42 protein-coding genes and 2 pseudogenes are annotated in these 56,358 nt (G+C 39.0%); 9 read left to right on the top strand and 35 right to left on the bottom strand.

From position 1 onward, the window contains the following. Nucleotides 1–557 precede the first annotated feature (557 nt). From HNQ34_RS13760 to HNQ34_RS13675, 18 genes are all read right to left on the bottom strand, one after another. Entirely contained in the window at nucleotides 558–3,065 is a 2,508-nt protein-coding gene (locus tag HNQ34_RS13760; protein ID WP_183255623.1) for a beta-mannosidase, read from the bottom strand. Between the two features lie 69 nt (nucleotides 3,066–3,134). Then, nucleotides 3,135–4,649, bottom strand: a complete 1,515-nt coding sequence (locus HNQ34_RS13755; protein ID WP_183255621.1) for a response regulator transcription factor — start codon at nucleotides 4,647–4,649, stop codon at nucleotides 3,135–3,137. Nucleotides 4,650–4,657: 8 nt separating this feature from the next. After that, the gene (locus tag HNQ34_RS13750) at nucleotides 4,658–6,310 is read right to left on the bottom strand and encodes a cache domain-containing sensor histidine kinase (RefSeq protein ID WP_183255620.1); all 1,653 of its coding nucleotides are present in this window, start codon (nucleotides 6,308–6,310) and stop codon (nucleotides 4,658–4,660) included. Nucleotides 6,311–6,480: 170 nt separating this feature from the next. After that, entirely contained in the window at nucleotides 6,481–7,365 is an 885-nt protein-coding gene (locus tag HNQ34_RS13745) for a carbohydrate ABC transporter permease (RefSeq protein WP_183255617.1), read from the bottom strand. Nucleotides 7,366–7,381: 16 nt separating this feature from the next. After that, nucleotides 7,382–8,257: a carbohydrate ABC transporter permease gene (locus tag HNQ34_RS13740; protein ID WP_183255614.1), complete on the bottom strand. Its 876-nt coding sequence runs from the start codon at nucleotides 8,255–8,257 to the stop codon at nucleotides 7,382–7,384. 65 nt (nucleotides 8,258–8,322) lie between these two features. Beyond that, a complete protein-coding gene (locus HNQ34_RS13735; protein ID WP_183255612.1) occupies nucleotides 8,323–9,624 on the bottom strand; it encodes an extracellular solute-binding protein in 1,302 nt (433 codons plus the stop codon). Nucleotides 9,625–9,844: 220 nt separating this feature from the next. Beyond that, entirely contained in the window at nucleotides 9,845–10,654 is an 810-nt protein-coding gene (locus HNQ34_RS13730) for a sugar phosphate isomerase/epimerase family protein (RefSeq protein WP_246364210.1), read from the bottom strand. Nucleotides 10,655–10,782: 128 nt separating this feature from the next. Continuing rightward, nucleotides 10,783–11,769 (bottom strand): zinc-dependent alcohol dehydrogenase, encoded by a 987-nt coding sequence (locus tag HNQ34_RS13725; RefSeq protein WP_312856135.1) that lies wholly within the window; start codon nucleotides 11,767–11,769, stop codon nucleotides 10,783–10,785. Nucleotides 11,770–11,806: 37 nt separating this feature from the next. After that, on the bottom strand, nucleotides 11,807–12,781 hold the full coding sequence (locus HNQ34_RS13720) for an aldo/keto reductase family protein (RefSeq protein ID WP_183255605.1): 975 nt from the start codon (nucleotides 12,779–12,781) through the stop codon (nucleotides 11,807–11,809). A gap of 34 nt (nucleotides 12,782–12,815) precedes the next feature. Next, nucleotides 12,816–14,162 (bottom strand): GH1 family beta-glucosidase, encoded by a 1,347-nt coding sequence (locus HNQ34_RS13715; RefSeq protein WP_183255603.1) that lies wholly within the window; start codon nucleotides 14,160–14,162, stop codon nucleotides 12,816–12,818. A 35-nt stretch (nucleotides 14,163–14,197) separates the two neighbouring features. Further along, nucleotides 14,198–15,571, bottom strand: a complete 1,374-nt coding sequence (locus tag HNQ34_RS13710) for an MATE family efflux transporter (RefSeq protein ID WP_183255601.1) — start codon at nucleotides 15,569–15,571, stop codon at nucleotides 14,198–14,200. A 59-nt stretch (nucleotides 15,572–15,630) separates the two neighbouring features. Further along, entirely contained in the window at nucleotides 15,631–16,593 is a 963-nt protein-coding gene (locus HNQ34_RS13705; protein ID WP_183255599.1) for an alpha/beta fold hydrolase, read from the bottom strand. Nucleotides 16,594–16,608: 15 nt separating this feature from the next. Beyond that, nucleotides 16,609–17,598: an aldo/keto reductase gene (locus HNQ34_RS13700; RefSeq protein WP_183255596.1), complete on the bottom strand. Its 990-nt coding sequence runs from the start codon at nucleotides 17,596–17,598 to the stop codon at nucleotides 16,609–16,611. Between the two features lie 60 nt (nucleotides 17,599–17,658). Then, nucleotides 17,659–18,723: a LacI family DNA-binding transcriptional regulator gene (locus HNQ34_RS13695; protein ID WP_183255592.1), complete on the bottom strand. Its 1,065-nt coding sequence runs from the start codon at nucleotides 18,721–18,723 to the stop codon at nucleotides 17,659–17,661. A 26-nt stretch (nucleotides 18,724–18,749) separates the two neighbouring features. Beyond that, a complete protein-coding gene (locus HNQ34_RS13690) occupies nucleotides 18,750–21,209 on the bottom strand; it encodes a beta-mannosidase (RefSeq protein WP_183255589.1) in 2,460 nt (819 codons plus the stop codon). A 123-nt stretch (nucleotides 21,210–21,332) separates the two neighbouring features. Next, the gene (locus HNQ34_RS13685; protein WP_183255587.1) at nucleotides 21,333–22,262 is read right to left on the bottom strand and encodes a glycoside hydrolase family 113; all 930 of its coding nucleotides are present in this window, start codon (nucleotides 22,260–22,262) and stop codon (nucleotides 21,333–21,335) included. A 26-nt stretch (nucleotides 22,263–22,288) separates the two neighbouring features. Beyond that, complete coding sequence (locus tag HNQ34_RS13680; RefSeq protein ID WP_183255584.1) at nucleotides 22,289–24,067, bottom strand: ABC transporter ATP-binding protein; 1,779 nt, start codon at nucleotides 24,065–24,067, stop codon at nucleotides 22,289–22,291. Nucleotides 24,068–24,106: 39 nt separating this feature from the next. Beyond that, a complete protein-coding gene (locus HNQ34_RS13675; RefSeq protein ID WP_183255581.1) occupies nucleotides 24,107–24,739 on the bottom strand; it encodes an SGNH/GDSL hydrolase family protein in 633 nt (210 codons plus the stop codon). Nucleotides 24,740–25,138: 399 nt separating this feature from the next. Here HNQ34_RS13675 and manA point away from each other — a divergent pair, with 399 nt between their 5' ends. From manA to HNQ34_RS13655, 5 genes are all read left to right on the top strand, one after another. After that, on the top strand, nucleotides 25,139–26,089 hold the full coding sequence (gene manA, locus HNQ34_RS13670; protein ID WP_183255578.1) for a mannose-6-phosphate isomerase, class I: 951 nt from the start codon (nucleotides 25,139–25,141) through the stop codon (nucleotides 26,087–26,089). Nucleotides 26,090–26,116: 27 nt separating this feature from the next. After that, the gene (locus tag HNQ34_RS13665) at nucleotides 26,117–26,860 is read left to right on the top strand and encodes an ROK family protein (protein ID WP_246364207.1); all 744 of its coding nucleotides are present in this window, start codon (nucleotides 26,117–26,119) and stop codon (nucleotides 26,858–26,860) included. Beyond that, complete coding sequence (locus HNQ34_RS17590; RefSeq protein ID WP_246364204.1) at nucleotides 26,857–27,003, top strand: hypothetical protein; 147 nt, start codon at nucleotides 26,857–26,859, stop codon at nucleotides 27,001–27,003. Before HNQ34_RS13665 ends, HNQ34_RS17590 begins: the two co-directional genes overlap by 4 nt. Nucleotides 27,004–27,338: 335 nt before the next feature. Continuing rightward, entirely contained in the window at nucleotides 27,339–29,495 is a 2,157-nt protein-coding gene (locus HNQ34_RS13660; RefSeq protein ID WP_183255576.1) for an alpha-galactosidase, read from the top strand. A gap of 188 nt (nucleotides 29,496–29,683) precedes the next feature. Further along, nucleotides 29,684–30,843, top strand: a protein-coding gene (locus HNQ34_RS13655; protein ID WP_183255574.1) for an IS3 family transposase whose coding sequence is annotated in 2 segments (ribosomal slippage) — nucleotides 29,684–29,942 and nucleotides 29,942–30,843 — 1,161 coding nt in all. Because the reading frame shifts where the segments join, the coding sequence is not laid out codon by codon here. A gap of 64 nt (nucleotides 30,844–30,907) precedes the next feature. Here the strand turns inward: HNQ34_RS13655 and HNQ34_RS13650 are convergent. The 6 genes and pseudogenes from HNQ34_RS13650 to HNQ34_RS13620 all read right to left on the bottom strand — a co-directional run bounded on the left by HNQ34_RS13650 (nucleotide 30,908) and on the right by HNQ34_RS13620 (nucleotide 36,367). Next, a complete protein-coding gene (locus HNQ34_RS13650) occupies nucleotides 30,908–31,933 on the bottom strand; it encodes a glycoside hydrolase family 130 protein (protein WP_221277438.1) in 1,026 nt (341 codons plus the stop codon). 42 nt (nucleotides 31,934–31,975) lie between these two features. Beyond that, on the bottom strand, nucleotides 31,976–32,809 hold the full coding sequence (locus HNQ34_RS13645) for a carbohydrate ABC transporter permease (RefSeq protein WP_183255569.1): 834 nt from the start codon (nucleotides 32,807–32,809) through the stop codon (nucleotides 31,976–31,978). 6 nt (nucleotides 32,810–32,815) lie between these two features. Continuing rightward, a complete protein-coding gene (locus HNQ34_RS13640; protein WP_183255566.1) occupies nucleotides 32,816–33,694 on the bottom strand; it encodes a carbohydrate ABC transporter permease in 879 nt (292 codons plus the stop codon). A 90-nt stretch (nucleotides 33,695–33,784) separates the two neighbouring features. Then, nucleotides 33,785–35,119: an ABC transporter substrate-binding protein gene (locus HNQ34_RS13635; protein ID WP_183255563.1), complete on the bottom strand. Its 1,335-nt coding sequence runs from the start codon at nucleotides 35,117–35,119 to the stop codon at nucleotides 33,785–33,787. 312 nt (nucleotides 35,120–35,431) lie between these two features. Next, a pseudogene (locus HNQ34_RS17810) lies at nucleotides 35,432–35,787 on the bottom strand (transposase). A 79-nt stretch (nucleotides 35,788–35,866) separates the two neighbouring features. Continuing rightward, nucleotides 35,867–36,367, bottom strand: coding sequence for a helix-turn-helix domain-containing protein (locus HNQ34_RS13620; protein ID WP_183255557.1), 501 nt, complete (start codon nucleotides 36,365–36,367; stop codon nucleotides 35,867–35,869). Nucleotides 36,368–36,895: 528 nt separating this feature from the next. Between HNQ34_RS13620 and HNQ34_RS13615 the strand changes: the two genes are divergently transcribed. The 3 genes from HNQ34_RS13615 to HNQ34_RS13605 all read left to right on the top strand — a co-directional run bounded on the left by HNQ34_RS13615 (nucleotide 36,896) and on the right by HNQ34_RS13605 (nucleotide 40,473). After that, nucleotides 36,896–38,071: an AGE family epimerase/isomerase gene (locus HNQ34_RS13615; protein ID WP_312856134.1), complete on the top strand. Its 1,176-nt coding sequence runs from the start codon at nucleotides 36,896–36,898 to the stop codon at nucleotides 38,069–38,071. Further along, nucleotides 38,068–39,249, top strand: a complete 1,182-nt coding sequence (locus HNQ34_RS13610; RefSeq protein WP_183255551.1) for a glycoside hydrolase family 130 protein — start codon at nucleotides 38,068–38,070, stop codon at nucleotides 39,247–39,249. Before HNQ34_RS13615 ends, HNQ34_RS13610 begins: the two co-directional genes overlap by 4 nt. Nucleotides 39,250–39,459: 210 nt before the next feature. Further along, nucleotides 39,460–40,473 (top strand): substrate-binding domain-containing protein, encoded by a 1,014-nt coding sequence (locus HNQ34_RS13605; protein WP_183255548.1) that lies wholly within the window; start codon nucleotides 39,460–39,462, stop codon nucleotides 40,471–40,473. A gap of 977 nt (nucleotides 40,474–41,450) precedes the next feature. Here the strand turns inward: HNQ34_RS13605 and HNQ34_RS13600 are convergent. Continuing rightward, nucleotides 41,451–44,597 (bottom strand): glycosyl hydrolase, encoded by a 3,147-nt coding sequence (locus tag HNQ34_RS13600; protein ID WP_183255546.1) that lies wholly within the window; start codon nucleotides 44,595–44,597, stop codon nucleotides 41,451–41,453. A gap of 288 nt (nucleotides 44,598–44,885) precedes the next feature. Between HNQ34_RS13600 and HNQ34_RS13595 the strand changes: the two are divergent. Further along, nucleotides 44,886–45,591: pseudogene (locus HNQ34_RS13595) on the top strand (IS982 family transposase); the annotation flags it as partial. An 81-nt stretch (nucleotides 45,592–45,672) separates the two neighbouring features. Here HNQ34_RS13595 and HNQ34_RS13590 read toward each other — a convergent pair. The 10 genes from HNQ34_RS13590 to HNQ34_RS13540 form a co-directional block, all read right to left on the bottom strand. After that, the gene (locus HNQ34_RS13590; protein WP_221277437.1) at nucleotides 45,673–47,184 is read right to left on the bottom strand and encodes an HD-GYP domain-containing protein; all 1,512 of its coding nucleotides are present in this window, start codon (nucleotides 47,182–47,184) and stop codon (nucleotides 45,673–45,675) included. Between the two features lie 98 nt (nucleotides 47,185–47,282). Continuing rightward, nucleotides 47,283–47,468, bottom strand: coding sequence for a hypothetical protein (locus HNQ34_RS13585; RefSeq protein WP_183255540.1), 186 nt, complete (start codon nucleotides 47,466–47,468; stop codon nucleotides 47,283–47,285). A 60-nt stretch (nucleotides 47,469–47,528) separates the two neighbouring features. Continuing rightward, complete coding sequence (locus tag HNQ34_RS13580) at nucleotides 47,529–48,956, bottom strand: NAD-dependent malic enzyme (RefSeq protein ID WP_183255538.1); 1,428 nt, start codon at nucleotides 48,954–48,956, stop codon at nucleotides 47,529–47,531. An 827-nt stretch (nucleotides 48,957–49,783) separates the two neighbouring features. After that, nucleotides 49,784–50,095, bottom strand: coding sequence for a DMT family transporter (locus HNQ34_RS13570; RefSeq protein ID WP_183255532.1), 312 nt, complete (start codon nucleotides 50,093–50,095; stop codon nucleotides 49,784–49,786). Nucleotides 50,096–50,100: 5 nt separating this feature from the next. Next, a complete protein-coding gene (locus HNQ34_RS13565; RefSeq protein WP_183255530.1) occupies nucleotides 50,101–50,820 on the bottom strand; it encodes a glycerophosphodiester phosphodiesterase in 720 nt (239 codons plus the stop codon). 63 nt (nucleotides 50,821–50,883) lie between these two features. Next, on the bottom strand, nucleotides 50,884–52,212 hold the full coding sequence (locus HNQ34_RS13560) for an ABC transporter substrate-binding protein (protein WP_183255526.1): 1,329 nt from the start codon (nucleotides 52,210–52,212) through the stop codon (nucleotides 50,884–50,886). 15 nt (nucleotides 52,213–52,227) lie between these two features. Beyond that, nucleotides 52,228–53,040 (bottom strand): carbohydrate ABC transporter permease, encoded by an 813-nt coding sequence (locus HNQ34_RS13555; RefSeq protein WP_183255524.1) that lies wholly within the window; start codon nucleotides 53,038–53,040, stop codon nucleotides 52,228–52,230. After that, a complete protein-coding gene (locus HNQ34_RS13550) occupies nucleotides 53,037–53,915 on the bottom strand; it encodes a carbohydrate ABC transporter permease (RefSeq protein WP_183255522.1) in 879 nt (292 codons plus the stop codon). The genes HNQ34_RS13555 and HNQ34_RS13550 overlap by 4 nt, the downstream gene beginning before the upstream one ends. After that, nucleotides 53,887–54,990: an ABC transporter ATP-binding protein gene (locus HNQ34_RS13545; RefSeq protein WP_183255519.1), complete on the bottom strand. Its 1,104-nt coding sequence runs from the start codon at nucleotides 54,988–54,990 to the stop codon at nucleotides 53,887–53,889. Before HNQ34_RS13545 ends, HNQ34_RS13550 begins: the two co-directional genes overlap by 29 nt. Then, nucleotides 54,983–55,558, bottom strand: a complete 576-nt coding sequence (locus HNQ34_RS13540; protein ID WP_183255517.1) for a glycerol-3-phosphate responsive antiterminator — start codon at nucleotides 55,556–55,558, stop codon at nucleotides 54,983–54,985. The genes HNQ34_RS13545 and HNQ34_RS13540 overlap by 8 nt, the downstream gene beginning before the upstream one ends. Nucleotides 55,559–56,358 lie beyond the last annotated feature (800 nt).

Below are 56,358 nucleotides of genomic sequence, written 5' to 3'. Positions count from 1 at the left end.
CGCCCAAACGAATAAATCACCTTCGCTTTCGCATATTTGGCCTTCGGATCCCATTCGTTGTGAGCAAGCTGGAGATAAGCAACGGTTGTTCCATCCTTGTTTTTGCGTGTTACTCGTCGTATGTACATGCCTATATTATAACTAACGTATAAACATTCATTTTAAAAGAATAAATTAATAAATCGTGTGCCTATGAAATTCGACGTTTTTTCCTAGGATCCGCATCACAAAATCCTTGATATAACAGCATTTTGGTCATTTCCATTTGCCTAAAATGGTCTCAAAACTGTCGAACTTGGGCTCCTCTTTCAGATAAAAATCGAAAAAATATAAAAGCAAGTGGAGAGAAACGAATTGTTTTTCTCCACTTGCTTCATTTTAGGGACTTATCGGACAGCCCCAACTTTAATAAAGTCACATACAGTTTCCCGATGATCGCCAGATGGGTAAAAGACGTTTCATTTCGGCAGATGTCTGTGGGCGAAACAGCCATTGTAAGTACACTTATAACTATTATTGTTTTTTATGCCTGTTTCTTCGCTTTACCAATTAGTTACTTAGATACTATTCAACGCAAAAACAGAGATTTCATCAATTCGAATGTCTTTCCCTGATAAATGCTGAAGTTGAATCGTTTTTGTCTCCCCCGGTAATAAATCAAAGAAATTATCCGAGCAAAGAACTTCTTCTTGTGGAATATCGATCGTAACAAAACGAGCTAATTGATCGGATATAATGGTGATCGTGTTGTTTTCTGTAGAACGGCTGACTTGTAACTGGGCTTTTGGATAATTCATTTCCTTTGAATCACGTAAATAATAAATATTATCTAAAAATCGCCCATTTAATGATCGTAATCGTAAGACAACTGTTTCTGGTTTCGCACCCCTTAATACCTTTTTTTCAGAAAAGCTAGCAATATGTTTTACTTGATTTGGTTCAATGACAAAGTCATATTGTTTAGAGAATAATTGCTTTCCTTCAACATGGAACACTTCTACTACGAGAGAATCTTCGATTTTCCATAACTTATCATTGATCCCCCATATGTGGATCGGTTTGCCCGGATCATGGTCGATCGTAACCGTGACAGGAGCAAAAAATTTCCGCGCATAATAATACGACGCTTTTGGCAACAATTCATAGTCAATCATCGACCAGCTCGTTCCCGGCCAACAATCATTTAACTGCCAAATGAGGGCACCGCTTGTAAACGGTTTATTACGCCTATAATGCTCAATTCCATATTTCAATCCTTCTGCTTGAGTTAACATGGAATAATGAATGTACTCTTCCATATCAGTTGGAATCCCTGTATATCCTTCCATCAAAAGAATCCCTTTTTCATGAAAATGATCTTTGTTTCGATACGCCATTTCGTCACTTTTCCAATAAAACTCCCCTTCTGGGATATATTTTTTTAGTGTGTAGCGATTGGATGAGGCGTGCATGCCGAATTCGCTAGAAAAACGTGTGCAATCCTTTTTATAATTTTTGAATGAAACCCCCTCGACCGAAATATTCTGTATTACAGGTTCCCCAATCTTTCTTGGCTCTACATTTCCATGCCACACTTGCCAATTGTGACGGTCACCATTATCTTCAGAATTAAAATCATTACCTCCATATGGTGAGCTCGGCCAATAAAAACGTGTTCCATCTAGCTCATTCAACAGCTCAGGAATGAGTTGATGATAAATTGTCTCTCCATAAAAAGGTGTTGTAACTTCTCCGTCCGTTTTTTTTCTTTCGTAAATCCAATCAATTTCATTGTTGCCACACCAAAGGGCGAGCGATGTATATTTTCTTAATCGTTTGATTACCTTTATGACTTCTTCTCGGACATTTTTCATAAAATTTTTATTGTAATCGGGATATAAAGCGTTTGCAAACATAAAATCTTGCCAGACGAGAATGCCGAGACGGTCGCACGTTTCATAAAAAATATCTTTTTCATAAATGCCGCCACCCCAAACCCGTATCATATTCATGTGGGCGCCTTTCACTAATTTAAGTAATTTCATGTATCGGTTTTCATTAACTGAACCGATAAAGTTATGAACAGGAATCCAGTTTGCTCCTTTTGCGAAGAGACGAATTCCGTTTAAGTTAAAAGCAAATAAATTTTCACCATTTTCATGTTTTTGTTCGATGACTATTTTCCGTATGCCAAACAGTTGGCTACATTGATCAAGAATATTGTTCTTCTTATCTTTTAATAACACTTTTAGTTCATACAAATACGGTTGGCCTAAATCATGTGTCCACCAGAGAATCGGATTTGTCACTTCGACAACGACCTTACCCGTTTTATTATCGATCACGGAATACGCAGAAAACGATCCTTGATTAGAAGATATCAACACTTCAACGGTCAACGTTTCGTTTGTGAAATAATACGATTTTGTTTCTACTTCCACTTCTACTATCGCCAATTCAGAAGTCAGTTCTACTGTTTTAGGGAACACACTATGGAGCTTAGCTTTTTTTCTTTTCAACAAATAGACATCTTTCCATATCCCTACCGTCACAAGCCTAGGTCCCCAGTCCCATCCAAAATTCATTGCTGCTTTTCTTATCCAACTCCTTTCCTTTCCATAGCTGCACCAATAATTTCTCTCTTTTCCAGCAACGCGTATGTGAACAGGATCAAATTTGACCGCTATGACGTTTTTACCTTTTTTCAGTTCTCTCGTAACTTCAAATTCATGTTCAATGAACATATTTTCCGTACTGCCTATTTCCACCCCATTGAAATAGATCGTAGCATACGTATCAAGCCCTTCAAAAATTAGTTCGACAAATTCCCCTTCATTTAATTCTTCTTGCCATTCAAAGGTGGTTCTATACCACCACTCTTTTTCTTCCACCCAACGGCATTTCAAATCATTGTGACCGACAAACGGATCTTCGATGATCTTTTTGGAGATTAAGGTGGTGTGAACATCCCCGGGCACATTCGTTGTCATCCAAAAATGATCAATATAGGCAGGCGACGCAATTTCAAGCGGGTGTTTTTCACCCGGTTCAAACCATTGAAGTTTCCAATTATTTGTTATCTTCATGACACATTTCCCCTTTAACTTTTTACAAGTTGAAAACATGTAATATGTGAAATCCAATCCCTCGTTTGTCTACTTTGCGTGGGACACAATGGTTCGATATTTTGACGGAGGAATGGAAGTCAATTTTTTAAAAATATGAACGAAATATTTGTAGTCTTTATAGCCGACTAATTCTCCAATTTCAAAGATGCGGTAATTCGTTTCAGTTAACAATTTCTTTGCTTGCTGAATCCGTACTTCGTGTAAAAAATCATTAAAATGCATCCCTGTTGCTTGTTTAATTAATTGACTGAAATAGTTGGGAGAAACATTGATATATGCTGCTACATCCATAGCCTTTATGTCTTTTTGATAGTTTTCATGAATATAAGAAATCGCTTTCTCAATGAGTCGCCGCTGTTCAAATTGGGTAGCGAACACTTGATAAGAAAAACAATCTTTCAGATCATCTAAAAACAATTCTTTTATTTGGGCGTAAGAATTATAAATGGTCACATCAATTTCACCAAACAATCTTAACTTTGGCTTATGGCGAAACCATTCAAATAGATTCATTTCTAATTTTTTTAAAACGGAAACGACATCTTCCAAAAAATAATGCTCATTTTTGAAGTATTCAAACATCTCCTCAACAACTATTTCGACTTCGTTAATTTCACCATAATTGCATTGTTTTATCTTTTGCACAAATTCCGCCGGTAATGCGGGAGAACGTAGATTGATTTGAATATTTTTAAGAGAAATTATTTTTTCGTTTTGAAACGGCAACGTCTTCATCCCATCAAGCAGCTTATCATATTGTTTTTTTAATTCAACAGTATCTGAAAAAGAATCAGAGACACAAAAGAACATCGGATAACTTAATTTTTTTTCAACCTTTTTTAACATTTCTTTGATGTCCGTAAAATGATCGTTCATTTTACACATTGTCACGAGCAGATTTTTTCCCACAAACAAGGATGTGCAAAAGCATTTCTTTTGAGTTAACTCAAACTCAATTAGATTCATCCACTGTTTTTTGACTTTCTGCTCTTTTTCATTCGTTAAAGGATGGACAGTCTTTGAATAATTTTCAATCGCGCTCCCGATCAACTGATATTTCCCAATGATCGATTTCAGGGAATCTTCATTCAAGCTGATTTCCTGGCCCATGACAATGGAAGATAATAGCTGATTAGCTCTCATTCGCCATTCTTTCTCTCGATCCCTCATTACTTCTTCTTTGATGTTTGAGACAATCTCTATTAATTCATCAATATCAACAGGTTTTAGCAAATAATCTTTTACCCCGAGTCTTATCGCGCGTTTGGCATATTCAAATTCGTCATAACCGCTAATCATAATCATCCGAATGTAAGGATAATGCGTAAAAATATGTTCCGCTAATTCCAATCCATCCATAATGGGCATCTTCACGTCAGATAAAATTAAATCCACTTCCAATTGATCGAGAAGGCTGAGCGCTTCTTCACCGTCATAGGCCTCGCCAACCACATTGATGCCAAGTTCCTCCCAAGGAACGGTATGCCGCAATCCATGACAAATGATCGGTTCATCGTCGACGATTAGCACATTAAATTCCAAAATTTCACTCACCTACACTTATGAATAACCTCAACATCATCTTCCTTTTCTTTGAACGGAAGAGTAATTCTAACCCATGCGCCAGGATCTGCTTTCTGTTTGATCTCTATCTGTGCTTCGTTGCCAAAAGCAATCTTCAAGCGATCATGGATATTTTTTAATGCATATCCTTTTTTAGTGACCATTTCAAATTGTTCATTGGAAAATCCTTTCCCATTATCCATGACGTCTATAATCAAATAGGAATTTTCTTTAAAACAACGAATATAGATTTTCTTTAGTGCACGCATATTCTCAAACCCATGGTTGATGCTGTTTTCAATTAACGGTTGAATCATTTGTTTTAAAACAATCGCCTGTAAAGCTTCATGATCGCAAAAGATGTAAAATTCCAGTGTATTTCCTAACCTTCTTTTTTGCAGCTCTAGGTAACTTTGGCTATATGATAACTCATCTTGAATAGTTATTAAAATTTTCCCTCTATTTAAACTGATTCGAAACATTTTGGAAAGCTGTTCAATGAGTTTACTTGTTTCCATGGCCTGCTCCAACCGGGCTGTCCATCTAATCATATCGAGCGTATTATAGAGAAAATGGGGATTAATTTGGCTTTGGAGTAATTTTAATTCAGACTCCCTGTTTTTGATTTCCATTTGGTATTCATTTTCAATTAAATTTCTAAGCCTAGTCACCATCTTATTAAAACGAATTCCCAAAAGCCCGATTTCATCCTTGTGTTTTACTGTGACACTTGCTGTTAAATCTCCTTTTTCGACTTGATGTGTTTGCTTAATTAAATCTTGAATTCTTTTAATATTAAAATGATAGAAGCCTAACATGGCCATGAATCCTAATAAAGTCAACACGATCATCATAAATCGGATAGATTTTTGCATCCCTGTTATTCCTTCAGCAATGCTTGCCTCATTCACAAATCCAATAATCACAAGATCGGTTCCATCCACCGGTTGTGTGACGACATGGTACGTTGTATGTTGTTTTTGATAACTTAATGTGATTGGCTCATGATCATGTTTGCGGATTTCCTGTAAAATTTTTTGATCTGGAAAAACGCGCCCAATATACGTCGAATTAGCGTGCATGACCACTGTTCCGTTCCGACTAATTACAAACATTTTTTCTAAATCTCTAAAATCCGTTTCGATATAATCATATATCTTTTTTAAATCCACGCGAATGACGACCATGCCTAATGGCAGAGAGACATTATTGATATCATTAATTACCCGAAATAAACTCATCACCTTATTTTCTCTCTTCCATTGGTCTTTCACGGTATATACATCGCTCCAATACACTTTTCCCATTCGCTCTTTTGCTTTTTCCATCGAAAGCTTTTCATTTTGTTCGTTCGCATCATAATAAATACCGATATGAATCTGGTTATAATAGTTGCTCATTAATGAAATGGAATGCAAGTAAAACTTTGACGTCAGATGAAATATCGCAAAACCATTAATCCGATCTTCCAAATCGGTTAAACGATTCCAATTCGATAGATTTTTTGGGGTTTTTAAATAAGCTCGGATATCTTCACTGTAAATCATATAGGAAGAAATATTTTCAATATCTTTCAAGACAGCTGATAGATTTTCGTTAATTTTTTCAAGGTGCCCTTTCGTATTGTTAATTGCTTGCAATTGGACAGCCTTATTCGCTTGAGAATAAATGAAAATGCTGAAGGCAAGCATCGGAATGAAAATAAAAACTAAAAAAATAAATAAAAATTTCCATTGAAGCTTCCAATCAGAAAAGAAAAAGAACCGCTTCATTTCGATTTACCTCTGGATGGGTACTTTTATCTTTTAGTTTACCCTTTTACAGCTCCGGCTGTCATCCCTTTCACGAGATGTTCTTCTAACAACACGTAAATAATAATCGTCGGAATAATTGCTAGCGTTAATCCCGCCATTTGTGCCCCGTAATTTGTCGTAAACTGTCCGGCAAAATTCGCTAATCCAAGAGGAAGCGTTTTCAGTGATTCGTCATTGACCAACACTAATGCGAATGAAAATTCATTCCAATTGTTGATAAAATTTAAAATAACAACTGTGGCTAAAGCTGGTCTTGTCATCGGAAGAATGATATGCCAGAATATCCGAAAAACCCCGCATCCGTCCATAATCGCCGATTCCTCAATATCCAAAGGGAAAGATTTCATAAAACTTACTAATATAAAAATCGTAATCGGCAGATTAAAGGCGATATAAGGCAATATCAGTCCAACATGCGTATTTAACAGCCCAAGATTTTTCATCAGTAAAAACAATGGGACTAACGTCGCATGAACTGGGATCAGCATACCAAAGGTAAAAAAAGTATAAATGTATTTTCCCCATTTAAATGAGAACCTTGCTAAAAAGTAAGACGCTAATGCCCCCAAAAATACCGTAAGGATTACCGCGCTAACGGATACAATGATGCTATTTAATAAATAGGTATCCAAGTGTGCTGTTTTCCAAGCTGTTTTATAATTTTCAAACTGCCATACTTCAGGTAAAGAAAACGGTTTTTTGGAAAATTCAATATTGTTTTTAAACGAATTGATCACCATCCAAATAATTGGATAAGTATTCACCAGTGCATAAATCATTAAAATGAAATAAATAAATGTTTTTTTTACATTTTTCTGTTTTTTTTCTATTCCTTCTTGGACGGAAACATTTGTGTTTCGTTGATAAGCCGGTTGAGCCATCGAAACTCCCCCTTTCTTAAACAGTTTTTCTTCTTAAAATGAGATTTGAAATATAAATCAATGCCAAACTAAAGAAAAAGATACATAAAGAAATCGCACTGCCATATCCGTAGCGTGTGGATGAAAAGGTTTTGTCAAACATGTACATGGCCATTACTTCCGTAGCATGTCCTGGCCCACCTGATGTCATTACATAAATTAAATCAAACGTACGCAAACTTCCACTGATACATAAAATAACCGCAACGATAATCGTATCCCATATCATCGGCAAAACAATGTAGATGGTTTGTTTTAACCCCGAAGCGCCATCAATTTCAGAGGCATCATAAATTTCTTGCGGAATATTCTGAAGTGCGGCGAGAAAAATAATTAAATACAGCCCTACAAACTGCCAAATAATTGTGATAGATACAGAAACCATGGCCCATTTTGGATCCCCAAGCCAGTTTTGTGCCCATTGCTCAAGCCCAATGATCTTGAGAAATTGATTAAATAGCCCTATTCTTGCGTTATACATCATTCCCCAAACTAAAGAAATGACAACGGTTGAAATCACCACAGGCATAAAACCGACCGTTCTAAAAAACTTCCCGCCTTTTAATTTTCGGTTTAACAGCAGGGCAAAAAACAACGCGATCGGAACTTGACCAAAAACAGAGGCAGCTAGGACATAAAGGTTATTTTTTAAAGATTGCCAAAAAATCGGATCGTTAAAGACTTCCTTGAAATTGGCTAACCCGACAAACGTCATTTTGGTAAAGCCGTCCCAATCCATTAAAGAATAGTAAAAAGAGATGACAATGGGAATAATAGCAAATAAAAAATAAACGATAATTGCAGGTGCGAGACCAATGAGTATCGGCCATTTTTTCTGACTTAAAAGATGCATAGGCTCCCTCCTTGAAAAAAGAGGAAATCAAGAACAATTGCTGTCTTGATTTCCATCCGGCTATTTTACTTTTGCTTATCCACCGCTTCTTGAAGCTTTTTAGCCAATTGTTCAGGTGTCATCGTTCCTAATGTGACTTCTTGCAAGCCGGCATTAATAATATCCGTCACTTCAGTAGGAAGAGTCGCATCATAAACAGGTGCAATCTTCTTACTTGTTAATTCGGCCATTTCTTTTAACTGCGGGCTAATGTCAGCAGGCGGCTCGATATTGGCAGGCACTAAAATATCAGCTTTCATTAAATTTTTATAATAATCTTCACCATAAAATGCTTTTAAAAACTCTTGTGCTGCTTTTAGTTTCTCCCCTTTAAGTTCACTGTTGATCGCAATTCCAGTACCTGTTACCGCTGAGACTGCAGTAGGATCACCAAGTCCGCCGTCTACTTGCGGGAAGAGTGCAAGTCCAATATGTTTATTAGGCGCAGCTTCTAATACTGGACCTAAAGACCATGCACCGTCAATCATCATCGCCGCATCACCTGAGATGAATAAATCTCTGTGCTGATTGTTATCGATGGAGTTGAAGTCGTCATTAAACGCTCCCATATCTGCTAATTCTTTAATAATGCCCACCGCTTTAATAAATTTCTCATCGGTGAATTTTTTCTTTCCCGTTTCTAATACGGATTTTAAGAAATCACTACCTGTCAAACGATCTCCAATTGTACTAATATAACTAGATTGAAGAACCCATTGCGCTTTGTTTCCTAGAGCAATCGGAATTGTACCACTATCTTTTAATTTTTTAATAAGTGTTTTGAACTCTTCATATGTTTTAGGGAATTCGTTATATCCCACTTTCGCAAGCATATCTTTATCATAATACACTACACTTGTTGGAGTTACGTTCGCCGGAATGGCATATTGCTTTCCACTAATTTGATAGTCTTTTAAATAATCCTTGTTGGTGATTAAACTATCCCAATTGCTTACAATGTCATCCAACGGTTGCACTAAACCGCCGTCCACTAATGGCTTTAGCTCTGCTCCCGGCCATACTTGAATTAAATCAGGAAGCTGTTTTCCAGCTGCTTGTGTTTTCAACTTAACTTTATACTGGTCATGCGGAATATTTTGTTGTTTAATCACGATATTCGGATGTTCTTTCATAAATTTTTCAACTTGTTTTAAACTTGCCTTATTTTGTGGTGAAGGATCTGTCCATATGTTCCAAAAAGTCAATTCAATTTTTCCTTCACTATCATCTGAAGATTTTCCAGAGGACTGTTCACTGCTGCCAGAACATGCGGTCAACGATAATAACATCACAACCAGTAAAAAACTTAAAATCCTAAATTTTTTCATGGCGCAACCCCCTCTAATATTTTTAAGCGCTTACATTTTTTATTGTATAAATAATTGATAATTACGATAATACCGAAAATTTAAAATACTATCCTAATTTTTCACAAAATTTTTGACAATGAATCATACAAACAAAAAAGCTGCCTCAAAAGATTTATTGACATCTTTTAAGATCAGCTTCCATATTATTTGACACTTTTCAAAATAAAACCTGTCAAGATTAGATCGGAATGTTCAATTCTTTCGCCACATTTCTTATATAAGCAGCAGCATTTCGATACTCTTTTTCGTTGGACAAATGCTCTAGAATAATTGGCATATCTCGATCCAATTTATTTAACTCATAGAGCAGTACTTTATAATCTAATATTCCAGCTCCTGGGCTTGTTTCGTCTAGATGAACCATAAAATTCGCAGACATGATTATATCTTTAGCATGACAGCTTTTGATAAATGGGCCTAATTTAGCGATAAATTCCTTTATCATTTCTCCGTTTCGGTAATAAACTCTAGGACTAGTAATCATATTAACAGGGTCAAAATGAACCGCAAACTCCTTCCGATCGACCGCCTTAATCAACTCAAGATAGGATTCCGCACAATCAGGAAAAATCCAAGGCATCGTTTCAAGCGTATAAAAGGTTCGCTTAGGCTTCACTGTATCAATAATCTCTCGTATAGAATCGACAATTAACTCAAACGTTTCACTCGTAAAATTTTCAGCAGCGGGGCCGTCCCATTGCTCCCCTCTCGAGCCTGCAATGTTAACACAGCATCTCGCTCCTACCATTTCTGCCAACTCAAGCTGTTTTTTGCAATGCTCGATCGCGGCTTTTCGAACCTGCAAGTCTTTACTTATCGGATTACTCCATGCCCCTACCTCAGCAATCAGAATATCGTTCTCATTTGCAGCCTTCACATAGTCTTTGATCAGTCCTTCATCCGCATCATAACTAAGCGGAAAAACGGCTGAACGATAGTTTTCTTTTAACAAATAGTAAATCCATTTTTCTGGATCATAACCATCCATAAAAACGGGACCTCCCAATCTCATGTCACACACCCTTTTCTACTATGACTATTATTCATATTAAAAAATCCCACCTGTAAGGAAGTAACTGCATCCTTACTGGTGGTCTGAGAAATGTTATTGAAAAGTTATCGGACAACGACGGCTTTTAAAAGTCCATCGCTACAGGAAATGACCTTTTCAAAGGAAGAAGGAATTTCTTCTAAACGAAAAGTGTGGGTCACAAAAGCAAGCGGATCAATTTCCCCTTTTACCATCAGCTCTTGAATTTCCGCTCCATCCTTCATCGTGGAATAAAGGGAGCCAATAATCGTTAAATGTTTATGAATGATGTCACTGGAGTTAAAGTTAAATTTTGCTCCTTCTCCGATCGAAACAAGCGTTCCAGCAACCTTAAGCACTGATAAAGCAAGTTCATAAGAGGCTGGTTTTCCGGAACATTCTAAAACAATATCAACACCTTGATCATTTGTAAACGTATTAATTTTCTCAAACGCGTCAGCTCCAGGCGACACTGTTAGCTGAGCACCAAGTCGGTTTGCGGCTTCCAAACGCTCTTTTATAGGATCAACCGCAATCACTTGAGCTCCACGAAGCTTGGCAAGAGCAACAGCAGCTAGACCAATCGGTCCGCAGCCTGTCACCACAACGATATGCCCCTTTTTCATCGAGGTTCGTTTAATCGCAGAATAAGGAGTACCCCAATTATCAAAAATGAGACTCCCGGCCACATAGCTTATTTCCGGCTCCAGCTTGAGGCAGTTACACTCCGGTACCGCTACCTTTTCAGAAAAACCAAATCCCATATGAGTGACAGAGCCCGAACAACGGACAAACTGCCCCTCCTGGCAAGCGCTGCATTGACCGCAGCCCTTAACATTATTAACCGAGACCCGATCACCAACTTTTAAATTTTTAACACCCGGACCTACATCAACGACTTCTCCGGCCACTTCATGCCCCGCTACATAATCATTAGGCGAATCTACATACCAAAACCATTTATCGGATCCACAAATGCCACATGCATGAACATCTACTAGAACCTCCCCTTCACCGAGAACGGGAGGCTCGACCTCGACCACTCTTAAATCCCCAGGTCCAAACGCTTTCACTTGCTTCAATGGACTCACCTCCAAAACTTGCATGCTTCTACCATATTGGCACAAATCCATCAATTTCTTTTAAAATCGACTCGATTTCTTCAAGCGTCTCAGGTGTTAATTCAATTCCCGATGCCTTCACATTTTCATCAAGTTGAGATGGACGGCTTGCCCCTACGATTGCTGAGCTGACACCGGGCTGGCGCAAAACCCAAGCAATTGCTAATTGCGAGAGCGTTAAACCTAAATCCATCGCGATATTCTCTAAGCGGCTAATGCATTCTAACACATCATTTCTCAAATAACTATTTATCCAAGTGTTAATCTGATTGTTCGCAGCCCGGCTTCCTTCAGGCAACTTTTGACCTGGCTTATATTTTCCAGTAAGAATCCCCTGTGCAAGAGGTGAGAACACAACCTGTCCAATCCCTTCCTCCTGACTGACTGGCAATACCTCTTTTTCAATATAGCGAACAAGCATATTATAAATAGATTGATTAGAAATAAGCGGGCGAAGATTTTTCTCTCTGATGATCGACATAGCCAGCCTAATTTGCTGAGCATTCCATTCACTAACGCCGTAATATAAAATTTTCCCTTGGGCAACTAAATCATCCAATGCTCGCAATGTTTCCTCAACAGGTGTTTCTTCATCAAAACGATGGCATTGATATAGGTCGATATAATCAACACCTAAACGCTTTAAACTAGCCTCACATTGTTCGATAATATGTTTCCGTGATAATCCCCGCTCATTTGGCCCGTCTCCCATAGGAAAATATACCTTTGTTGCTAAAACGTAGCTGGAGCGAGGAAAATCTTTAAGAGCTGCGCCAACAATCTTTTCTGCTTCTCCTCTGTTATAAGCGTTTGCCGTATCGAAAAAATTGATGCCTAATTCATATGCATGATGAATGCACTTTATCGCATTTTCAGGATCTATCGTTTCACCGTATGTTAACCAACTTCCCAATCCGATTTCACTAACCTTTAACCCGCTATTCCCTAAACGGCGATATTGCAATCGAATCACTCCTAGAGACTGTTTTTATTTTCTATTAAAATTCGAACCATTTATTTGCAATCGTCTTCTTATACCAGTAAAAGCTGTCCTTTTTAATGCGCTCAAGCGTGCGATAATTTACATAAACGATACCAAAGCGTTTACTGTAACCTTCCGCCCACTCAAAGTTATCAAGGAGTGACCATGTTAAATACCCTTTTATGTTTACACCGGACTGAATCGCCCTTGACAAAGTTGTTAAATGCTGTTTTAAATACTTGATGCGGCGGTCGTCCTTCACACGCCCTGTCGCATCAGGCTCATCATTGTAGCAGGCGCCATTTTCAGTAATATAAATAGGAACATTTCCGTACCGCTCCGTAATGTACGTTAACACTTTGTAAAAGCCTTCTGGGAACACTGGCCAGCCAATATCTGTCCGCTCATACCCCATTTCTACAAATTCAAAATCAAATAATCCTTCATTTTCTTTATAGCGAGCAATATGCCCAGTATAGTAGTTAATGCCAAGGAAATCGATCGGCTGATGAATAGTTTCCATATCCCCATCTTCTATTGGTAATTCCACGCCTTTTTTCTTAAACCAATTTACTAAAAACTCCGGATACTCGCCTTTAAACACCGGATCCATGAACCACTCAATGTAATGGCCGACTTCCCGCCGGCAAGCGTCAATGTCTTCCTTGCGATTACTGAACGGTTCAAGCCAAGTCGTATTCGGTGCATAACCAATTTCTCCTTCGATGTTAAGCTCTCTAAATTTTTGCACCGCTTTGCCGTGAGCAACCAATAAATGGTGCGCAACATTTGTCGCTAATTGTAAATCTTTATATCCTGGGGCATGCAACCCAATATAATGGGATAAATAAGAAATACACCATGGCTCATTAAGTGTGATCCAATATTTAATTTTACCATTAAATTCTTTAAACATCACCTCGGCATAGTTGACGAACGCATCGATCGTATCTCGGTTGTTCCAGCCGCCCTTATCTTGCAGAGCTTGAGGAAGATCCCAATGATAAAGGGTACACATTGGTTCAATCCCGTTTTCTAGAAGCTTGTCAACGAATTTATGATAAAACTCAAGCCCTTTTTCGTTGACTTCCCCAGCTCCTTTCGGGAAAATACGTGGCCACGCAACGGAAAAGCGATAAACATCAATTCCCAAATCTTTCATAATCTCAATGTCTTCTTCGTAACGATGATAACTGTCACACGCGATATCGCCGTTGTCCCCATCTTTTACTTTTCCAGGTATATGAGAAAATGTATCCCAAATGGATGGCCCGCGACCATCTTCGTTGACAGCTCCTTCAATTTGATAAGAAGCGGTTGCCGCTCCCCATTTCATCTCTTTCGGAAATTGAATAATTGCCATTGAAACTCCTCCTCTATTTTCCTTATATTTATTATTCATGAAGCAGGCGCATAGTGTTCCGTTACACTACGGATCCATTTTTTTGAAAATGTCCTTTTAATGCCGACAACAGCCCTTACTATATCATGGCTGTTGGCAAGCGCAAACACGATATAAACTGGCAGACGAAACCAAAAAGCACCGAGCATTGCTAACGGAAATCCAATACACCAAACACCAATCATATCAAGATACATGACAAATTTTGTATCTCCTCCCGCTCGCAACACCCCGACATTATTAACCAAGTTCAACATCTTTCCAATCATTAAAAACGCGTAAACAATTAAAATATTTTTTGCTAAAACACTCACCGTATCGATCACATTGTATACGGACAAAAACAACGGTATAAATAAAATGATGAAAATGCCGGAAACCATCGACAAAACAAACGTTATCTTAATAAACCGTTTCGCATAGTCAAAAGCAGCCTCTTTTTTATTTGCCCCGATACTGTTACCGACCATCACTTGGGAAGCATCGCCTAACCCGATGAACAATGCCATAAATATGAAAACAAGTGGATCGATGATGGTTACCGCCGCTAGTGCTTCCGTTCCCATTTGTGCATACACCCAAAAATAAGATGTTTCCCCTAACGTCCACGCCACATGGTTTATAATGGTCGGAATAGTAATAGAAACATATTTTTTCGCTAATAAGCGATCAAAATGATGAGGCATGATCACGGTTTTCAGCGATATGGATAAATATTGGCAAACGATCAGAAACAATAATATCATTTGAACGACACGGGCAATCAGCGTCGCATATGCCGCCCCTTCTACCCCCATTTCTGGAAAACCGAAATGACCGAAAATCATCGCATAATTTAACAATGTATTTAACCCAATCGCCAAAATGCTAATATATAACGGTCGTTTGACCTCGCCCATTGATTTTAAAGTAGTCATAAATACTATCGTCATCCCAGTAGGCAAATAACTGATTGCCATAATTCTTAAAAAATGTAAACTGATCTCAATAACATGCCGATCAGTTGTAAACAGTTGAATAAACCTGCTTGTAAAAAAGAGAATAATCGCTGTAAATAATAAAGAAAAAATCACAACAATCTGAACGGTTAAATAAAAAACTTTTTGAATGCCGACCAAGTCTTTTTTTCCAAAATATTGGGCGACAAATATTGCCGCGCCTGTACCAAAACCTTGCAATATCAATATCAAAATCGTCGTAATTTTATTCCCAATCCCAACTGCCGCGATGCTATCAACACCAAGTTGCCCAACCATCATTGAGTCGATCATGCTCAAAGAAGAAGTAATTAAAGACTGCAACGTAATGGGAATCGCAAGGGTTAACATTCTACGTAAAAAACTGTTGCTACCAATACTAGAACTTTCCATAAAGCATCTCCTTTTATTCTAGCTGCATAATCAATTGGTACATACCCCATCCCCATAACTTACAAGTTCAAAAATCTTTGAAAAGCGATATCAGCTAAGCCCGGCAAATACTCATGACCGTATTCATGATAAATAAGCATTTCTTTTTCTGATTGAATTTTGTTGTAAGCAGCAAATTGAGTAGATGGCGGGCAAATATTGTCTCTCATAGCTGTAACCCACAAGACATTGGCTTGGATTCGATCAGCTAAATGCTGAATATCAATATAGCCTAATTTACGAAAGATTTCTTCTTCTCTCTCGTGATTTGGATCAAAGCATCTGAAATAATACGCGATTTCTTCATAAGCCGAATTGAAAATGTCCATTTCCCATGCTCTTTTGTAATCTGATAAAAACGGATAAACTGCTACCGTTTTTTTGACACTCGGTTCTAGAGCCGAACAAGCAATAGATAGGGCACCGCCTTGAGAAATGCCAAAAACGCCGATTCTTTCAGGATCCACCCCATCAATCGATTTCAGCACTCTTACCGTTTGGACAGTATCTAAAAAGACATTGCGGTAATAAAGCTTGTCTGGATTTGGGTCATTCAATCCTCTAATAATATGCCCTCTAAGGGTCGGCCCTTTCGCCACCGATAAAGGATCCTCCGATAAGCCCCCTTGTCCGCGACAATCCATCGCTAATACGGTAAATCCTTGAGCGGCATAGGCAATTTTATCTAGCCAATCCCCACTATCGACAGAATATCCATGAAAAATCGCGATCCCGGGACCTTTTCTTTGTTGTTTTTTAGGTTTCACCAACTTACAATGAACTTTGGCGTTGCCCACTCCTGTAAAATAGAGATGATAGCATTCGGCAAATTCCGTTTGAAAATCAGCGGGAACTAACGTATACTCCAATGATTGCCGCTCTAACTCCTGCAAGGCCCGATCCCAGTATTCCTCAAAGTCAGACGGCCGAGGATTTTTTCCCATATATTGTTTTAACTCTTCTAAAGGCATATCAAGATGCATAATTCATCCTCCTATTTATTCTAAAATGTTTTCAATCTCTGTCAGTTCCTCTTCTGTAAAAGATAAGTTTTGTATTGATTTTACATTTTCAACAATTTGTTCTGGATTTCTCGCTCCGATCAATGCCGATGCAACAGCTTTTTGACGAAGCACCCAACTAATCGCCAGCTGGGGAACGCTTTGCCCTCTACGTTCAGCCAATACATTTAATTTTTTCACTTTTTCTATTCGTTCTTCTGTAATTTGATCGGCCGAGATCGAATCAACGTTTTGAGCAATGCGTGATGTTTTCGGAATGCCATTGACATATTTCATCGTCAATAACCCTTGATATAAAGGCTGATAAACGATAGCACCAATTCCTTCCTCTTCTAGCAGATCAAACATCCCGTTTTCTCCATCACGCAAAAACATCGAATATTGAAATTGATGAACGATAAATGGAGTGTTGAGCTCTCGGAAAAGTTTGATCGCTTCTTTCGTTTTTTCTAACGGATAATTGGAAATTCCGACATACAACGCCTTTCCTTGCTTCACCGCCGCATCTAAGGCACCGATTGTTTCTTCAAGAGGGGTATTCGGATCGTATCGATGCGAATAATAAATGTCCACATAATCTAGTTGAAGTCTTTTTAAGCTTTGATCCAAACTTGCTAGCATATACTTTCTTGACCCAAAATCACCGTATGGTCCAGGCCACATATCGTAACCCGCTTTTGTTGAAATCAATAACTCATCCCTGTATCCTTTTAATTCCTGCACTAAAATTTTTCCGAAAATTTCCTCGGCGCTGCCCCTTGGTTCACCATAATTGTTTGCGAGGTCAAAATGGGTAATACCGAGATCAAACGCTGTAAAAATCATGTTTTTCGCATTTTCAAAATCATCTGTACTCCCAAAATTCCGATACAACCCTAAAGAGATTGCCGGAACTTTCAATCCGCTTTTTCCGCAATAGTTGTAAATCATTTGATCATATCTTTTCGCATCTGCCACGTAAGTCATTGTTCGTTCACCTCGAAAACGTTAAATTGTTTGAGAGTTCCATAGCACCTTTAGGAAAAACTATTGATTTTTCTTATCTCTTGGAGGTGCTGTCGACTCCCTTAATATCAAGGATCCCGACATCAATATTTTTTCAAATGGTGCATCTTGCTCCCGCATTCTTCTTAATAATACTTCGACTGCCCGTTTGCCTAGGTTTTCTTTTTCCACATGGACGGTAGAAACAGTCGGCTTCATGTTGAACGTTATTTCTTTATTATCAAAGCCTGTTACGGAAACATCGTTCGGCACGTGAATCCCATTTTTCTTCAAAATGGAAATCACGCCAACCGCGATCACATCATTGGCGCAAACAAAGGCTGTCGGCAAATCCTCTTTGGAGCATTTGCCGAGCCAGTCGGAAAACTGTTTTTCAAGATCAAAAAAATCAATAGAGATTAAATCGGGATCAAAAACCGCCTTTATTCCATTTTCTTCTATAGAACTTCTCAAACCGCTCCATCGGTCATAGAAGCTCCTTGAATAATGAATGTCGCCAACAAATTGAATGTGTTTATGCCCAAGGCCAATTAAATGATTGGCTAATTGAAAACTGCTGTCAAAGTTATTGTTGAAAATCATGTCACAAGGAATTAACGGATCCTCGTAATCGATCATCACTAACGGGAGCCCCATTTTATGAACTTCAACTAAAAGTGAAGATTCCACAAGCCCTACGGTAATCACACCGATAAATCCTTCTAGATTCAATACCTTTATTAAGCTTTCAACATTGTTTTCCGTGAGCAGCACCATGCCTAGTTTGATTTTTTCCAGCGCCTCCGATATCCCATCCACAATTGCGCCCCAATAAGTAGACTCCCTTGTTTGAAATCTAACATTTGTCATTAAAACTAATACAATTTCCTTCTCGCCCTTTTTAACTGGCAATTTCGTTTCCTGTAATTGAATGGATGGAGCTTTATTTGTTTTTTGGGCAAAATAGCCTAGCTGAGAAGCCGCCTCAATCACTTTTTTACGAGTATCTGCACTTACCCCACGCTTTCCTGACAGTGCTTTTGACACGACATATTTCGATACACCTAAATAGTCGGCAATTTGCTGTATCGTTACTTTTTTAGCCATAAAACCCTCCGCCTAGCTTTAAAAAATTACGCCATATCATAAATCGTACGTACGCTTAACTGCTTTGCAAATTGATCAATACTCATATTTTCACTTAAACTTGATTTTGCTACAACAATGGAGCGCACTTCGCCTTTCGATAGATCAAAATAATTGTCGCTAAACTTGCAATCTGCTTCTTCTAAGTCTAATTCCACATATTTAGCAAATCCGCCTTCAGCTTCAATAAAAATCACAAATTGATCTTTTTCATCACGTACTTCCCATTTGATTTTCGGATCCACAAAACGGAAGTGCTTCGGTTTTGTAAACAGGACTGTTGTCGAGGAATGCTTCTCTCCATCAATCCATAGTGTACATTCCAGATACGTTTCTCTCATTTTCTCAGGTGTTAAAATCTCAGCAAAAGACAATGATTCACATTTTTTCGCCGACAATTTCTCCACTTCACATTCAACAGTTCCTTCTTTTATCACTTCTGAAGTGTTTGTACGAAGCTTCCACTCAATACGTCCCACAATCGGCTTTAATGAATCGTTTGTTACATAAATGTCTGCATCCGTCCCTTCCTCACAAATAGACAGTAGAACTGGTACATAAAACTTTTTCGCAAAGTAATGGAGTGCTTTCCAACGACCATAGCTGTCAATGCTTGACCATGAAGCAACCGGCCAGCAATCATTTAACTGCCAATACAACGAGCCCATGGAACGACCGCGGTTTCTCCGCCAATGCTCTACACCGTATTTAATCGCTTCGGCCTGTAACAGCTGGGAAGCGTATAAAAGAGATGGAAAATCTTTTGGATATAAAAAATTTTCGGATAAATAGAACAAGATCTTTCCGTTCGCCGCACCGTTTTTCTGATGTTTTTCCATGACATACGAAAAAATGTTGCGATCTTCCGGCAAAGTGAACGTTTTGATAGTTTTTAAAGACGGGAAAGACTGGAACCCGAACTCAGAGCAGAAACGAAATTGGAATTTCCGATATTCCGTAAACGGCTTAAGACCATGCCAAACTTGCCAATAATGAACATCTCCCGCATTTTCATTATTCGGCTGATCAAATCCTCCTCCGGATGAAGGCGATGATGGCCAATAAAATGTTTGTGGATCCATTTCTTTTAGCAGATCCGGTAGCAAGACTTCGAAAATTTTAATGTAATCGGTTTTCAATTTCGGTTTATTTGGTAATCCCCAGTTGACCCATGCTTCTTCTATCTCATTGTTGCCACACCATATACCTAAGCATGCATGGTGGCGAATTCGCTTAATATTGTCGATCGCTTCTTTTTTGATTGACTCTTTAAATTCATCCGTTAATTGATAAACACTGCAAGCAAACATAAAATCTTGCCATACAATCAATCCATAGCGGTCGCACAAATCGAAAAAGTAATCATCCGGATAATAACCGCCGCCCCATACACGAATCATATTGAAATTTGCTTGAATACAATCTTGAATCAACCGTTCCGTCTTTTCCGGTGTATTCCGCGCAATGAGATTATCTTCCGGTATATAATTGGCTCCCATCGCAAAGATGGAGATGCCGTTTACAACAAATTCAAACGATTTTCCCCATTGATCCGGCTCATGCCTAACCGTGATGGTACGAAGTCCGATATGAAACTCTTTTTGATCTACTTTTTCACTAGCGGAAAAAATAGAAACATTCATTTTATATAACGGTTGATCTCCATATCCATTTGGCCACCAAAGCTTCGGCTTAGCAATATGAAACATCACATGTTCTTCGTTAGCGAAAGTCTCGACCACTTTTGTATCGGTTTCACCATCAGGGTCTGTAATTGTTACCTCAAGTGAGAGAGCGTCTTGTCTCCATTTTTCTAAGCGGACGCGAATATCTAGATCAACTTTTCCGTCCTCATGTTTTTGCGTCACATATACATCGTCGATCCGTGCAACGTCCCATGCGGCAATATAAATGTTCCGCCAAATCCCAAGGTCAGGTATTTTCGGCCCCCAATCCCACCCGAACATATAGTGGGCTTTACGAATATGAGGATAACCTTCAATCGCATCTCCTACGCCCCAAAGAGGTTCTTCTTGTTGTCTTTCCTTTACATATTGAATGGGTGAAAAAAGGGTAATCGTAATTTTATTAACCCCTGCTTTCAACAATGGTTTTACATCAAATTCATAACGACTATGCATATTGTTCGTATTAGACACCCATGTATCATTAAGTAAAATAGTAGAAATCGTATCAATACCTTCACAGACCAATACCACTTTGTCACGGTTTAACATTTCTTCATCTATAATAAACTCCCTTGAATATACGTAATTTTTAGATGAAATTTCATAGGCTTTGTCCTCATTATCTCGATAAAAAGGGTCTTCAATCACACCGTTTTGCAACAAATCATTCATCACTGACCCCGGGACAATTCCATCAAGCCAGTCCTGACTATTTTGCTCCTTCATTTTCCAAGGTCCGTTCAAATCAACTATTTGCATCAAATCCACCCCATCAATTTTGTTATTTTTGTTATCATAACTTTATATCTATACGATAACAATAACCTAATTTCTTTTTTCTGTAAAGAAAAAAGTACCCTAAAAGAGCACTTTTCCATAGCACTAAATCGAAGAATAAAAATCCTTGATCACCTTTTCTGCCGGTTTTCCATACACGCCGTAACCTTTATCGTTACTCGCTTCATTTTCATCATATAAAAGAGCACTCCAGTCCCATAAGCCAAATCCTTTTACCCATGCACGTTCCTTTGTTTTCGCAAACATTACTTGATAATAGTTTTCTTGCTCCTTTACATTCGCCTCTCCTTTTAATCCCCAGTCATTGGGAACGAAGGAGGATCCGGTACGACTCGGGCAACCCGCTTCAGCAAAAAAGAACGGTTTATTCCATTGTTGAAGAATGTTTTCAATTCGATCAAGCTGATTGTCCCAATCATCGATTGGATAATAACCACTGGAAGAAATGATATCGACCGCATCCCACCATTTGACATTTCCTTCTTGATATTTGTCAGTATTATAGGTGATTGGACCTCTGTATACTTTTCTCACCTCTTGAATTAAATTGCGCCATTCCCGTTCTCGACGTTCCGCTTGTACCATTTCACAACCAATGATATACATCACACAGTTTGTTTTTTCAGCAATTTCCGCATAATGCAGCTGATATGCCGTATAGCTTTGAAACCATTCACTCCATTTCGGTTCACAAGGTACATCCACATCGAAAAAATTGATGTGGGCTCTCCATGTTCCGTCCTTACAGTTTACTGTTGGCTTTAAAATTACTTTTAATCCAAGCGATTGAGCATACGTGATCATGTCGATTAACTCACCATCATCGACCATATGTTCACCCGTAAAATCTATTTCTGTTGTATGAGCTGTATCTTGTAAAGCCGCTAACGCGATAATGACATGATCGATGCCGGTTCTCTCTTTTAACAATTTGAGAGATTTCTTCGCCTCTGGCTTTTTAAAATCTCCTTTCCGACTCATCCACCCGAATGTAAATCCTTTAATGTATTCCATACCATCACCTTCTATCATTAATATCATTAAGCTTGCTGTAATTGATAAAACATCCCTTTTTTCGCCATAAGCTCATCATACGAACCAATTTCGACAATGCTACCGTTCTTTAATACGACAATTCGATCCGCATGACTGATTGTTGAAAGACGGTGGGCAACAATAAACGTTGTACGATTTTTGGTAAGTTGCTCCAACGCTTGCTGAACAAAGCGTTCGGATTTGTTATCTAGCGCAGATGTTGCCTCATCTAAAATAATAATTTTAGGATCACGAATTAGTGCCCGGGCAATCGCAATTCTTTGTTTTTGCCCCCCTGAAAGCTTCGCTCCGCCTTCACCGACTTGTGTGTCTAATCCTTCCGGAAGATTTTGAATAACTTCTTCCAAATTCGCCATTTTAATGACTTGTTGCAACTTCTCCTCACGTACCTTTGGAAGACCGTATGTAATGTTATCCCGAATGGTCCCCGAGAATAAAATAGTATCTTGCAGGACAATCGCTAGTAACTTCCGATATTTTTTTATATCAATCTCATTAATTGGGACACCGTCAATGAGAATTGTACCTTCCTGTGCCTTATAAAAACCAATAATAAGGTTTAAGATCGTTGATTTTCCTGAACCTGATTCCCCAACAAAAGCAATCGTTTCGCCTGCTTTTACATCTAAAGAAAAAGACTTAAGTGCATGTCTTTCTGAATCTTCATATTTAAATGACACATCTTTAAACGTGATATTCCCTTCAAATGGTTCCGGAAATTTTCTGCCTTTAAAAGGCTCCGTGTCGTTAGAAAGGAGAATTTCCGTTACCGAATAAAGAGATTCAAACCCTTTTGCGATAATGGGATAAACATTCAAAATTCCAGTCACCGCTCCTAGAATTAAGGTAAAATAGCCCTGATACATGACAACATCTCCAACAGGCATCTTTCCCTTGTAAGCTAAATAGACAGTGAAAAATAGACATAGGATTTGAAACAACTGAAATACTACCCAGTTAGAAGAAGCAAAATAACTTTCCAAAATATCTAACCGATACCCTTTTTGTTTAATATCCTGAAGTCTCGACTCCATCTTTTTAATTTCTAAATCCTCAAGAGCATGGGCTCTTGTTACCGGTATCATTTCCACCATTTCAGATACCTGTCCTGACATTTCTTCGATATTTTCCCGAAAATCCCGGTTCGTTTTTTTTATTTTTTTTCGAAAGATCGACACAATAAGCATAGATGTTGGAATCATAATGATATAAAAGTAAGCAATCTTCATACTATGCATCATCGTTAAGACAATCGCGATCGTCAAATTAACGATCGCCGGCATTAAGCTAAGCATCAATTGTCTCGATAACATTTCAATGGCTTCTACATCTCTTAACACTTTTGCCTGTATTCTCCCAGTACCTAAATGACCGTAAAAACCTATTGATAGCTGCTGCAGTTTTCTAACAAGTGTACTTCGAAGACCTGCCTCAACTTGACGTAAGGCTTTACTAAAAAAGGCAACATGAATAATATGCATCGGTATATTTTGAAGAACTACAATCAAGATGATCATTAATTGAATCCAAAGTTCTGAAAGCTTATGTTCTTTAGGGTTTGTCGCGATATTAATCACATTTGCCGTAATCATCGGTAAAACCCATACAGGCGAGCTTTTTATGATATAAAAGAAAAACGAGATAACGATTTTTAATAAATGTTCTTTATAGAGATGGTACAGTAATTTCAATGGCTTAACATTTGTGTCGCTTTCCTCTTCAAACAATTTGATATAATCAAAAGATGCTTCTTCCTTTCTCAAAGGTTACCTCTCCTTTCAGAGGGTATAAGTCAATGTTGTTCATACCTTAGCTGCTTCAAAAGCTTTAATCCACGTCTGTGCCATAAGCATATTTCCTAAAGAATTCATATGTACCCCGTCAGTAGTAAGTTTCTTCTCTGAATTAGCCTGCAAGTAAGAAATAAACGCCTGATGGGTAGGTACAAGAATAGCATGGAATTTATTAGCTATTTCCCCTACAATTTTCACATATGGAACTAACTTTTGATTCCCTGCTGAATGAACATCCTCTTCGATAATCGTCGGTTCCATAAGAATTAATTTTGCGTTAGTTTTTTCTTTCACTTGGGTGAGCAAATTCTCATAAATTTGCTCAAACTGTTCTGGATATACTTGCTCTAATTCGGGATGATCCAATTGACGCCAAACATCATTAATCCCAATTGATATAGACACAAAATCCGGTCGTAATTGAATCACATCCTCTTCCCATCTTTCTAGCAAATTAGTAATTCGATCACCGCCCACCCCGCGATTAATGACCTCAGGGTAGTTATTGGGATCATTCACAACAAAATAATCGTGAATCAACCGAACATATCCTGAACCGATGTTTTCCGGATCCTCCCATCTCCCCCATTCCGTTATGCTATCTCCAATAAATACAATTCGGTCATTTCGATTGAATTTCATCAGTTTACCTCCTTCATATTCCATCTAAAAGTTTAGTATGATATACAAATTATAAACCATTCGTTAAACTAATGATACAAAAATATAAACTAATCGTAAAACTAACGATATACAAATTATAAACTAATTGTTAAACTAATGTATATGTTGAAATGATTTTTTATGAGTCTTACAGTATTTCTTATTAAAAAGATATATAGACAGCCTTAAAGAAATTCAAAGCCACTTATTATTTAGTTGAATCCACGTCAATTTCAATCTTGGCTAAGGATTCTTCTCCATTATGCCGTCACCAATCCAAAGGGGCTGGTGATTTGTCAGAAAAGAGCAAGGCTCTACAACTAGAAACTTCAATCATTGGACAACACATCTTGACATAGAAAGGAAGGAAAAGCAATCATGAAACCATCACCTATTTTCTTAACGGCTGTATTTAAAGAGCGCATTTGGGGTGGTACTGCGTTAAAAGAGCAATTCGGTTATGACATTCCATCAGACACAACAGGAGAGTGTTGGGCTATCTCGGCTCATCCGAACGGACAAAGTGTTGTTGCTGAAGGACCATTTAATGGGAAAGCATTAGGGGAATTATGGGAGCAGCATCGCGAATTGTTTGGTAACCTAGAGGGAGAAAAGTTTCCTTTATTAACAAAAATTTTGGATGCCAATAAAGATTTATCCGTACAAGTTCATCCGGATGATAAATATGCGAGCGAACATGAAAACGGAGAATTAGGGAAAACGGAGTGCTGGTACATCATTGACTGTAAAGAGAATGCCGAAATGATTTACGGTCATAACGCAAAAACAAAAGAAGAACTCGTTCAAATGATTGAAAACGGACAATGGAACGAATTGCTTCGCAAAGTGAAAATTAAACCGGGTGACTTCTTTTATGTGCCGAACGGAACGATTCATGCCCTTTGTGAAGGAACACTCGTCCTTGAAACTCAGCAAAACTCAGATACAACGTATCGCGTTTATGATTATGACCGCATCGATGCTAATGGGAAAAAACGGGAACTTCATTTAGATAAAGCGATTGACGTTACAACAGTTCCCCATGTTGACGGAATGAGTCAACCAGTTAAGGAAGAAAAAGATGGTGTTACAATCACAACCTTTGTGAAAGGAGAATTTTTCTCTGTTTATAAATGGAAAATACATAAAGAAACCTCTTTTACACAGGACCAACTTTTCCTTCTTTGCAGTGTTATTACAGGAGAAGGAGAGCTTATTCAACATGGAGAACGATTCCTGCTGCAAAAAGGAAGCCATTTTATTATACCGCATCAATCGGGAACATTTAAAATTCAAGGAAACTGTGAGCTTATTGTTTCTCATGTTTAATAGATGGGAAAAGAGGTAGAAGGTAGAATGTGGACGATTGGGATCGATTTAGGAGGTACAAATCTTCGTGTCGGCGTATTAGATGAAGCCGGACAACTTGTCAAAGAAATGTCTTGTCCAACAAATGCTGAAAAAGGGCCTGATTATGTGATCCGCCAGATGATTAGGTTAATAGAAGAAGCAAAAAAAGGATTTGACATTCAAGCGATTGGCATCGGTTCACCTGGTCCGTTAAATCCTTTTGAAGGTGTGATTTTAGAGCCGCCGAATCTTCCAGGCTGGCGAAACATTCCTTTAGCCCAGAAAATACGAGAAGCAACGAAGCTGAAAGTCGTATTAGATAATGATGCCAATGCAGCAGCGTTAGCGGAAGCAACAGTTGGTGCCGGAAAAAAGGCAGAAAGTGTATTTTACATCACTGTCAGTACTGGAATCGGCGGAGGATATGTTTTAAACAAAAAACTTGTCCAAGGAGCGCAAGGAAATTGCGCGGAAATAGGGAATATGATTGTAGACCCAAACGCTGAAGGAGCGCCCGGTCTAAACAAAGGAGCGCTAGAAGCATTAGCAAGTGGAACGGCTATCGGAAAAGAAGGTTCCCGTCTATTAGGCATAAAAGGCGGAGCGGCAGAAGTATTTCAGCTTGCCGAAGAAGGGAACGAAACCGCAAAACAAATCATTGACCGTGCCGTTCATTACTTAGCGATTGGGATTGCCAATATCGTACACACCGTCAATCCCAATCATCATTTTAGGCGGAGGGGGGCATGAAATCAGGTGACATTATCCTCCAGCCACTAAAAGAAAAAGTAAAAGAGTTCGTATATCCAAGCTTACGGGATTCCATTCAAATTGAGCGCGCAGCCCTCGATCAAAAAGCGGGATTAATTGGGGCGGGACTTTTGGTACGGTAATTCATAAAAATTTTTGTAGCAGGACATGGTTTCTTTTTTAACGCTTTTGGCTAGTGTCTTATCTGGGGGTTTTTAAAATCTGATACACACGGTTTTCTTACTATTCATTAAATATGTTTTTTAGTACGAAAAAATTGATCTTAGTCCTTTGATTTACTCTTACAAAAAGATGAATAATTGAGGAAACAAACTTGCCACTTCCTTTTTAGAATTGGTAGATGTGGTTGGTTCACCTCACTAATTTTCTACATCGCCGGGGGTGGTAAGCTTTATAAAATTCAAAACTATTAAAACTTATTTCTTTCGTGAAATTAAAATTAGAAAGGAGTATTTTCATGCCTATTTATTATGAAAAAGATTTCAATCTATTCCATCTTCAATCAAAAGATACGAGTTATATCTTTCAAATTATTAACGGCTATCCTGCTCATGCGTATTGGGGAAAAAAACTCCGTCATGATCAAAGCTTACAAACTTTATTAGAACAACAAAAACAAGATTTCTTAGATCGTCTTCCGCAAGAATACCCACAGTACGGTTCTGGAGATTTTAGAAGTCCCGCCTACCAAGTCCACTTAGAAGATGGAAGCAGAGTGACCGAACTTGTTTATGAGGAACATCGTATCATTAAAGGAAAGCCTAAATTGGAAGGTTTGCCGGCAACTTATGTGGAATCGGATGATGAGGCTCAAACATTAGAACTAGTTCTATCTGACAAATATTCAGGATTAAATGTAATCATGAGTTATACCGTGTTTGAAGAACATTGTGCAATTGCACGCTCCGTTCGATTTGTCAACCAGGGTGAAAAACCCCTTCGCTTATGGCGGGCTTTAAGTGCAAGTATTGATTTTCAAGATTCAAATTTCGATATTTTATACTTATCTGGAGCTTGGTCAAGGGAAGGTCAAGTAGAAAGAAAACCACTTGGACCAGGATTAACGACCATTGAAAGTAGGAGGGGTGTAAGCAGTCATCAATTGAATCCATTTATCGCCCTCTTACGTCCCAATGCAGATGAAGACCATGGAGATGTTTATGGTTTCAGTTTTGTTTATAGCGGAAATTTCATTGCCCAAGCAGAAGTAGATCAATTTTTCAATACACGTGTGCAAATTGGCATAAATCCTTTTGATTTTGCTTGGTTACTAAATCCGGGAGAAAGCTTCCAAACTCCTGAAACTATCATGGTGTATTCTAATAATGGAATCGGTGAAATGTCAAGAACTTTTCATCGTCTCTATCGGACCCGCTTATGCCGTGGAATATACCGAGATCAAGAAAGACCTATTTTGGTGAACAACTGGGAAGCCACATACTTTAACTTTAATGAAGAAAAGTTGTTAGAAATTGCTAAAGTCGGTGCCGAATTAGGAATTGAATTGTTTGTCTTGGATGATGGTTGGTTTGGTAAACGAAATGATGATACAACCTCATTAGGGGATTGGTATGAAGATCGAGCGAAACTTCCACATGGGCTTGAACATTTAGCGAACCGTATAAACGATCTTGGATTAAAATTTGGTTTATGGGTCGAACCAGAAATGATTTCTCCAGAAAGTGAATTATACCGGAAGCATCCTGACTGGTGCTTGCACGTAAAAGGAAGAAGACGAACGCTTTTCCGTAATCAACTTATTCTCGATTTTTCTAGAAAAGAAGTGCGAGATTATATATATGATGTGTTAAGCAGCCTTTTCTCTAGAGTACCTATTTCCTACATTAAGTGGGATATGAATCGCTATATGACAGAAATCGGCTCAGCTGATTTCCCTCCTGAACGGCAAACGGAAATTGCTCATCGTTATGTCCTCGGGCTTTACGAATTATTGGAGCGGTTGACTTTGAATTTTCCACATATTTTATTTGAAAGTTGTTCGAGCGGAGGCGGACGTTTTGATCCAGGAATGCTTTATTACATGCCGCAAACTTGGACGAGTGATAACACTGACGCCGTAGCGCGACAAAAGATTCAATATGGTATGAGCATTGTTTATCCTGTTAGCACAATTGGCGCTCACGTGTCCGCGGTACCGAATCATCAAGTGGGACGGAATACGCCTTTAAAAACCCGAGGAAATATGGCAATGTCAGGAAATTTCGGCTATGAACTTGATTTAACAAAGTTTACCGAAGAGGAAAAGGAATTTGTAAAAGAGCAAGTAGCGATGTATAAAAACATTCGCTCTTTAGTACAAAAAGGTGACATGTATCGTTTAAAAAGTCCGTTTGAAGGAAACGAAACAGCATGGATGTTTGTGTCAAAAGATCAAACGGAAGCGATTGTCTTCTATTTCCGAATTTTAGCCGAAGCGCATCCACCATATTACAAATTAACATTAAAAGGATTGAATCCGGAATTGAACTATCAAATTGAAGGAACAGAAGATGTTTATGGCGGGGACAGATTAATGTATGCGGGGCTTCCAATCCCTCCATTGAAGGGGGATTACGTCAGTACATGGTTTAAATTAAAAGCATTAAATCATTAATAAAAAAGTGATACTATCAACGACTTTTGAAAAATAAATGGGGGGCCACTGGATGGCTCCCCTTTCTTAAGATAAAAAAGGAATGGAAAATATAACGCTTTGGTATTATCCCCTATAGGTAGACAGTAAAAAAAGAGGACATTTGATGGTATGATGTTCTTAAGAGTCTACCTAGGAGGGGATTTTTTATGGCTAAGAAAGGACAAACGTTTCAATCCTATTCAGAAGAACTAAAACGGGAAGTCGTTCGTTTGAAATTAGAGGAAGGCTGGTCTTATCGACAGCTCCGTGAACATTTTGGCGTGAAGAGTGATGCCCAAATTGCACAATGGGTCAAGAAAGTTCAAAATGGCGAGTCTTTTGAAGATCAACGAGGAGTGTGGAATCGCAAACACTTTTCGAGTTTAGAAGAAGAAAATGCGTATTTGAAAGCGCAGGTGGAATACCTAAAAAAGCGCAATCCAAATCTACACGGGAAGGAGTGGTCCTAAAATCAGAAAGATTTCTGATTATCGATGAACTGCGAAAAAACCATCCACTAAAGTGGTTATTAAACATTGGAGAGGTGTCCAAGTCTGGATACTATAAGTGGCGCAGAAACCAATCCAAAAAATCCTTACGTTTGGAAAAGGATCTTCTGTTACAGGAACATATAGTAGCGATTCATAAACTACATCCGTACTTTGGATATAAACGAATGACCAGAGCTTTATCGAGAGAAGGAATCATTGTGAACCATAAACGTGTGCGACGTCTCATGAGGGAATTGGGAATAAGATCGGTAATTCGCAAGAAACGGCCTTTCTATGGACATAGAGGCTCTGTGGTATTTCCTAACGTACTAAACCGTGAATTCTATGCAGAAAATCCTTATCAAAAGCTCGTAACCGATATTACTTATGTACGAGTTGGAGATACGTTTGCCTACTTATCGGTGGTGTTAGATTTATATAACAATGAAATAGTGGCATGGGAATTATCCAACCGAAATGATCTGCCATTAGTCATAAATACACTGAACCAATTAAATGGGAAGTTATTGGACAAGAACGCTCTCCTTCATTCGGATCAAGGATTTCAGTACACGACCAAATCGTATGAAAACCATCTCAAAGAACTTCAAATTCAAGGAAGCCATTCTCGAAAAGGAAACTGTTATGATAATGCGTGTATCGAAAGCTTCTTCTCACATTTAAAGACAGAGAAGTTGTATTTAGTACGCCCAAAAACGATTGAACAGGCATATCAAGCTATTCAAGAGTATATCCATTTTTACAATCATAGTCGCTTTCAAGAAAAACTAAATGGCCTTTCCCCGATCGAATATCGAGAAAAGGCCGCAGCTTAGTATTCTCTTTTTTTCATTGTCTACTTGACAGGGATATGTGCACTTATCCATCCTTTTTTAAAGATTATAGTCTTCCTACTTCTTTATCATCCGCAACTTCTTCATGTGTTTCTTTCACATAGTTTACAATTTCTTCAACTGTTGTATAGGCTACACTTACATAAGTATCGGCTGCTCCATAATAAATCGCAATTCTACCTGTCTCTGCATCATATAAAGTAGCGCATGGGAACACAACATTATCAACAAACCCTTTTTCTTCATACCACTCTTCTGGAGTTAAAATAAAATTTCGGGAACGATATTTAACTTTTGAAGGTTCATCTAAATCAAGGATAGCCGCACCCATGCTGTAAACAAAACCGTTGCATGTGCCAGTGACGCCATGGTAAAACAACAACCAACCTTCAGATGTTTCAATCGGTGCTGGACCGCCTCCGATTTTTACATTTTGCCACCAACCTTGTCCACCTTTAGACATCACATGACGATGTTTTCCCCAATATTTCAAATCAGGACTTTCACTCAAGAAAATATCGCCAAACGGTGTATGACCGCTATCACTTGGACGGGATAACATCACATAATTCCCGTTGATTTTTCGAGGGAAAAGTACACCGTTTCGATTAAATGGTAAAAACGGATTTTCCAAGCGAATAAATGATTTAAAATCAGTTGTTTTTGCTAAGCCAATCGAAGCTCCGTAAAAATCAGTGCACCAAATAATATAAAATGTGTCTTCGATCTTGACAAGACGTGGGTCATAGGCATATAACGGTTGAAATGGTTTTCCGTCTTCATCAAAAAATGGAATCGGTTCCTCTTCAATCTTCCAGTTAAGTGCGTCTTCACTCCATCCTAAATGCAAGTGCGGACGACCATTAATCGTTTCTGCTCTGAAAACTCCAACAAACTTGCCTTCATATGGTGCAACCGCACTGTTAAAAATACGAGAAATACCCTTTACAGGATTTCGATTAATGATTGGGTTTTGTGAATGTCTCCAAACTGGTCCTTCGAATCCTTCCGGTTTATCTTCCCATGGCATATTCGGCAACGACTCACCTACTATATAAATATCTTTTTTCATCATCATGTACTCCTTTCAGTTATTAAGACTAAACTTCGATACTTACTTGACAGAACCTTGCGAAAATCCGTTATAAATATATTTTTGGAGTGATAAAAACACGATTAGTGTCGGAATAATAGCGAGCATAATTCCGGCTGAGATAACCTCCCACTGGGAACCGTAAGGACCTTTAAATTTAAACAACGCCGTTGAAATGACCTGCAAATCTGCTTTCGGCATATAAAGAAACGGTGTATAAAAGTCATTGTAAATATTGATCCCTTTGACAATAATAACTGTAACAATGGCTGGCTTAAGCAAAGGTAAAATGATTTTACGATAAATCGTAAAGTAGGAAGCGCCATCTAGCATGGCTGATTCATCCAATGATACCGAAATCGTATCTAAAAATTGCAAGAAAATATACACAGCGATTATATCTGTACCTAAATAAAGGATAATGGCAGCCCATCTTGTATTAAACAAACCAAGTTCGTTGATGATTTGGAAGGTTGCTACTTGTGTGGTCACACCTGGAATCAACGTAGCCAACAAAAATGCACCTAGCAAGAGTTTACTTCCTCTAAACTTAAAGCGGTGAAGAATATAAGCAATCATCGATCCGAGCAATGTCGCCCCGGTGATCGAAATCAATAAAATGATTGTGGTATTAATAAAACCGCTTAACATATTTCCTTCCACAAAAGCTCTTACATAATTTTCGAAATTCAGCCAGTTCTCAGGTGGTGCCAGCGGGCTTGTACTCATGTATTCTTTCCCTGTTTTAAATGAAGCGAAAAGCACGACAACAATGGGAAGAAGTGCAACAAATGCCCCAAACAAAAGAGTGGCATATTTAAAAACTGTGGCTAAGGCGTATTTTACTTTATACATTTTTTATCACTCCTCTTTAAACGCCGACCGTTGAATCAATGTTACGATAATAACAATGATTAATAAGACAACGCCCATCGCTGAACCAAGGCCAATTTTTCCGTATTTAAACGCAATGTTCACCGTTTGAATGACAAATGTTTCGCTTCCATTTGCACCACCGGTCATAATATACGGTATTTCAAATACACTAATGGCTCCACTGATGGCTAAAATAAAGTTTAATTGAACGATCCGTTTCAAACTTGGAAGAATGATATATCTGAATTGATGCCATCTATTAGCCCCATCAATTTCTGCTGCTTCATATACATCTTTTGGAATGGATGAAATAGCACCAAGAAAGATGATGAAATTGAATCCCATATAACGCCAAACAGATGTTCCAGCTAATGAGATGTTAATAATGTCAGGATTACCCAACCATTTTTGTATGAAAGCGCCTAAACCGATTGCTTTCAGAACCGTATCCAACGTACCGTCGGGTCTGAAGAAAATCAAAAACATAAAACCAATTGCAACACCGTTTAACAAATACGGGAAAAACAATACACCTTTAAAAAAGTTTTTCATTCGAACCTTAAAGCTTAAAATCGTGGCAAAATATAAAGCTAACCCCATTTGGATAAATGTTGCGAAAAAATAATACATGCTCACCTTGAATACTTTAAAATATTCCGGGTTGGTAAAAAGTGTAACGTAATTTTCTAAACCTATAAAATGTTTCTGTTTGCTAATTCCGTTCCAATCAGTAAAACTGTAGAAAATCATGCTAAAAACCGGAACATAAGCAAATGTAATCAATAACACAACTGGAATAATAGAAAAAGCAACGATAATAATTCGCTTTTGCGTTTCATAAGAAAGATTAGAAAATTTAAACACGTTAGTGCCACCTCCCAGCAGGCTCTCATAATCCTGCATGATCCTGAAAGAAGAAAAGTGCATGCACAGATGCACTTTTCTTCAAAAAAATTATTGCTGTTTCATGATTTCTGCCCGCGCCTTATTCCAACGCTTATTCAAGTCTTTGGCGATATCGTCATATGTTTCATCTCTATTTCCAAGAGCAGCTTCAACAATGCGTTTTTTCTGATCTTCTAACCAGAAGCCGATTTCAGCAGCCTTATCAATTTTGTCCACTAGTCCCTCTTGACCTTTTTTCGCAGGAGTTAGGAGAGAAAGTTCAACACCTTGTTTTTCAAATTCTTTCAAATCTTCCGGAAGAGGAACATCTTTAGAAGCACTAATGCCTCCACCTTGCTCTACAGCATAGTTCGATTCATTGATAAACCAATATAACCATGCTTTTGCAGCTTCTTTATTCTTGCTATGTTTATTAATAGCAATTTGGTAGTCTGCGCCTAAAGGAATAATTACTTTATTTGCATTGGTTGGAAACGGCATAAAACCGATATCATCAGGTGTTTCCGAAACTCCTTTAATTTGGCCGATCGCCCATGAACCTAATACCATTGTCGCTATCTCACCACGACCTAGCATCGCTTTAGAAGATTCCCAGTCTGTTGTTAAAGGATCTTTTTCAACTAATCCCTTCTTCACAACATCATACATTAGCTTGTATAATTCATAGTGTGGTTTTCCTTTAGCCCATACATCATCTTCGTTAGGCATTTTGACATTGTAGTAATCTGGATCGCCGGCAACAGTCGTAACTGTACCTTCCCATTGAGTTAACGGCCAACCCGCTGCGTAGTTTGTATACAATGGTATAGCTTTTGTATTCTTTTTAATTTTTTCTAAAGCTGCGATGAATTCGTCAAATGTTCTTGGTAGTTTGTCTATCCCAGCTTCTTTAAACACTTTTTTGTTATAGATGATACCAGTGTAACTCATCGCGATGGGAATACCATAAACTTTACCATTAACTGCTCTTTCTTCTACACCCATGTATTTTTTTTGCATTTCTTCAAGAGTGCCAAGCGGCTCGAAGAAATCAGGAATGTCTTTAATCGGAATTTGTGTTGGGATTAATAGAACATCCCCATATTCATCAGTATTCATCCGCGTTGTAATTTGTCCGCCATAATCAGCTAATGCTTCAAAGTTAACTTTCACATCTGGATATTTTTCATTAAATTTTTTCGCATAATCTTTGAAGACTGTGTTTACGATGTCTGTACGTTGTGTAATAACTGTGATCTCTCCGCTAATTTTTCCATTTTTACTTTTGCCGCCTTCATTTTTGCTTTCAGATGCTCCTTCATTCTTAGAAGAACACCCTGAAAGGACAGCAGAAAAAACAAGTAGTACCGTTAAAAGTGTCATAAAAAAACGACTTTTCTTCACATTTAATCCCCCTTTATCAATAAAGTTAACGTTAAGCTTACAAAGTAATTTTATAATGTTAACGCTTTCTTGTCAATTCTTTTTCTTTATTGTCAAAATATTAATTTATCTTTATTTAAAAAACGTATTTTTTAGAAAGACGAGTCATACTTCTGTTTAAGTTTGTCATTCATTTTTCTGTGAAAATCAAAAGAACATGGCCGAAGCTGTATACCTTAGGATCCGGCTGGATATACTATATAAATTTAACTTAGCATTTCGACTTCTCAAGAGGCACATCCCAAGCGCTGTAGAACCTCGTAACCACGATGTTCAATATACTCTTAAGAAGCTGTTCACCGACTGCTCAATGGCTTGTACGTCTTTGTGAAAACGATTGGCAATGACAGACTCTTTTAACCATTTCCAAAGATGCTCAATGGGATTCAGCTGTGGAGAATAAGGTGGTAAAAAGATCAAAAAAGCTCCTTTTCGTGTTCGCGTAAAAACTCTTTCACCTGCTTCGCATGGTGAATTCGAGCGTTATCAATAACGAGAAGAAGGTGCTTTCCTTTAATAGGATTGTAAAAGATATTTCCAAACTCTAGAAAGGACATGGCGTTACAAGCAAGGGCCTGTTGGATCCAAATCCCCCCAATTGAGTACGTTATAACCGCACTAAATAATATGACACTCGCATGGTACCCATAAATCGGGATTTGTTTTTGTTTGCCTACCTCAGATTTCCATCTCTTTCACAAAGGCACGTTATTGTTGCTCGTTTCCCTTTGCCAATATATAGGTAGGGCGCGTATAAGAAAGGCCTATGCGGCGAAGCATTTTATAGACGCCCATTCTCGTCATGGAAATCACATAGTGTTCTTGAAGATAAGCTCGAACGATGCGCGTATCCCAAGAAGCCGCCATTCCGAATCTTTCATCGAACGGCGTGCTGGTCACAATCATTTGTTTTAACTTCATTTGTTGTTCTGCCGTTAGAAATGGGGTTTTCCAAGTGGTACTTTCTTGTGGTACTTTCTTATCAAGAAGCTTCTCAAATCCACCGTCGTTGAACAAAGACACATAGGTCAACATGGATTGGCGGTGAATGTTCAACATGGAGACGATCTCTTCGCCCAAGTAGCCCTCCATGATCAACCGAACCGCTGTCACTCGTTGATGCAACAAAGCTTCCTTGATTTTGCGTTCTTCTTTTTGTAATTTTCGAATGATGAATCCGTGATCATTTGTAATTTTTAATCGTTTCATTGGCCTCATGTCGCTCCTTTTCCGTTGGGTTCTAGGAGCAATATCGGCAAAATAACCATACCTTATACGAAAGTTAAAACCTTAAGTTACATTTATATACAAATAGCCAAAAAAGGCAATTGAAAAGCAGAGCCACCTTATTTTTAGGTGTCTCATATATTTCTTATTCTTTTTGGTTATACTAACTGATTTGCGGCTCTCGGAACGATTTTTTCCGAGAGAGCGTACAGTAAATAATGGTGAGCATTCGGTGCGCGATCGTAATGAGTGCTTTTTTTGTTCCCCTTCGTGCTTTCAATGACCAAAACTTTGCTGCTAAACTCTGATTTTTACATCGGGATATGTTCAGACTACAAATCGGCATTTAAAGTATTAAATAAGAAAACGTTTGCGATTGGTTCATTAATAAAAATTAGGAACGACTTAATCTATATTCATTGTTTACCATCATTGACAAAAACCTTTTTCTTTCAGTAAGATTTAATTAAGTTATCGATTAACTAAAAATTATTTATGGAGGTAAAACAGGTGCTAACGCTTGTCCGCGAAGTAGAGAACGAGTTATTTGAACACATATTGCCATTTTGGGAAAAGTTAGTGGACTATGAGTATGGCGGTATTTATGGGAAAGTTGATTTTGATTTACGTGTTGATCAACAAGCCGATAAAGGCGGGATCGTTACATCCAGATTTTTATGGACATTTTCATCGGCTTACCGTGTCACTAGAAACGAAAAATATTTGCAAATCGCCAATCATCTTTATCAGTTTTTAGTTGAAAACATTTACGATGACGAATATGACGGACTTTATTGGTTAGTTAATTACAAAGGTGAACCAAAAGACACTCGAAAACACGTATATACACAGTCTTTTGGAATTTATGCTTTAAGTGAATATTATCGAGCGAAAAACGATGAGAATGCGCTTAAACTTGCTAAAAACCTTTATTTTTTAATAGAAAACAAAGGTTTTGATCCAAAAAACAATGCCTATAAAGAAGAATTTGATCGTGAATGGAATGAGATGCCAAATGAAATGTTGAGTGAAAACGGTGTCCTTGCCGATATTACGATGAACACTCATATTCACGTGTTAGAGGCATACACAAACCTTTACAAAGTGTGGTCAAATGAACAATTAAAAGAGAGAATTGAAAACCTCCTGCACATCCTTTATCACAACATTTACGATCAAAACAGCAAATTTTTAGGTGTCTTTTTTGATAAAAATTGGAACAGTTTGATAGATATGAAATCTTTCGGTCATGACATTGAAGCGAGTTGGTTAATTGATGAAGCGTTAAAAACGATTGGCCTTGAAAAAGAAGAGTATGTCCAAATGGTCATAGATATTGCCTATAACATTGCTCATACCGCGATTCAAGCGGATGGATCGTTAATCAATGAACAAGTAGACGATAAGATTGATACATCAAGAGTATGGTGGGTCCAAGCAGAAGCAATGGTCGGCTTTCTTAACGCCTACGAGCGAACAAAAGATGTTAAATTTTTAGAATTGGTGAAAAATCTTTGGGAATATACGAAAAAATATATTATTGATCATCGGGATAATGGTGAATGGTACTGGTCTGTTGATGAAAACGGAATCCCTTCGAAGAAAAATATCTGTGATCCATGGAAGGCTTCGTATCATAATGGAAGATTTTGTTTGGAAGTTATAGAAAGGATGAAAGGAAAATGATTCATGAGAAATATTACGAGCTATTAGAAAAACAGGAGAAATTAATCGCAAGAAAAAACGAAGTAAATGAGGAGTTTTATAATGGTGTTTACAATCGGTATAAATACCCTGTTCTTACACGACACCACATACCGATTCATTGGAGATTTGATTTAAATAAGGAAACGAATCCGCATTTTATGGAACGGTTAGGGGTTAACGCAGTCTTTAATCCAGGTGCTATTTATTTAAATGGGAAATATTATTTGGTTGTTCGTGTAGAAGGTGTTGATCGCAAATCGTTTTTTGCGATTGCAGAAAGCGAAAGCGGCATTGATCAATTCCGCTTTATCGATGTTCCGTTAACATGGGAAGATATCGACAAAGAGGAAACGAATATGTATGACATGCGGCTTGTCAAACATGAAGATGGTTGGATTTATGGGATTTATTGTTCTGAAAGTAAAGATCCAAATGCGCCGCATTATGATACTTCAAGTGCCGTTGCTCAAGCAGCTTTGGTACGTACAAAAGATTTAAAAAAATGGGAAAGATTACCTAATATTCAAACGCCGTCTCCTCAACAACGAAACGTTGTACTACATCCGGAATTTGTTGATGGAAAATACGCGTTTTATACCCGCCCACAAGATGGTTTTATCTCAACAGGTACTGGCGGTGGAATTGCGTTCGGTTTATGCGATGATATTGAAAATCCTGTAATTAAAAAAGAAAAAGTTATCGATGAAAGAAAATATCATACCGTCTATGAAGTGAAAAACGGTCAAGGACCTGCTCCGATTAAAACGGAAAAAGGTTGGATCCATATTGCTCACGGCGTTAGAAACACGGCAGCAGGATTACGTTATGTTTTATATACTTTTGCTACAAGCCTTGAAGATCCATCAAAAGTAATTGCAAAACCTAGTGGGCATTTCATCGCGCCATATGATGATGAACGGGTCGGGGATGTCTCAAATGTCATCTTCTGCAATGGAGCTGTTGTGAATGAAAAAAATGAAGTGTTTATTTACTATGCATCTAGTGACACTCGTATTCATGTAGCAACCACAACAGTAGAAAAATTGGTCGATTATACTTTCAATACACCAGAAGATCCGTTCCGTTCTCTTGACTGTGCAAAACAGCGTATCGAATTAATCGAGAGAAATAATGAACTTTTGTCAAAGCATAAATAGTATAAGCAGGAGGGATCTACCGATAACGCCACATAACGATCGGCAATGGCCGATCGTTATGTCACTTTTAAAGACTTAACAGCAAAATCGCAGCATTTATTTGTTATTTTGAAATTAAATAGAAAAAAGATGATCAAACAGATATACTATTAGTAGTGAATTCATTGCAACACGGATTGTTTGTTTTTAGGTGTAGCCGGAGGTGATGAGATGAAAAACAGTGTCACGATGCGTGATATAGCAGAAAGATTGGGTGTCAGCAGTGTAACCGTTTCAAAGGCACTTAATGATAAAGAAGGTGTAAGTGAAGAGCTGCGTACAAAAATAAAAATGCTCGCTGAAGAATTGGGATACCGCTTTAACGCGGCGGCCAAATCAATGAAGGAAGGAGTTACTTATAATGTAGGGGTTATCATTCCTGAACGGTTTACAGGACTATCCCAATCGTTTTATTTAAAAATATATCAAGCGATTTCTAAGAAATTGGAGGAACACGGTTATTACGGAATGTTATATATACTGGATACCGAAGATGAGGAACAATTAAACCTTCCAAGAATTTATTATGAACAAAAAGTAGATGGTATAATTCTTCTTGGTCAAATTAGCAAGGATTATATTGAAAAAATCCAGAGTGTAGACATCCCGAAAATCTTTTTAGACTTTTATGATGAACATAGCGATGTAGATACGGTGATAACAGATAATTTTTATGGTGCTTATGAAATAACGAATTATTTAATCAAAAATGGCCATCGAAAAATTGCTTATGTCGGGAATATTTACTCCACAAGCAGCATACAAGACAGATTCTTGGGCTATTTTAAATCTTTATTAGAACACCGAATTAAGTTAAACGAAAAGTTTATTATTAATGACCGGGATGAACGGGGGAAATATATTGATATTGAGCTCCCTGATGAATTGCCGACGGCGTTCGTTTGCAATTGTGACCAAGTTGCTCATAATTTGGTGACAAAACTTAAAAAGCTTGGATATAGTGTTCCTGATGATTTTTCCGTTGTTGGATTTGATAATGATATTTATGCAACCATTACGGATCCCCCGTTGACAACTGTTGAAGTGGATATAGAAGAGATGGCGAAAACAGCTGTTCAATTTATCATTGGGAAAATAAAAAATAAACATCGGAAGTTCGGAAGAGTACAAATAAAAGGGAGAATTATTTACAGAGATTCTGTAAAAAACATTGAAACAAGGTAATGTTATTACCTTGTTTCTTTTCTAATCTCCAATAGTTTTTTTCAATTGAAAGGAGAGAACGAAATGGATAATAAAATCTATACTTTTTTTCAAACGGTCTACAAATGCATTCAAATCAGTATTTTCTTTTGGTTATCACTCCTCAAGGGAGTGTTTATTTATAGTCTAATACCTTCTTTATCCTCATTATTCCGAACTGTTGATGATTTTTTGCTGCAAAAAGATGTTCAAGACATAAAGGAGTTATTTGATCAGCATTTTAATAAATTTCGCACATATAAGCTATTGTCCTTTACGTTTTCATTGTTATTGATTATTTGCTGGTCTTCCCTTTTTTTTCTAAACAAATCAGAAAGCAGTTATTCGCTGGCGTTGACGATTGTTGTCGTTTATTTATTAGTCGTCATTTTTATTGCTCTCATATATTTTGCGAATTATACTGCGTTTCGGCCTTTGACCGTTAAACAGACATTAGCCTTGTCATTTTATTCTTTATATCGTCATCTCATTCACTCTCTTTATGTGTTGTTTTGGACCATGCTCTTTATTTGGGTCGCAAAACTGAATTTGGTTTTTTTTATTTTCTTTGCACCATTCTTATACGGGATAGCAGTCAGACTTTCGTTAAAAAAAATCTTGAAATAATGATATTGGGAAACTAAGAGCCGGTGGCGATACAAAGTTTTGGATGTATCTAGAGATGATTGAGATATGGGCAATTAGGGCTTCCCCTTGCAGAGGCCGGTGATTTTTAATTACATCTATCTGTGTTCGCAGTCTTTGGTCTTGCGAATATTCATGAATTTATAAGAGCTTTTGTCGGAATCAAACGCGCACTTTCGAAAAAGTGGATCAATAATGTTATAAACCCTTATGTCGCCACTCCTTCGAATTGAATGATTTGATATGGAAAAGCATCCTGCAGAGGGGTCATTGTAAATGACCGTCATCCGAGGATGCTTTTTTGTCAATTACAATTATTCGGACAATGCCACGTCATCCACATAGACGCTGGCATTACCGGTCCCGCTCGTCGGTTCGATTTTTACACCAATCGATTTGACGTTATCAATCCCCCATGCAGGATTGAGAGAAATGGTCAGTGTCTTGAACTCGCTAGAATCAACGGCAACCATTCCGCTGTCGTGCCATTGCCAGTTCGATCCTGTTTTGATATAAAGGCGCGCATTTGCAGTGCCGGTGGATATCTTTACTTTCGCACTGATCGTCTTCACAGCGGAAAGATCGACAACCTGTACTTTCGTCAGCTCAAAGCCACCTGTCTTCGTCAAATCGAAGGTCGATGTCAGCGAATGGGTGCCTTTCGCGGCTGCGTCAGTTGTGATAGTCGGAGTCGTCGCGTTGGCTTGGTTCTGCTCCACTTCCCATCCTTGAACGCCCGTTTCGAAATCATAGAGCGTGCCGGGCTGCTCCGGCGTGCTTCCCGGGCCGGTTCCGCCGTTCGGAACCGATGCGGCGGTTGCGTCGTAGATCGCTTTAATATCGTCGAAATACAGGGTACTGCTAAGCGTCGTACCGTTTTTGGAGTTTACATAAATTGCGAAGTCTTGTACGTTTTTTAGGCTTATTTTATTGAGTTTTTTGCCTAAATTAGCGGTATCCCAAGGTGCGACGGTGAAATCGTTGAAGTGAAGCTCAACCCATCCCGGTGTAGTGGAAGCAAGCGACGGATACGCTTCGTAGTATACGCCGTCCACTCTGAGCTGGATAACAAGCTTCTGATCTTTCCCGTCCGGTGTGAGCCAGAATTTCAATTTGTTGAATCTGGACCAATCCACTCCGCCCAACGATTTCGTAACACCCGCATAACCTGAACCAGCAAGCGTATAGTCAACCTTCATAGCATATGTGCCGCTGCTTTTGTGAGAGCCATCCAATGAAACCGTAATCGTGTCCCCACCTGCTTTTACAAACTTTTGCTGTAAGACAGCGTTGCTGCCTTGGTAAGACTCAAAATCGTCTACCAGCGCAGGATCAGTCGGCGTTTCTGTATAGGTGCTGAACAACTTGATATTGTCAACATATACTGCACCGTTCAATTCCAATCCATTTCCGACAATAGAGAGAACAAGCCCCTTCGCCGCCGACAACTTAGCCGGATCGTTCAGATCAATCATAACTGGAAATTCCGCATATTTAACCCTATTTATTGTAACCGTTTGCAAATTAGCTAATGCTTTCTCTGTGGTCGTCATTCCATATTTTTCATTCCAATCTGGAGGAAGCATTATAATTCCGCGCAAGCTGGCATTTGCATTTTGTTGTCCTGCGGATACTGGAACGAGCACATCAAATTTCACACGGTTAACATTGGAGAGCGGAACAATGTCCTTAATATTGGATAACTCTAACTTAATCTCTTGCCACGTGTCGGTACGTACCATACCGGTTATGTTAATTTTCAGCTTACCATTTCCGTTCAACCTAGCATGTTCAAAATTCGTCTTAATTGTATCCGGCCAAGTACCGATGTTTCGGATCCCTTTAATATCCCTATCAAATGTAAATTGCTTAATCAAAATTTCGGGAACTTTGACAAACACATTTACTGTCTGCTTCATCACGGTCTTGTTTGGCATATAGGACTTCACCGTAATTTTGACCGATTTACCGTTAAACTTGGAAACCGGGGACCAATTCGCTGAATAGTAGCCATCTGCGTCGAGTTTCATCGGCACTTCTTTACTGGATCCCTCAACGACATAAACGACTTTGGACGGTTTTTGGTTAAGCACTCGGACACGAATTTTCGTCGTCGCCGTTTTTACCGTAGCATTGTCCGTCGGTGAAGCAATATGCATGAACGGCTGCTCTTTTGCAGCTTCGACTTTATTATTGTAAACACCTTTCACTTCACGAAGGAACGCCGTATATGGATCTTTGTAGTAGTTGATAAAGTCAGGTAAAAGCTCATGGTCGCCCAAGCCGTTCGGAGCGTCATTGTAAGGAACGAATAAGTTACCGTTCAGACCGAAATTGGCCCAAGTCTGCATATAAGCGATGCGTTTGGCGTTCCGATCTGCTTTGATCGCATTCAGGACTTTGGTAAACCACTTGAGATCTCCGTTACCCGTTGTCTTCATCCCTTGTGGGCTATAGCCAAACTCCGAAAACGCTGCGATTTTTCCTTTGGTATCGGCTAATTTGGATATCATCTCCAAATCTTTCACTAGATTGGTGAGGAATTGGGTAGTCCCCGGATTAGATTGGTTATCATATTGGTCCATTCCGAGAATGTCGACATAGTCATCGCCAGGATACGTGGTCAAGTAGTTTGCTTCACTTCCGCCGAAAGTTCCATTCGGCGAATAAACGTAAAGGAAATTGTGGACACCTTTCTTATCCCGCAAGTATTCTACCGTATAACGGTAAATCTCAATATACTGGCTAGGTGTCGTCGTTTTGGCGCCCCACCAGAACCAACTACCGTTTTGCTCATGAAACGGACGGAACAGAATCGGGATCTGTTTGCCCTTATCGTCTTTAAGTTCTTTGGCAAACTGTGCAATGTTATCTAAGAAAGAATTAAACTCTGCATTTTTGTCGCCACCTGGCAAAATATGTTCAACAACATTTCCTGTAGTATCATTGAAACTGCCACCTGTTACAAAATTCGGCATATGTGCGCTTAACGCAATAATACCTCCAAGTTTATGAACCTTCTTCATAGAAGCTACTAAGTTGGCACGACTTTGTTTAGGGTCGTTTGGAACCCCAGGCTTTTCTTTACCTTCCAAACTTAAGGTGTCCCATCCAAATACAGCTGGGAAATCACCGACAGAGTTTTTTACTTCAGATTCGAGTTCTTTAGAGCCTATAAGCGTTAACCCTTCATCGATTGCATGTTGGTGTCCAAACAAAACCTGTTTACCGCGAACATCTTTAAGATACGCAAACAATGACTTAGTATCATCAGTTGCTAACGGGTCGACCAAATTTTCTACCCGTTTACTGTTCGGTTTGCTAGGATTTTTTTGTTTTTTCGCTTGTGATACAGTAGATAGCGAAACGGATGATGTCACTGAAGTTTGAGCATATGCTGATATTGTGGATAAAACTATCGTAGATGACATAAAAAACACTAGCCATTTTCCTATTTTCATAACACACCTCCTAATAATAAAAAATAGAAAAATATAATAATTAACAATTATAAAAAAATTAACTCCCCCTTTCTTAAAGCATTAATTAGTATCTAAAAACATTATACTTTAAAGTTATCGTTAAAGTAAATAGAGTAGTATCTATTTTTTTGTTTTTAAATTATAAATAAACTAATATAACTTAAACCCGTGGTGCTAGATAAAATCGAGTAAGTATAAAAATATAGCCCTTGCCTGTGGATCTCCTGTAGAATTGAAAGTGCTATCCAACATTCGAAAAGAGAATCTTTAGGAAAGCTGTTTGGCTTCTCTTCCGAACGTGCATGGCATCGCATTGTCATTGGAAATTTATTCACAAACGGAAAGTTTCTCGAACGCTCTCGGTACAACCGCCGTTGCCGAGCGCTGCGTTTTTGCGATCAAATGGATTCGCCATGAACTGGCGAAACGTGGTCAACACCATGCCTATGCGGTGGTAGATAACATGCCAATCGAGTTGTGCCATACCGCAAGAATGTACCGTGTCAAACGATTCCAAGGGATTGCGGACATCGGACTTTGTGCGTCGAAAAAGTAGTATATGGGTTTAAGTTTCATCTTCAAGTGACAGATCAAGGACTGCCTATGGGATACGTGGTGACGGAAGCGTCCTGTCACGATCGAATGGCAGCTGAAACAGTCATGACTCAAATTCCTCATGCCTATAATTGGAGGACAAGAGATTCATCAGTAGCGAATTGCAAAAAAGTTGTATGAAGAGTGCAATATCGCATTTTGGACTCCATCTCGTAAAAATCAGAAACACCGTCCATCCGAAGCATGGAAGAAGTGGCTCAAGCAAAAACGTAAAGTCATAGAAACGGTGTTCTCTATCCTAGTTGACCAGTATCGTATCACAGAAATCCTTTCCAATTCGATTGCAGGGTTTGAAGTGGCACTAAATGTCATATTGTTGGCGTATTCGCTTGTAACATTTGTGCTAGTTGAGCGCTAGCGCTCAACTAGCACCACGGGTTATTAATAAAATTTATATACCGCTTAAAAAAGGATATTCCGTCACTCTAGGAACATCCTTTCACCCTACCCGCTCCGGATAAATGTGAGAATGTTGCTCTTTTAAATAATCGACAAAATGATCAACCATTTCCGCATCCCATTGCGTTCCTTTTCCGCCTAGCAAAATCGACACGGCTTTTTCGACGTTCATCCCTTTCCTGTACGTACGGTCGGACGTCATCGCATCAAACGCATCCGCCACCGCAATAATGCGACCGAACAACGGAATTTGTTCACCTTGTAAACCATCCGGATATCCTTTTCCATCGATTCTCTCATGATGCGAACGAATTCCTGGAAGCAAATCTTTCACTTCTTCGATCGGCTGCACTTGCCGTAAAATATTTTCACCAAGCACAGGATGTTTTTTGATCCACGCAAATTCTTCATTCGTTAACCTTCCATCTTTCAACAACACCGCATCTGGAATGCCAATTTTTCCGATGTCATGAAGAATGGCAGATTTATACAGTTTTTGCAGCTGCTCTTCCGGAAGGCGAAGGCGTTTACCGATCTCTAATGAGTAAGTAGCCACCCGGAGCGAATGGCCTGCCGTATACGCATCTCTCGCATCCAGAGCCGTCACCATGACGGTAATAAAGCTGTCAAGCAACTGTTTGTTTTTCTCTTCCCGCCCCAAAATCGCTTCCACCATATGGTTAAAGCCGTTTGTTAACTCAGAAAACTCGTCAATATAGACGTTATCGTAAATCATTTCAAACGATTCCACCTGAACGCCTTTCATACTTTTATACAACTCTTGAATGGGGCTTTCAATTTCCTTCGCTAAAATGTGCGCCGCAAAGAAAGAGAAGGCAACCGATATACATAACACCATAAATACCCAGCCAAAATCGGCGGTAGAAAGCGTCGTTTTGACTTCGCTTGCCAAAACGAATAGTATAATTGGAAACGTCCCGATAAATAAGACGCTTAATTGAAGTTGAAGCTTGATCGGCACATAGACGGCATTCGTCGCTCCAACTGCTTCTGTCCAACCATTTTGTCTTCCGATTTGAATGATTTCCCGGATGAGCGGTTTCATCGCCTGAACGGTAAGAAAAAATTCAAGTACCGCATGAAGGCTGGCGATTAAAAATGCGCCTAGCAGCGCGTATAGTATATAGACATAAGGAATATCCAACATCCTTTTGTAAATCAAGACTGTTGTCATGACAACGGCTGGGACTGACAGACCGAGAAAATGGGGAATGAAAATACGCCGAACCGTCAGAAGAGGAAACCGCTTCGCTTGCACGAGGGCGAAGTAAAATTGCTGTTCGCTGAAATGAGGGGAAAAAAACAGATTTCGAATCGGGGAAATATCTTTTTGAAAGGCACGGTATTCAAAGATAAACATAATAATTAACGAAAAAAATTGCACAAAAAGCAGTAAATATAAATCGCTTTTCATCACGTCAAGCGTCATTGTCATGAACGTACTTCCTACCCCAACAACGGCAATGAGCGAACCGATCATATAGTTTCTAAAAAGATAAAGCAATGTCCGTTTATACGTCGTCACCTGCATCAGCTCCTTTCTCTCTTTTCTTTATTATACCAGCTCCTTTACCCAGTAAGAAAGGGACTTGCTTCGTTTATCCAAATTTTCCTTATGATACATTAACATCAACTCGTCAAATTGAACATAAACAGAAAGATAAACAGAAAGACAAACAAAAAGGTCAAAACCGCACCGAGCACGATTTGGTTATGAGGATCGCGGTTTTCGTTTAACTTTTTGAGCAAGGAAACGACATTCAAAAACCATAGCACACCAACCAACGGTGTAACAAACAGCGACAAAAACAGCATAACACCCCTCCCTTATCAAAGCTGCCGAAACCTCACGAACAAGAGGTTTCGGCACTTCCTTTATTCCGGTTTAAACATAATATCATCTTTGCGCGCCACTCCGGTTTGATACGCTGCTTTAATGACCGCTTCGCGCACTCTTTCCGCTACTTTGCTGTTAAATACACTCGGGATAATATATGTTTCGCTTAACTCTTCGTCCGTCACCACAGAAGCAATCGCTTGCGCTGCTGCTAGCTTCATCTCCTCGTTAATCTCAATCGCCCGACAATCGAGCGCCCCGCGGAAAATGCCTGGGAAGCAAAGGACGTTGTTAATTTGGTTCGGATAATCAGACCGGCCTGTCGCCATGACGCGGACGTACGGTTCCGCCAACTCTGGATCAATTTCTGGAACAGGGTTGGCCATCGCAAAAACGATCGGGTCTTTCGCCATGCTCTGCACATCTTCTACCTTCAAAATTCCAGGCGCCGATACACCGATAAACACATCCGCACCTTTAATGACATCGGAAAGCGTGCCGCTTATATTTTCCGGATTCGTTAATTGCGCATATTCATTCCAATACGGATTGTCATATTCCACCCCGCGATGAATCGCTCCATGGCGGTCGACACCGATAATATTTTTCACACCGGCCGCCAACAAAATTTTCGTACACGCAATTCCAGCGGCGCCGATCCCTGTTAACACAACTTTAATATCTTCAATCTTTTTGCCGACGATTTTTAACGCATTTAAAAGACCAGCGAGCAAAACAACTGCCGTCCCATGTTGGTCGTCGTGAAAAACAGGAATGTCCAATTCTTGTTTTAACCGCTCTTCAATTTCAAAGCAGCGCGGAGCCGAAATATCTTCTAAGTTAATGCCGCCAAACGCCGGCGCGATTGCCTTGACAATTTGAATAATTTCTTCTGTATCTTTTGTATCTAAACAAATCGGAAACGCATCGACACCTGCCAACTGCTTAAACAGCATCGCTTTCCCTTCCATTACAGGCATTGCGGCATGCGGCCCGATATCACCTAATCCTAATACCGCTGTTCCGTCGGAAACAACCGCCACTGTATTCCGCTTAATGGTTAAGGAATACGCCTTGCTTGGATCTTCGGCAATCGCCGTACATACACGCGCCACTCCCGGAGTATAAACGCGCGATAAATCGTCGCGTGTTTTGATCGGAATTTTCGATTTCACCTCAATTTTTCCGCCGATGTGCATCAAGAAAGTACGATCGGATACATTAATAACTTTTACTCCATGTGTTTTTCGTAGCGTATCCACAACTAAATCGGAATGTTTGGAATCCAACACACTAACAGTAATATCGCGAACCGTATGTGTTTTACTTGAAGAAATCACGTCGATCCCGACAATATCTCCCCCCGCCTGGCCGATCGCTGTAGCAATATCGCCAAAAGATACTAAATTTTTTGCAAATTGAATACGGATTGTAATATGCATGCTTGCACCGCTTGGCATCGCCATATGTATCTACCTCTCTTTCAATCTTTTGCTGTTTAGTCAAGAACAAAGGTTTCATTGTTGAATGGTTGTTGTGCCAGTATGGCCAGGCGAGCTGACTTGTCCTACCGCTTTGGGCAATGCAAGATATAGCCATTATACAAATTCACAGCTGACTGTGGCTAGTATTTTCATCAAATCCCCTTTAAATTCGCTTCATTTGCTGTAATTCCTGCTGAACGAAAAAGAAACATCTATCAATCAATTTTACTCCCTACCTATGTGTGGGAACAACCGATTATTCACTGTTACTTTCGTAAAAAAAGCAGCCGTTAAAGTATGACTGCTTTAGCAATGACGCTCTAAATGTACTTTCAAAGTATCTTACTAAATATCCTCTTTTACTTGTAATGAATGACGGTGACCATTGTATCTGGCTGCATTTATGCTGAATGATAAAGCGCGCCAAGGTCTGTTCATAGTTTTTCTACCCCAGCCAGCAAAACTGTTTGGGCATTCACGTGCATACACAAACAATCAATTCTTTTCAGGAAATTTTTTTCATCGGCTCTCGGCAGGTGCACTGTCAGTTGTCAAGTAGAAAAACATTGAAACGGCCTTATATTCCATCAATTTTTATAGCTCATCAATTGACATGTCCTATTGCCTGTTGATTAGAAGGGTTGATAATTCTGGTACATCTTTTCCGTTTTCAATCCTAGATATTGTTTTTTGAGCCACTCCTGTCGTTCTGGGAAAGATCAGCTGAAACAATTTTTCCGATCACGTTCAGCCACTAATTTACCTACAACCTCCAATCGAATTTAGTCAGACATTTAACAAAAATTCATCTAAAAGCTTTTTAACATCACTACACCTATAACAATAAAAGCAATACCGATCGCTTTCATTACATGCATTGGTTCATGGAAAAGAAACATGCCAATAATCGAAATGAGTACTATGCCCAATCCAGACCAAATGGCATAAGCAATCGATACATCCATTCCTTTTAATGCTAACGCCAATGAACTAAAACTAATTCCGTAGCATACGATCATACCGGACGTCGGAAATAGTTTTGTTAATCCATCCGACCATTTCATCGCGGTTGTTCCGGCTACTTCAAATAAAATAGCAACAGCTAAAAATAACCAATGCATATGTATCACCGTCCATGTGAAAAAAAACGATCGGGATAATCTGTCATTATCGCTTTCACTCGCTGTTTGGCAACTTTTGTGAACAATTGAGCATCGTTAATCGTATACACACATATGTCCATATATTTGCTCATTTCTTGTCCATATGGGGTGAATAAAAAGGTTGGATCTCCATGAATTTCTTCTGCTTGAATCGATTGGGCTACATGATTGACTCCTCTTTTCTCCCCTTCTACTAAAACAGCAAGCGGAATAGTATTGCTCAATTGTCTTAAATGAACAAGGCTTGATGGACGAAAAGATGAAAGAACAATGCGATGTGGCATCGTATATGCATCTAATAATTTTAACACTTTTTCTTCTAAATTCGGATAATGAATCGTATCATTTTTCAGCTCAATGTTTAATGTAATCGCTCGCTTTTGTTCACTTGCCCAGTCCAGCACTTCAACTAAAGCGGGAATACGTTCACCAGCAAACCGCTCATCAAACCAGCTCCCTGCATCGAAACAGCGAAGTTGACGATATAAAAAATCTTTCACATAACCAATTCCGTCCGTCGTTCTCTCAATACGCTCGTCGTGAATGACAACGAGTTCACCGTCTTTCGTCATTTGTACATCAAGTTCGATCCCGTCTACCCCAAGCTCATACGCTTGTTGAAAAGCGATCATCGTATTTTCTGGATACTTCCCGCTAAATCCGCGATGAGCATAAATATTCATTCATCATCCCTCCGTTGTTTAAATGAAGAGAGAACGAACGTTACCGCCCGTTCCCCCATTTTTTTATCGTTTACGCGCCATTTCTAATTCACGATTTGTTTCGGCAACTGCTCGATCCAATGCTTCTTTCGGGTCAACACCTTGATACAAACTTTCCATCGCACTAACGACACGTTGGCGAGACTGTGGAAAAACAGAAATCAGTGCTCCTTGCGTTGCTGGCGTTGCTTTCGTTTCTTTTAACTGATTCACTGTGACTTTTAATTGAGGATATTTTTTCCATTGTTCTTTCACAAGTGGTAAATCGTAAGCAGCTGGATTAATGGCAAAATACCCTGTTTTGACATGCCATTTCGCTTGTACTTCCGGAGTTGTGAGATATTTCATAAATTCCCATGCTGCTTTTTTCTGTGCCTCATCTGCATCTTTTATCATCCATAGCGAAGCGCCACCAATGATGACTCCTTGCCGTTCGACGCCGTCTGGAATTGGCAAATACGATACTCCTACTTCAAACGGTGCACTGTCAACAATTGTACGCACTCCAGCCGAAGAATCTAAGTACATGGCTATTTTCCCGGATTGGAAAGCTGCACGCATATCATCCCAGTTTTGACCGACATTATAAAACGTTCCTTCTTTATACATATCTTGAATTAATTTAAAAACACGCAATCCTTCTTCGCTATTAAACACTGCTTCTGTCGCTTCACCTTTTCTGCCGTTCTCTTCATTTACATACAATCCACCTTGTACCGCTAGCATTTGCTCAAAAAACCATCCGTAATTTAAAATCGAAAAACCATAATTTCCGTTTTTCGTTAATTTTCGTGCTGCTTCTTTTAACTCGCTATACGTCATTGGCGGTTTTTCTGGATCTAATCCCGCTTTTTTAAACGCATCTTTATTGTAAATAAGCACTGGGGTCGATGAGTTAAACGGCATCGAATAAATCGTTCCGTTCACCGTATAGTAATTGACGATATTTTTCTCCCACTGCGAAACGTCATAATGATCTTGATCAATAAACGTTTGCACTGGCTCAATTTTTCCACTATCAATCATATATTTCGTTCCAACTTCGAACGTCTGCATAATCGTTGGCGCATCTTTCGTGCCGGCTACCGCATTAAATTTTGTCAACGCCTCTTCATACGTTCCTTGAAACACTGGTTTAACTTCGACCGTCGATTGTGATGTGTTAAAATCATGAACAATTTCATTTAGTACTTTTCCTAAGTCTCCTTCCATCGCATGCCAAAATACAACTTCTGTTTTCCCTTTTTGCGTTTTGTCTTCAGAAGAAGGTTGCGCGCTTGCTTGTTCAGTTTTTTCGCTGCTGCAACCAACTAACAAAAACAGCAAACTAAATAATAATGAAAGCTTCTTCATTTCCTACTCTCCCCTTTATTTAATCGCTCCTTGCATAAGCCCTTTTTGCAGTTGTTTTTGACCAATAAACAATAACAGCAACGTCGGCATAATTACAATCACAACCGCAGCCATCACCACCCCCCATTCTGTCGCCATTTCTTGTGTTTGCATTTGCTTTAACCCAATTTGCACGGTTCGCACTTTTTCATCATTCGTCACAAGAAGCGGCCATAAATACATGTTCCATGTCGTTAAAAAGCTGTATACGCCAAGTGTCGCTAAACTTGTTTTCGAAAGCGGCAGAACGACATACCAAAAAAAGCGAAAATGGCGAACCCCCGATACTTGGGCAGCTTCATACAATTCAAACGGGATCGTTTTAAAATGTTGCCTTAACAAAAAAATACCGAATGCGAGAGCGAAAAACGGGACAGTCAAACCGAGATAACTATTTGTCCACCCAAGTTTTTGAATGGTCAAAAAGTTCGGTATGACCGTTGCCTCCCACGGAATAAGCATCGTGGCAATTGTCATAAAAAATAAAACATCCCGCCCCCAAAATCGCAAAAATACAAAAGCGTATGCAGCTAAACTCGAAACAAGGAGCTGTCCAATCATAACGATGAACGATACGATAAAACTGTTCCATAAATAGCGAAGCAACGGCACCTTTTCAAAAGCGGTCACATAATTTCGTAGCGACCATTCATCAGGCCATAAAACCCCTTGAAGTAACTGTGCACCACTTAAAAAGCTAATAATGAATGCATAACCGATTGGAAACATTACAATAACGGCGCCAATCACTAGCAATATGTAAGTCACCATGGAACGAAAGATGCTCATTGGTAATGCACCTTCCTTTCAACAACAGCAAATTGTACGATCGTTACAAGAAGAACAATGAAAAATAAGACAACCGCTTGAGCACTCGCGAAGCCAAAATTATAATTAATAAATGCTTCACGATAAATGGAATATACAATAACTGTTGTTGCATTCATTGGCCCGCCTTTTGTTAAAATGTCAATTTGGCCAAACGTCTGAAAAGCGTGAATAAGTGATACCGTTGTCACAAAAAAGAGCGTAGGCGACAAAAGCGGAATCGTAATGCGCCTCAATTGGTACATGTAGCTCACTCCAGCAATTTTCGCATTTTCATATAAAGACGAATCAATGTTTTGCAATCCTCCAAGCAAAATTAGAAACGCAAAGCCAATATTCATCCATACCGTTGCCACAGCAGCTGCAATAAGCGCTGTGTCTGGATTAAGCAACCATTGTCGTTCTTCTCCCCCTAATGCTGCAATGATTCGATTAATGACACCTATTGCTGGATTGTACATAAACATCCAAATGACCGACGATGCGGCTACGCTCATCCCTAACGTTGATGAAAACAATGTACGAAACAATTGAATTCCTTTGACTTTTTCATTGGCTAGTAGCGCTAAGCTAAGCGCAATAATAATGGTTGGGGGGACTGTATATAAAACAAACAATAATGTCGCCTTCACGCTTTGTTGAAAATTGACATCTTCCAGTAAATAACGGAAGTGTTCCAACCCAATAAAGTTTGTTGGGTTCCCTTGAAAGTCGGTCATATGTACACTTAAATAACCGGTTCGCACCATCGGGTAAAAAACGAAAATTGCAAAGAGAAGGAAAGATGGAAAAATATATAACATCCCCTCAAAATTTTGTTTCACGGAACGAAACATAATCGTCACCTACTCCCATATACAACCTTTCACCAGCTTCGTTAAAAAATAGCACATGTTGTTCATCAATCGTGACAGGCACTTCGTCACCTACGCGAACCGAACATTGTCCGTTCCAACGCGCAATCCAATGCTCCTTTTTCGTTAATGCAAACGTGATGAGCGTTTCTGTCCCAAGTCGCTCGACATTCACAACTTTGACAGTAAAATACGGATCATTTTTGTTTGCCAAACGAATATGTTCTGGACGTACACCGATTGTAATGTTTTTTGTTTCAAGCGGAAACCGATGGGCTAGTCGCATAATCCTTTCTCGATTAAAAATTAATGATTGTTCTAACACATCTGCTTTTGTCATGTTCATTGCCGGCGAGCCGATAAACGACGCGACAAATATATTCGCAGGATGATTGTATACATCAAGCGGTTCACCGATTTGCTGGACACGTCCACCATTCATCACCATGATGCGATCAGCCATCGTCATCGCTTCGATTTGGTCATGCGTAACATAAATCATTGTAATGCCTAGCTGCTGCTGCAATTGGCGAATTTCGAAACGCATTTTCGCACGCAATTTCGCATCTAAATTAGATAACGGTTCATCCATTAAACAAATCGGCGTTTGGGCAACGATTGCACGCGCCAAGGCAACACGCTGACGCTGACCGCCCGATAACTGACGAGGCTTATGTTTTAAATAGTCTGTTAATCCAAGCATCTCGGCTGCTTCCATACATCGTTTTTTTCGCTCTTGCTTCGATATTTTTTTCGTATGTAAGCCAAACGTAATATTTTCCTCAACGGTTAAATGGGGGTATAGTGCATAATTTTGAAACACCATTGACAAGTTGCGTTCGCTCGGCGGAACATCGTTCATTTCTTTTCCATTGATCCGCAAACTTCCCGACGTAATCGGCTCAAGTCCGGCGATCATTCTCAACAACGTGCTTTTGCCGCATCCAGACGGCCCGACAAGCACAAAAAACTCCCCTTTTTCAATTCGTACATTTACATCATCAACGACAAACGTCTTTCCGTCGTATGATTTTCCTATTTGAACTAACTCAATCATATAATCCCTCTTTCTGAACCGTTTTCCATAATGTCGGATTTCCTGTTGACACCGCGATCGCCCCGCTTTGCAGCGCCTGTGTAATATGGTGGCGATGTTGAACGAGTCCACCTGTAATAATCGGAATGTTTGTGCGCTGAACAAGGTTAGCAACCATCTCCGGTACGATCCCTGGCATCACTTCCAATGCATCGGGAGTGATTTCAGAAACTTGTTTTAGTCCATTCTCCACCGCATCTGTATCGACTAAAAACAAGCGTTGAATCGTCCAAAGCCCCTCTTTTTTTGCTAGTTGCACAAGTGTACTTTTCGTCGTCACAATGCCGTGCGGTCGGATAAATTTTGCTAAAAACTGTAGCCCTTCTTTGTCATAGCTAATACCAGGAATTTTTTCTACGTGTACAAAAACGTATCGACCGTTTTCTTTTAGTACATCAACATATCGTTTTAAAACGCTAATCGTCCCTGTCTGTAAAAGTACTGTTTTCCATGTCGTTTGTAAAAAACGTTCGATATGTTTCGGCTGCTTAATCGCCGCAATAAGCGGATCTTGTAAAAATACCGTCATATGTGCCTCCTTTCAAAAATAAAAAAGAAACCGAGAACATACATAGAGAAAGATCACTCACTCTACGCTGTCTTCACGGTTTCTCACTATCTCCACCAAGAAATATTCACTTCTTGTCATACATGTTACCAACTGTTTGTTAAAAGAGTATAAACGATATATTTATTTATTTTGAAATATTTGTAAAATGACGTTTACAAATCAACTGATCGACATCTTGTATCAACTACTTCACATCGTCGTAAGGAGGCGTCAGCTGCAACATTTTTCGCAACATGAAACATGTCAAGCTCTTCTTCCTAGCTTTTTTCCTCTTCCCTTGTCGGCTCGTACGACGAATACAATAAAGCTTCAATGATTTGTCAATTGTATATCGTTTTGATCGTCGCATTGTTTTGGATGCAATGAACAAGTGCAAGAGACAAAGCAAGAAATCGAAGGATATGTCAAAAAAATGACTGAAAACGGACAGTAGTTTTTTTCATTTTATATCCGGATCATTACTCTCCACGTTATATCTCAGCTTGTATTGAGATGAAAATGGAAACGAAAAATTGGAAATTCTTTATAGTACATTTAGAGGTATTCCCCTATTGATCTTGTATAGTGTAAACAGTGATAATGGTCATTTAATTATAATTATTATAAAAAAGTATGAGTTTTAAAAATAGAGCAAGTACAAAATTATATAAATACAACTGGGAAGTTTAACTTATGGCTGACGAAAAAGTAGACTCCCTATTTTTTCGACTGTCGGAGGCAAGTCTGTGACTTGCCTTCGTCACGCCTTCGCGTGACAG

It is taken from the genome of Anoxybacteroides tepidamans, from assembly GCF_014201465.1.
Classification (GTDB): Bacteria; Bacillota; Bacilli; order Bacillales; family Anoxybacillaceae; genus Anoxybacteroides; species Anoxybacteroides tepidamans.
This window is presented reverse-complemented; position numbering and strand designations above follow the sequence as displayed.

Excerpts from the sequence above, each read along its gene's own strand:
- HNQ34_RS13705 (WP_183255599.1), bottom strand. The coding sequence starts at position 16,593 with ATGCATCTTGATATGCCTTTAGAAGAGTTAAAACAATATATGGGAAAA.
- HNQ34_RS13610 (WP_183255551.1), top strand. The coding sequence starts at position 38,068 with ATGATTCATGAGAAATATTACGAGCTATTAGAAAAACAGGAGAAATTA.
- HNQ34_RS13730 (WP_246364210.1), bottom strand. The coding sequence starts at position 10,654 with ATGGATGGTTATGATCCAGAAAAATGGATTTACTATTTGTTAAAAGAA.
- manA (WP_183255578.1), top strand. The coding sequence starts at position 25,139 with ATGAAACCATCACCTATTTTCTTAACGGCTGTATTTAAAGAGCGCATT.
- HNQ34_RS13555 (WP_183255524.1), bottom strand. The coding sequence starts at position 53,040 with ATGAGCATCTTTCGTTCCATGGTGACTTACATATTGCTAGTGATTGGC.
- HNQ34_RS17590 (WP_246364204.1), top strand. The coding sequence starts at position 26,857 with ATGAAATCAGGTGACATTATCCTCCAGCCACTAAAAGAAAAAGTAAAA.
- HNQ34_RS13740 (WP_183255614.1), bottom strand. The coding sequence starts at position 8,257 with ATGCATCTTTTAAGTCAGAAAAAATGGCCGATACTCATTGGTCTCGCA.
- HNQ34_RS13735 (WP_183255612.1), bottom strand. The coding sequence starts at position 9,624 with ATGAAAAAATTTAGGATTTTAAGTTTTTTACTGGTTGTGATGTTATTA.
- HNQ34_RS13645 (WP_183255569.1), bottom strand. The coding sequence starts at position 32,809 with ATGTATAAAGTAAAATACGCCTTAGCCACAGTTTTTAAATATGCCACT.
- HNQ34_RS13665 (WP_246364207.1), top strand. The coding sequence starts at position 26,117 with ATGTGGACGATTGGGATCGATTTAGGAGGTACAAATCTTCGTGTCGGC.
- HNQ34_RS13660 (WP_183255576.1), top strand. The coding sequence starts at position 27,339 with ATGCCTATTTATTATGAAAAAGATTTCAATCTATTCCATCTTCAATCA.
- HNQ34_RS13675 (WP_183255581.1), bottom strand. The coding sequence starts at position 24,739 with ATGAAATTCAATCGAAATGACCGAATTGTATTTATTGGAGATAGCATA.
- HNQ34_RS13710 (WP_183255601.1), bottom strand. The coding sequence starts at position 15,571 with ATGGAAAGTTCTAGTATTGGTAGCAACAGTTTTTTACGTAGAATGTTA.
- HNQ34_RS13685 (WP_183255587.1), bottom strand. The coding sequence starts at position 22,262 with ATGGAATACATTAAAGGATTTACATTCGGGTGGATGAGTCGGAAAGGA.
- HNQ34_RS13545 (WP_183255519.1), bottom strand. The coding sequence starts at position 54,990 with ATGATTGAGTTAGTTCAAATAGGAAAATCATACGACGGAAAGACGTTT.
- HNQ34_RS13715 (WP_183255603.1), bottom strand. The coding sequence starts at position 14,162 with ATGGCAATTATTCAATTTCCGAAAGAGATGAAATGGGGAGCGGCAACC.
- HNQ34_RS13580 (WP_183255538.1), bottom strand. The coding sequence starts at position 48,956 with ATGGCGATGCCAAGCGGTGCAAGCATGCATATTACAATCCGTATTCAA.
- HNQ34_RS13600 (WP_183255546.1), bottom strand. The coding sequence starts at position 44,597 with ATGAAAATAGGAAAATGGCTAGTGTTTTTTATGTCATCTACGATAGTT.
- HNQ34_RS13695 (WP_183255592.1), bottom strand. The coding sequence starts at position 18,723 with ATGGCTAAAAAAGTAACGATACAGCAAATTGCCGACTATTTAGGTGTA.
- HNQ34_RS13700 (WP_183255596.1), bottom strand. The coding sequence starts at position 17,598 with ATGACTTACGTGGCAGATGCGAAAAGATATGATCAAATGATTTACAAC.
- HNQ34_RS13620 (WP_183255557.1), bottom strand. The coding sequence starts at position 36,367 with ATGAAACGATTAAAAATTACAAATGATCACGGATTCATCATTCGAAAA.
- HNQ34_RS13745 (WP_183255617.1), bottom strand. The coding sequence starts at position 7,365 with ATGGCTCAACCGGCTTATCAACGAAACACAAATGTTTCCGTCCAAGAA.
- HNQ34_RS13560 (WP_183255526.1), bottom strand. The coding sequence starts at position 52,212 with ATGAAGAAGCTTTCATTATTATTTAGTTTGCTGTTTTTGTTAGTTGGT.
- HNQ34_RS13570 (WP_183255532.1), bottom strand. The coding sequence starts at position 50,095 with ATGCATTGGTTATTTTTAGCTGTTGCTATTTTATTTGAAGTAGCCGGA.
- HNQ34_RS13650 (WP_221277438.1), bottom strand. The coding sequence starts at position 31,933 with ATGAAAAAAGATATTTATATAGTAGGTGAGTCGTTGCCGAATATGCCA.
- HNQ34_RS13760 (WP_183255623.1), bottom strand. The coding sequence starts at position 3,065 with ATGAAGATAACAAATAATTGGAAACTTCAATGGTTTGAACCGGGTGAA.
- HNQ34_RS13565 (WP_183255530.1), bottom strand. The coding sequence starts at position 50,820 with ATGAATATTTATGCTCATCGCGGATTTAGCGGGAAGTATCCAGAAAAT.
- HNQ34_RS13590 (WP_221277437.1), bottom strand. The coding sequence starts at position 47,184 with ATGCAGGTGACGACGTATAAACGGACATTGCTTTATCTTTTTAGAAAC.
- HNQ34_RS13585 (WP_183255540.1), bottom strand. The coding sequence starts at position 47,468 with ATGCTGTTTTTGTCGCTGTTTGTTACACCGTTGGTTGGTGTGCTATGG.
- HNQ34_RS13550 (WP_183255522.1), bottom strand. The coding sequence starts at position 53,915 with ATGTTTCGTTCCGTGAAACAAAATTTTGAGGGGATGTTATATATTTTT.
- HNQ34_RS13540 (WP_183255517.1), bottom strand. The coding sequence starts at position 55,558 with ATGACGGTATTTTTACAAGATCCGCTTATTGCGGCGATTAAGCAGCCG.
- HNQ34_RS13605 (WP_183255548.1), top strand. The coding sequence starts at position 39,460 with ATGAAAAACAGTGTCACGATGCGTGATATAGCAGAAAGATTGGGTGTC.
- HNQ34_RS13690 (WP_183255589.1), bottom strand. The coding sequence starts at position 21,209 with ATGCAAATAGTTGATTTGAACGGACCTTGGAAAATGAAGGAGCAAAAT.